The sequence below is a fragment of the Noviherbaspirillum suwonense genome, from assembly GCF_900182955.1.
GTDB lineage: Bacteria > Pseudomonadota > Gammaproteobacteria > Burkholderiales > Burkholderiaceae_D > Noviherbaspirillum_A > Noviherbaspirillum_A suwonense.
Genome location: NZ_FXUL01000020.1, coordinates 56,678 through 113,548, shown reverse-complemented (window position 1 = coordinate 113,548; position 56,871 = coordinate 56,678). Strand labels below are relative to the sequence as shown.

Here is a 56,871-nt window from a genome sequence, read left to right as displayed (position 1 = left end):
CATGCTGCCCTCGCTGGCCCGGCTCGGCATCACCGCCATCGAACTGATGCCGATCGCGGCATTTCCGGGCAACCGCAACTGGGGCTACGACGGCGTGCTGCAATTCGCGCCCGAAGCGTCCTATGGCACGCCCGACCAGCTCAAGGCGCTGATCGACACCGCGCATGCGCTGGACATGCAGGTGTTCCTCGACGTGGTCTACAACCATTTCGGCCCGGACGGCAATTACCTGAACACCTATGCGCGCACCTTCTTCCGCGACGACCTGAGCACGCCGTGGGGCGCGGCGATCGACTTCCGGCGGCCGGAGGTCAAGGAGTTCTTCGTCCAGAACGCGCTCTACTGGATCAATGAATTCCATATCGACGGACTGCGGATGGATGCGCTGCATGCGATCAAGGAGCAGGAATGGCTGCCCGAGCTGGCGGCCGACATCCGCGCCCGGATCAGGCCGGGCCGCCATGTGCACCTGGTGATGGAGCACGAGGACAATGCGGCGCACCTGATGCCCTCCTCCTTCAACGCCCAGTGGAACGACGATGGCCACCATGCGCTGCACGTGCTGCTGACCGGCGAGACTTCCGGCTACTACACCGATTATGCGGAGGACACCGCCGCCAAGCTGTGCCGCTGCCTCGAACAGGGCTTCATCTACCAGGGCGAGCCGTCGCCGCACCGGATGGGAACCCCGCGCGGCACGCCCAGCGGGCACCTGCCGCCGTCGTCCTTCGTGCTGTTCCTGCAGAACCATGACCAGATCGGCAACCGCGCTTTCGGCGAACGCCTGACGACGCTGGCGCGCCCGGCCGCACTGCGCGCCGCGATGGCGCTGCTGCTGCTGTCGCCGCAGATCCCGCTGCTGTTCATGGGCGAGCCGGTCGGCGCGACCGAGCCGTTCCGCTATTTCACCGATTACAAGGACGAGGCGCTGGCGCAGGCGGTGCGCGAGGGCCGGCGCAGCGAGTTCGCCGCCTTTGCCGAGTTCGAGGACCCCGAGCGCCGCGCCGCCATACCCGACCCCAACGACGCCGGGACCTTCGAGGCCTCGATCCCGACCACGGTGAGCGACGGCGACCTCAGCGCCAACCGCCGCCGCTGGCTGGCCTGGACCCGCTCGCTGCTGGCGGCGCGCCACGCGCACGTGATCCCGCGGCTGGCCGGCTGCACGGCCGACCGTGCGCGCGTGCTGGGCAGCCATGCGGTCGAAGCGCGCTGGCGCCTGGGCGATGGCAGCCTTTTGATGATCGCAGTCAACCTGCTCGACAGCCCGGTGCCTTATCGTCCAGATACCGGTCCAGGCGAGGAACACCTGTTGTTTGAAACCCCCGGCGCATTGTTCGGGCTGCGTGAAGGCGTGTTGCCGGGAGACGGCCTGATCGCGCTGATGATGCCGCCCGAGGCGCCGCAGGCGTAGGACGCGCTCCGGGCAATGGCCGGAAGCGGCCGGAACTTGTCTTAACCGCAACTGTCACACGGACATTCTTCGACTTTTTAACTCACTGCCAGATGCCCAATTTAAAAAACAAAGACATCCTGATCCGTGCCGGCGGCGTTGCGCTGGCCACGGCTGCAACCCTGGCGGCGTCCGCGCTGTACGCGAAAGTCCGCACGCGCCAGGCCGAGCGCGACAATCCGCCGGAAGGCGAATTCATCGACATCGACCGGGTGCGCCTGCACTATATCGACCGCGGCCAGGGGCCGGCGGTCGTGCTGGTGCACGGCAACGGCAGCATGATCCAGGATTTCGAGTTGAGCGGGATCGTCGACAAGCTGGCTGAAACCAACCGCGTGATCGTGTTCGACCGCCCCGGCTATGGCCACAGCGACCGCCCCGATTTCCGCAACTTCGACCCGCGCTCGCAGGCCGCGCTGCTGCGCCGCGCGCTGCTGCGGCTGCATGTCGAAGACCCGGTCATCGTCGGCCACTCCTGGGGCACGCTGATCGCCTTGTGGATGGGCGTGATGCACCCGAACGCGATACGCGGCCTGGTGCTGATGTCCGGCTATTACTATCCGTCGCTGCGGCTGGACGTACCGCTGCTGTCGATGCCGGCCATCCCTTATGTCGGCACCTTCCTTCGCCATACGGTCTCCCCGGTGCTCGGACGCATGATGTGGCCACTGATCAAGCGCCGCGTGTTCGGCCCGCCGGCAACGCCCGAGCCGTTCGCGTCCGGCTATCCGGTATGGATGTCGCTGCGCCCCGGCACACTCTACGCCAGCGCCAGCGAGACGGCGATGATGCAGTCGGCGGCCAGCGAACTGGCGCCGCAGTTCGAGCGGCTCAAGGTACCCGTGACGCTGCTGGCGGGCGCCAGCGACAGGCTGGTCAGCACCAAGGCGCAGACCATGCGGCTGCACAAGGCGCTTCGGATGAGCAGGCTGCATGTCGTCGAGGGCAAGGGACACATGCTGCATCACGAGGCGCCGGACGACGTGGTGCTGGCGATACGGCAGGCCGCCGCCGCGTCCGCCCCCGGACAGCCGTTATTGACGGGCTCGGCTAACACCACCGCGCATGACATGTACGGCACCCACAAGGGCGTGTCGCACGGCTAGCGGACCCGCATCGCCGGCGGGGGCGTCAGCCGCCGTTCGCCAGCGACTGCCGGATCGCGCTGCGCAGGTTCAGGTAGGCCTGCTCCTCGTCGCTTCCCGGATCGAGCTGCGACAGGTTGAACAGGCCGCTCGCGCCCATGCTCTTCATTGCCGTCCGTATGCCGCGCGTGATCGCGCTGGACAGCATGCCTTCATCGCGCAGGATGCCCCAGAACGGGATATCGGAGAATTGCGGATCGGCCTTGACCAGCTTCAGCAGGTCGAACATGCGGCCGTCATCGAAATGCACGCCGCAGGCAATCATCGCAAGAGGTTCGCCGCCCAGCCCGTCCAGCACCGCCTGCGCCTCCGCCAGCGTCGCGCAACTGATCACATCAAACTCGTCGCCGAACACGCGGCGCATCACGCCCGCATCCTCAGGACGGATTGCGACAAGTACCTTGACCATCGTTGCTCCCGGTTACATGGCTGAAGACGCGGCCGGCGTCTTGCCGCGCTTGTCCCTCTTGTAACTTCGAGTGTATGTTTCCATGCGCCCAATGTAAATATGGGTTTTCGATCCAGGATCGGCTTCCTGCCATGCATCAGCACGCGATGACAATTCATGTCGGCCAGGCATTGACCACACTGCCGATGTTCTATATAGTTCTGGCTCTCCGCGAACGCCGCAGCAGTAAAGGCGATCAGCGAAGCCCACGTGGCGGAATTGGTAGACGCGCATGGTTCAGGTCCATGTGCCGCAAGGTGTGGGGGTTCGAGTCCCTCCGTGGGCACCAAAACAAGAAAGGCCGGTTGCGCAAGCAACCGGCCTTTTGCATTTGGCGCCCACGAGCAAAGCGCCTGCGCGCTTTGCGGGAGGGACTCGAAAGCCTGGCCCTGCAGGGCCAGGCGGGGTCGCGGAACGTGACCGAGCTCCCTCCGTGGGCACCAAAACAAGAAAGGCCGGTTGCGCAAGCAACCGGCCTTTTGCATTTGGCGCCCACGAGCAAAGCGCCTGCGCGCTTTGCGGGAGGGACTCGAAAGCCTGGCCCTGCAGGGCCAGGCGGGGTCGCGGAACGTGACCGAGCTCCCTCCGTGGGCACCAAAACAAGAAAGGCCGGTTGCGCAAGCAACCGGCCTTTTGCATTTGGCGCCCACGAGCAAAGCGCCTGCGCGCTTTGCGGGAGGGACTCGAAAGCCTGGCCCTGCAGGGCCAGGCGGGGTCGCGGAACGTGACCGAGCTCCCTCCGTGGGCACCAAAACAAGAAAGGCCGGTTGCGAAAGCAACCGGCCTTTTGCGTTTTGGCGCCCACGAGCAAAGCGCCTGCGCGCTTTGCGGGAGGGAATTGAAAGCCTGGCCCTGCAGGGCCAGGCGGGGTCGCGGAACGTGACCGAGCTCCCTCCGTGGGCACCAAAACAAGAAAGGCCGGTTGCGAAAGCAACCGGCCTTTTGCGTTTTGGCGCCCACGAGCAAAGCGCCTGCGCGCTTTGCGGGAGGGAATTGAAAGCCTGGCCCTGCAGGGCCAGGCGGGGTCGCGGAACGTGACCGAGCTCCCTCCGTGGGCACCAAAACAAGAAAGGCCGGTTGCTTTCGCAACCGGCCTTTTGCGTTTTGGCGCCCACGAGCAAAGCGCCTGCGCGCTTTGCGGGAGGGACTCGAAAGCCTGGCCCTGCAGGGACAGGCGGGGTCGCGGAACGTGACCGAGCCCCCTCCGTCAAAAACAAAGGTTTGATTGATGAATCAATCAAACCTCTGACCAAACCCTGAATGATCCGGCTCCGCGGGTCATTCATTTCAGATCAGCCAAAAAAAATGCCGGCAACGCCGGCATCCTCCTTCGAGCCAAGCAACCCTACTTGCTTTCACCCTTCTTCATCCACGCCGCCAACTGGTGCGGACGCAGGCCGTCGTATTCCTCGAACGGCTGGTGAATCCACGGATTCGACTCCAGGTACTGCAGGTAGAAATCCGGCCGCACCGAAGAACATGCCTTGCACCAGATCACGGCCGACCGGACCTCGGTCACCGCCGGGAAATTGGTGCGCAGGTGCGACTGCACCTGCTCCAGCGTCACGCCGGAATCGACCAGGTCGTCGACCAGCAGCACGCGGCCCGACAGCGAGCCGCGGGTCATCGTGATGTACTTGGCGATGTCGAGGCTGCCACGCACGGTGCCCTCTTCCTCCCGGTACGAACTGGTCGACAGGATGGCCAGGGGCACGTCGAAGATGCGCGAGAAAATGTCGCCGGGACGCATCCCGCCGCGCGCCAGGCACAGCACGTGGTCGAAGCGCCAGCCCGACTCGTGCACCATCAGCGCCAGCGATTCGATCGCATGGTGATATTCATCCCAGGAGACCCAGAGGTCCTTGTCCGTTGATACCGGCATAGTGCTATTCCTTCCTTGCTGACTTATTGAAACGGGTGACGCAGTACGATGGTTTCCTCGCGGTCGGGACCGGTGGACACCATGTCGATCGGCACGCCGACCAGCGCCTCGATGCGCAGGATGTAGGCACGCGCATTCGCCGGCAAGGCGTCCATCGACTTCGCGCCGACGGTGGACTCGCTCCAGCCTGGCATTTCCTCGTAGACCGGCACGCAGCGTGCCGCGTCTTCCGCGCCGACCGGGAAAATGTCGACCGGCTTGCCGTCGATCAGGTAGCCGGTGCACAGCTTCAGCGTTTCCACGCCGTCCAGCACGTCGAGCTTGGTCAGGCACATGCCGGACACGCCGTTGATCTGCACCGAGCGCTTCAGGAGCGCCGCATCGAACCAGCCGCAGCGGCGGGCGCGCCCGGTCACCGTGCCGAATTCGTGGCCGACGCTCGCCAGGTGCTTGCCGACGCCCTCGTCGGTCGCCAGCTCGGACGGGAATGGGCCCGAGCCGACGCGCGTGGTGTAGGCCTTGGTGATGCCGAGGATGTAGTGCAGCATGTTCGGGCCGACGCCCGAGCCGGCCGACGCATTGCCGGCCACGCAGTTGCTGGAGGTCACGTACGGGTAGGTGCCGTGGTCGACGTCCAGCAGGCTGCCCTGCGCGCCTTCGAACAGCAGGCTGGCGCCGCCCTTGTACGCGGCATGCAGTGCGCTCGAGACATCGGTCACCATCGGCGCCAGGCGCGCCACGTCGGCCAGCGCGCCGTCCAGCGTCTTCTGGAAGTCCACCGGCTGCGCATGCAGGTAATTCACCAGCACGTGATTGTGGTAATCGAGGTTCTCGCGCAGCTTCTCGGCGAAGCGGCCGGCGTTGAGCAGGTCGGCCACGCGGATCGCGCGACGCGCAACCTTGTCTTCATAGGCCGGGCCGATGCCCTTGCCGGTCGTGCCGATCTTGGCGGCGCCGCGGGCGATCTCGCGGGCGGCATCCAGAGCGGTGTGATAAGGCAGGATCACCGGGCAGGCTTCCGACACCTTCAGGCGCGACGCCACTTCGACGCCGGCGGCCTCGAGCTTGTCGATCTCGCGCAGCAGGTCGGGCACGGACAGCACCACGCCATTGCCGATGTAGCAGGCCACGCCTTCGCGCATGATGCCCGACGGGATCAGCTGCAGCGCGGTCTTCTTGCCGCCGATAACGAGTGTGTGGCCGGCATTGTGGCCGCCCTGGAACCGCACCACGCCCTGGGCGTGATCGGTGAGCCAGTCGACGATCTTGCCCTTGCCTTCATCGCCCCATTGGGTGCCGATGACCACCACATTTTTTGCCATGCTATTTTGTGACATCACTAACCTAACGTTTTGAGATTCCAGTTTCCATCCTCGAGCACGATCTCGCGATCGTAGTCGAACTCCTGCTGATCGGCTTCATGGCCGGGCAAATGCTGGATGACGATTTCACCCGCGCCGCGCAGCGCGGCAATCCGGTTGCGCAGTTCGGGGTCGCGGCTCCACGGCGCGAAGATCGCCGCGCGCGGCGTGGCGCCGGGCAGGAGCCTGGCGAGTTCGCGCAGGTCCATCGAAAAACCCGTCGCCGGACGGGCGCGGCCGAATGCCTGGCCGACATGATCGTAGCGGCCGCCGCGGGCCACCGCGTTCGGCAGGCCGGGCACGTAGAGCGCGAACATCGCGCCGCTTTCATACTGGTAGCCGGACAGGTCGGCAAGGTCGACGGTCACCGCGGCGTCGCCGGCCAGCGCGATCAGTGCGCCCAGTTCGTCGAGCGCGCGGGTGATGCGGGGCAGCACCGGCAGTGCCATCCGCGCCTGCTCCAGCACGCCGGCGTCGCCATACAGCCCGGGCAGGGCCAGCAGCGCGTCGCGCGTGACCGGCTCGTAATCCTCGACCAGCACCGACAGGCCGGGCACATCCTTGGCGCGCAACAGCATCACCAGCGCCGCCTCGTCCTCGCGGGCGTTCTCGTCATGCTCGATCAATGCCCGCAGCAGGCCCGCATGGGTCAGGTCGAGCCGGACTTCCGTGAAGCCGGCCAGCGCCAGCGAGGCAAGCGCGAGTTCCTGGATTTCGGCGTCCGCTTCCAGCCCGGCATGGCCGTAGATCTCGGCGCCGATCTGCAGCGGCTCGCGGGTTGCATGGAGGCCGGACGGACGGGTATGCAGCACGCTGCCGGCATAGCAGAGCCGGGTGACGGAGGCGCGGTTGAGCAGGTGGGCGTCGATGCGGGCGACCTGCGTCGTCATGTCGGCGCGCAGGCCCATGGTGCGGCCGGACAGCTGGTCGACCAGCTTGAACATGCGCAGGTCCATGTCATGGCCGCCGACCGGCATCAGCGAGTCGAGATACTCGAGCATCGGCGGCATCACGAGTTCGTAGCCGTACAGCTGGAAGTTGTCGAGGATCTTGCGGCGAAGCTCCTCGATCTTGCGCGCTTCCGACGGCAGGACGTCAGCGATGTTTTCAGGAAGAAGCCAGTTAGGCATGAAAGATGGCGTAATGCTCAGAAAAGATGAAAACGATATTGACCCACATGACAAGGCCGACGATCCGATCACTCGGCGTCGGCGTTGTAGCTGTCGGGGTTGCGATGTCAGTGCCTGCCGGCCCTTGCGGGCTGGCGCCGGCGCAGGGCCGGCCAAGCCAAAGGCAGTATTGTCACCGAGCTTAACAATTCATGCCAGTGTTACTTTTTGGCGGTAGCACCGTCGGCACTGCGGAAATAGCGGAAGAACTCGGAATTCGGGTCCAGAACCAGCAAATCGCTGCGGTTGCGGAAGCTGTTGCGATAGGCCTCGAGGCTGCGGTAGAACTTGAAGAACTCGGGGTTTTGCCCGAACGCCTCTGCGTACACCTGCGACGCCTTCGCGTCGCCGTCACCGCGGATGCTCTCGGCGTCACGGTAGGCTTCCGCCAGGATGACGGTGCGCTGGCGGTCGGCGTCGGCGCGGATCTTTTCCGATTCGGCGGCGCCGGTCGAGCGCAGTTCGTTGGCCACCCGCGCCCGCTCCGACTTCATCCGCTCGTAGACCGATGCATTGATCTGCTCGACGTAGTCGACCCGCTTCAGCCGCACGTCGATGATTTCGCCGCCGATCTGGCGCGCCTCTTCCGACACCTTGTTGCGGATGGCGTCCATCACCTTGCCGCGCTCGCCCGAGATCACTTCGCGCACGGTCCGCTTGGTGATTTCCTCGTTCAGCGCGGCCTTGATGATCTGCGCCATCCGGTCCTGCGCACGCCGCTCGTCGCCGCCGAAGCTGACAAAATAGAGACGCGGGTCGGTGATGCGCCATTTGACGAAGGCATCGACCAGGATGTTCTTTTTCTCGGCCGTGATGAAACGGTCGGCTTCCGGCGTGTCCAGCGTCAGGATGCGCTTGTCGAGGAACACCACGTTCTGGAAAGGCGGCGGCAGCTTGAAATGCAGGCCGGGCTCATTGATCACCTTCTTGACTTCACCCAGCGCGAACACGATCGCGTACTGGCGCTGGTCGACGACGAACAGCGTGGAAAACAGCAGGGACAGCGCTATCAGTCCCAGCACGAGCATGGTAAAGGTGCGGCTCATCAGCGGGTCTCCCTGTCACGGCTGTTGCGGCTTTCGCGGCTGCGCGCATCGTTTGCGCGCGGCAATTCGAGGTTGGGCGTCGGCTCGACCGTCACGGGCGGCGGCATTGTCGCCGGCGCGCCGGAACGCGCTGCGGAAGTGTCGGCAGCCGACTGCGAAATCAGCTTGTCCAGCGGCAGGTACATCAGGTTGTTACCGGAACGCGAATCGACCATGAGCTTGGTGGTGTTGGAAAAGATCTGTTGCATGACATCAAGATACATACGGTCCCGGGTCACGGCCGGCGCTTTCTGGTACTCGACCAGCACCTGCTTGAAGCGCGCCGCCTCGCCTTCCGCGTTGGCGATGATGCGCGCGCGGTAGCCTTCGGATTCCTGCGCCAGCCGCGATGCGGCGCCGCGCGCCTTGGGCACCACGTCGTTCGCATACGCCTGGCCTTCGTTCTTCAGCCGTTCGCGGTCCTGTCCGGCCTTGACCGCATCGTCGAACGCAGCCTGCACCTGCTCGGGCGGTTGCACGCCCTGCATCGTCACATTGGTGATCTGCACGCCGGCCTTGTAGCGGTCGACGATCTGCTGCATCAGCTGGCCGACCTCGAAAGCCACCTTTTCGCGGCCCTCGTACAGCACGAAGTCCATCTTGCTCTTGCCGACGACTTCGCGGATGGCGGTCTCGGCAACCTGCTTGACGGTCTCTTCCTGGTCGCGCATGTTGAATACCCACTCGGACGCATTCTTGAGCTTGTATTGCACGGCAAACTGGATATCGATGATGTTTTCGTCATCGGTCAGCATCAGCGATTCGCGGCCGACCTTGTTGCGCACCGTGGAGCGGTAACCGACTTCGACCGTGCGGACGGTGGAAACGTTGACGATTTCGTGCGTCTGGATCGGCGACGGCCAGCGCCAGTTGAAACCCGCGGGCGTCATGTGGCTGTAGCGCCCGAAGGTCATCACGACGCCGGTCTGGCCTTCCTGCACGATGAAGAAGCCGCTGATCAGCCACAGGAACGCGACGATCGCCGCGATGATGCCGGCGCCGATGCTAGCGCCGCGCATGTCGGGCATCATGCCGCCGCCCTCGCCGCCGCCGCCCCCGCCACCGCCGCGCTTGCCGAACAGCCGGTTGATGCGCTGGTTGAAGTCGCGCCACAGCTGGTCGAGGTCGGGCGGGCCGTCGCTGGGCCGCTTGCTGTCCTGGTTCTGCGGCTGTTCGCCGTTTTCCGGGCCGCGTCCCCAGCGGGGATCGTTCAGCGAGAATTTAAGGCCGATTCTTTTCAAAAATGGTACAGGCATGCTGTCGCAATCCGGCGTAAAAGTTATAGATTTGTATGCTGATCGAAAGCCGTGAAACGCATGTCGTCGGCGTCGGCCGACGGCTGTTCACTGGTCTGCGATGCATGCTCTTTTGCAGCGAATTCGGCAATTGCCTCCCGCAACAGGTCGACCCCTTCGCCGGTCTGGGCGCTGATGAAAACCCGGCGGATTTTATCATATTCATCACGTTCGACCGCCGGCTCCAGCCCTGCCGCATCGATCTTGTTCCAGATGAGAATCTGCGGGATGTGGTCGGCGCCGATCTCTTTCAGCACGGCATTGACCTGCTCCACCTGCTCGAGCCGCGTCGGGCTGGACGCGTCGACCACGTGCAGCAGCACGTCGGCATGGATCGTCTCTTCGAGCGTCGCGCGGAAGGCCGCCACCAGCTGGTGCGGCAATTCGCGGATGAAACCGACGGTGTCCGAAATCACCACGCTGCCGACGTCGCCCAGGTAAACCCGGCGCGACGTCGTGTCCAGCGTCGCGAACAGCTGGTCCGCCGCATATACCTGCGCCTTGGTCATCGCGTTGAACAGCGTGGACTTGCCGGCATTGGTATAGCCGACCAGCGACACCGACAGCATGTTGCTGCGTCCGCGCGCCCGGCGCTGGGTCTCGTGCTGGCGCTGCAGCTTCTTCAGCTTGGCGCGCAGGCCCTTGACGCGTTCGCCTATCAGGCGGCGGTCGGTCTCGAGCTGGGTTTCACCCGGGCCGCGCAGGCCGATACCGCCTTTTTGCCGTTCGAGGTGGGTCCAGCCGCGGATCAGGCGGGTGGCGAGATGCTGCAGCTGGGCCAGTTCGACCTGCACCTTGCCCTCGTGGCTCTGCGCGCGCTGCGCGAAGATGTCCAGGATCAGGCTGGTGCGGTCGACCACGCGCACCTTGAGCACGCGCTCGAGGTTCCTCTGCTGGGCCGGCGACAGCGCATGGTTGAACACGACGATGTCGAGATGCTCGTCTTCCACAGCCTGCGCAATTTCCTGCGCCTTGCCGGAGCCGACATACAGGGCGGGATCGGGACTGGAACGCTTGCCAAGGATGGTCAGGATGGGTTCGGCGCCAGCCGAACTGGACAACAGGCCGAGTTCGTCGAGACTGGCAGCAAAATCCCCCTTGCCAAAGTCGACGCCGACGAGAGCCGCGCGCATCTCAGCGACCGCCCGGCGGCGGATAGGGGTGCGCAGCGTTATTCAGCGTCCGACTCCAGGTTGAGATTGACTGCGCGTGCGGGCACGACAGTCGAAATGGCATGCTTGTAGACCATCTGCGTGACGGTGTTGCGCAGCAGAACGACATACTGGTCGAACGATTCGATGTGACCCTGGAGTTTGATGCCGTTGACCAGATAAATGGAAACAGGAACGTGCTCTTTGCGCAAGGCGTTGAGGAAGGGGTCTTGTAATAGTTGCCCTTTATTGCTCATGGAAGCTCCATTGTGTTGTTGTGATGAGGAGTTGGAGGCGACTCGACCAGATTCAAGGTACGCCAGTGGCACGCAGCTTGAATGTAATCGATTTTCCGCGGTATTGCCAAACGAATGAGCGCCCTACCCGCGCCTTTATCCGCTTTTCGCAAAAGGGTTCTTGCCGGACCGGAGTTCTATACGCAGTGGAGTGCCGACCAGCGAAAAAGTTTCGCGGAAGTGCTTCTCCAGGTAGCGCTTGTAATTGGCGTCGATCGCTTCCAGCGCATTGCCGTGAATGACGATGACCGGCGGGTTCTGGCCGCCCTGGTGCGCATAGCGCAGCTTGGGACGGATCGAGCCCTTGCGGCGAGGCTGCTGGTGTTCGACCGCTTCCTCGAGCGCCCGGGTCAGCTTGGGCGTCGGCAGGTTGGCGGTGGCCGCGGCATAGGCGCTGTCGACCGATTTCATCATTGGCGCGATGCCGGTGGACTTCAGCGCCGAGATGAAATGGAACTTGGCGAAGGACAGGAAGCTGAGCTTGCGGTCGAGGTCGATCTTGATCTCGTCGCGGCGGTCGCTGGTCAGGCCGTCCCACTTGTTGATGGCGACCACCAGCGCCCGGCCGCTTTCGAGGATGAAGCCGGCGATGTGCGCATCCTGTTCCGAGATATCCTGCTGCGCGTCCAGCAGCAGGATGACCACGTTGGCCTCGGAAATCGACTGCAGCGTCTTGACCACCGAGAATTTCTCGATCGCCTCGAACACCTTGCCGCGCTTGCGGATGCCGGCGGTGTCGATCAGCGAATACTTGCGGCCGTCGCGCTCGAACGGGATCTCGATCGAGTCGCGGGTCGTGCCGGGCATGTCGAAAGCGATCACGCGGTCTTCGCCGAGCAGCGTGTTGACCAGCGTCGACTTGCCGACGTTCGGCCGGCCGACGATGGCGATGCGGATGCCGCGGTCCTGTTCGTCCGCAGTTTCCTCGACCTCCGTCTGCTGCGCGGTCGCGAGGTCGAGCGCTTCGTCGACCAGGTCCATCACGCCGTCGCCGTGGGCGGCCGAGATCACGTACGGGTCGCCCAGCCCGAGTTCATAGAATTCGGCGGTGACCGCGGTGTACTGCATCCCTTCGGACTTGTTGATCACCAGCATCACCGGCCTGCCGGAGCGGCGCAGGAAGTCGGTGATCGTCTTGTCGTGCGGCGTCAGCCCCTGGCGGCCGTCGACGATGAAGATCACCATGTCGGCTTCGGCGACCGCCTGCTTGGTCTGCTTCGCCATCTCGAACATGATGCCCTCCTTCGCCACGGGCTCGAAACCGCCGGTGTCGATGACCAGGAAAGGCCGTTCGCCGATACGGCCTTCGCCGTAATGCCGGTCGCGGGTCAGACCTGGCAGGTCGGCAACAAGGGCATCACGCGAACGCGTCAGGCGATTGAAGAGCGTGGATTTGCCGACGTTGGGTCGACCTACTAATGCGATAACCGGCTTCATGACTTTCTTACTCGGCCGTCAATGCGGCCACTATACCTGCTTGTGTTTGAAAAATAACCGTATTGCCGTTCACGACCGGCGTTCCGATGACCTGGCTGCCGTCGCTGGCGGCCCGCGCGAGCGTCGCGCCGTCCTCGCGCGAGAGGAAATGCATGTAACCCTGGTAGTCGCCCACCGCGACCGTGCGTCCCACTGCCACCGGGGTCGAGAGGCGGCGGTTGGCCAGCGTATTGTTGCGCCAGACGCCGACACCCGCATCATAGGTGAATGCGTTGACGTTGCCGCGTTCGTCCGCGCCATAAACATGATTGTCGTCGGCGCCGAGGCCGACTTCGCTGGAAAATTCCTTGGCCCAGCGGGTGGAGCCGCTGCTCGCGTCCACGCAGCCGATGCGGCCCTGGTAAGCGACCGCGCAGACTTCGCGGCCCACCATCACCGGGATGCCCGACACGTCGGCGATGCGCTCGAGTTCGGTCGCGCCGCGCGGGTCGCCGACCGCCACTTCCCAGCGCGGGCCGCCGTTGGACAGCGTCAGCGCGACCATGCGTCCGCCCGGCATGCCGACATAGGCCGACGTCGCGTCGACGGCGATGCCCGGCGCACTGCGCAATGCCAGCGCCGGCGCGGCGCGCTGCAGCTGCCAGCGGCGCACGCCGCTGTCGGCGTCGAATGCGGCGATCCGGTTGTCGATGCTGCGCACGATGACCAGGCCCTGCGCCACGGCCGGCGCGCCAAGAATCTCGCTCGACGCCTGCGCCTTCCAGCGCTGCTTGCCGTCCGCGCTGTAGGCCAGCAGCACGCCGCCGGCCGCGCCCACGGCGACCGTGCCGGCGTCGGCGCCGACGCCCGCGGTCAGCGGCACGCCGGCGTTGATGCGCCAGAGCTGGTTGCCGTTCGCCGCGTCGAGCCGGGCTATCGTGCCGTCGGCGGCAGCGACGAACACGCTGCCCTGGACCAGAGCGGGGTTGAACAATGCAGTGCCGGCCTTGCCGATGTTGACGGACCAGGCAGTGCGCACGTTCATCGACGGCTTGATATCGACCAGCGCGGCAGGCGGATTGCGCGGCGCCGGCTTGCTGGCGAACGGGTTAAGCGACTGCAGGGTCGAACAGCCGCCGAGGACGGCCAGCGCGATGCCTACGGATGCGGCCTTTGCTGCAATTTGCATTGTTTTCCCTTTTTATACTTGTGCGGTGAACAGGCTCAGGCGGCCGGGTTGGCGCCGCCGATGGCGTCGAGTTTCAGCTGGATCAGTTGCCGGCCGGGACTCTTGGCGTCGGACTTCTGCAGCGCCTCCTGGTAGGCGGTGCGCGCCTCGGCGATCTTGTTCTGCGCCATCAGCAGGTCGCCGCGACGGTCGGCCACGGCGCCGGCAAAGGCGGCGGGCACGTCGGCCGACAGCACTTTCAGTCCTTCTTCGTAGGCTTTCTCGTCGAGCAGAACGCCGGCCAGCCGGATGCGGGCCAGCGCGCGGTACTCGTCGTCGCGGCCATTGTCGACCACCCACTGCAGCTGGGCCTTGGCGCCGTTCAGGTCGTTGGCGTCGAACGCCACCTTCGCGGCCATCAGCGCGGCCATTTCGGCATAGGCGGTGCGGGCGAACTTGTCCCGCATGTCGGCCGCGCCGCGCATCACCCGCTCATTATCCTTGGCGATGACCGCCCGGCCGATCTCGTCATACAGCTGGCCGGCCTGGGCCGCCTGGTTGCGCTGGTAGTAATTCCAGGCGGACCAGCCCGAAAAGGCTGCCAGCGCAGCGATCAGCAGCCAGGTCACCAGGTTGCCGTAGCGATTCCACCAGCTTTTCAGGGTTTCTATCTGTTCCTGCTCTTCAAGATCGTATGCCATGCTTGCGCCGTCCCATTTCCAATGTCGTTGCTGATATTTCTAGTGTTTGTAATGGACATGACCGTGGTCGTGTCCGTCGTCGTGGCCGGCGCCGATGATCTGATCGACCAGGTATTCGGCCACCGAATCGAATTCCACCGAGCGCTGCTGGCTCTCGCCGTCGGCGCCGCGCAGCGTCTTGACGCTGGCGGTATGGCTGGACACCTCGTCCTCGCCGATGATGACGGCAAAGGCCGCGCCGCTGGCGTCGGCCCGCTTCATCTGCGACTTGAAGCTGCCGGGACCGGCCGCGGTGGCGCAATGCAGCACCACGTCCAGCCCGGCGTCGCGCAGGCGCTCGCCGAGCACGAAAGCCTGCAGCTGCGCTTCATCGCCCTGGTGGACCAGGTAGACGTCGCACTGGTTGGGCGTGAATTGCTCGCCGGACGCCTTCATCAGCTCCAGCAGCCGTTCGACGCCGATCGCGAAGCCGCAGGCCGGCGTCGGCTTGCCGCCGAACATCTCGACCAGCGGATCATACCGGCCGCCGCCGCAGACCGTGCCCTGCGAACCGAGCTGATCGGTCACCCATTCGAACACGGTGCGGTTGTAATAGTCCATGCCGCGCACTAGGCGCGGGTTGACGGTGTAAGGGATATTGCTGTGGCGCAGGATGTTCTCGACGCCGTCGAAGTGCGCCCGCGATTCCTCGCCGAGGTAGTCGAGCAGCTTGGGCGCGGCATTGACCAGCGCCTGCATGGCCGGGTTCTTGGTGTCGAGGATGCGCAGCGGATTGGCATGCAGCCGGCGCAGCGCATCGGCGTCGAGCTGGTCGCGGTGCTGCTCGAAATAGGCGATCAGGTCGGTGCGGTGGCGGGCGCGCTCGTCGGCGTCGCCGATCGAGTTGATCTCGAGCCGGATGCTGTCGAGCCCGAGGTCATCCCACAGGCGCTGGCACAGCATGATCAGCTCGGCGTCGATGTCCGGGCCGGCAAAGCCGATCGCCTCGGCGCCGACCTGGTGGAACTGCCGGTAGCGGCCGCGCTGCGGCCGTTCGTGGCGGAACATCGGGCCCTGGTACCAGAGCCGTTTCGGGCCGTCGTAGGTCAGGTTGTGTTCCAGCGCGGCGCGCACGACGCCGGCGGTGCTTTCCGGGCGCAGCGTCAGTTCGTCGCCGTTCATCGAGTCGGTGAAGGAATACATTTCCTTTTCGACGATGTCGGTGACGGCGCCGAGGCCGCGCGCGAACAGCGGCGTCGGCTCGACGATGGGCGTGCGTATCTGCTGGAAGCCATAGCTCTTGAGCACGGTCTGGACCGTGTTCTCGAACAGTTCCCACAACGGCGCATCGGCCGGCAGGATGTCGTTCATCCCTTTGACGCCGACGATTTTTTCAGGTTTCTTGTTATCTGACATGGTTTCTACAGCTGATTTTCAACGGAGCCGGCCAACGGCGCGGCCGCGGCCGCATTCCCGTAGCGGGTGCGGACATAGTCAAGCACGATGGCCTGGAATTCTTCGGCAATATGTTCGCCACGCAGCGTGACGGTTTTCTTGCCATCGACAAACACCGGCGCGGCCGGCGATTCGCCGGTGCCGGGCAGGCTGATGCCGATATGCGCATGCTTGGATTCGCCGGGGCCGTTGACGATGCAGCCCATGACCGCGACATTCATTTCCTCGACGCCCGGATACTGGCCTTTCCAGGCCGGCATCTGGTCGCGCAGGTAGGTCTGGATATCGTCAGCCAGTTCCTGGAACACGGTGGACGTGGTGCGGCCGCAGCCGGGACAGGCAATGACCATGGGCGTGAACTTGCGCAGGCCCATGGTCTGCAGGATTTCCTGGCCGACGATGACTTCCCGCGTGCGGTCGCCGCCTGGTTCCGGCGTCAGCGAAATCCGTATCGTGTCGCCGATGCCCTGCTGCAGCAGCACCGACAGCGCCGCGGTCGACGCGACGATGCCCTTGCTGCCCATGCCGGCCTCGGTCAGCCCAAGGTGCAGCGGGTAGTCGCAGCGGCTGGCCAGCTCGCGGTAGACCGCGATCAGGTCCTGCACGCCCGACACCTTGCAGGACAGGATGATGCGGTCGCCGGCCAGGCCCACTTCCTCGGCGCGGCGCGCGTTCTCGATGGCCGAGGTCACCAGCGCCTCGTACATCACCGCCTGCGCCGGCCACGGCTCGGCGCGCCGGGCGTTCTCGTCCATGATGCGCGCCAGCAGCGCCTGGTCCAGGCTGCCCCAGTTGACGCCGATGCGCACCGGCTTGTCGTAGCGGCAGGCCGCCTCGATCATCTGCGCGAACTGGGTGTCGCGCTTGGCGCCCTGCCCGACATTGCCGGGATTGATCCGGTATTTCGACAGCGCCCGCGCGCAGTCGGGAAAATCGTTGAGCAGCGTGTGGCCGTTGTAGTGGAAGTCGCCGACCAGCGGAACGTCGACGCCCATCCGGTCGAGCTGCTCGCGGATCGCCGGCACCGCGGCGGCGGCTTCGGCATTATTAACCGTGATACGGACGATCTCCGAGCCGGCGCGCGCCAGTTCCTTGACCTGGATCGCGGTGCCGATGGCGTCGGCGGTGTCGGTATTGGTCATCGACTGCACGACGATGGGCGCGCCGCCGCCGATCACGACTTCCCGGTCGCCATGGCGCACCACCGCGCGCCGCGTCGGGTGACGGGCGGCGGCGCCGGAGTTTGCTGGCATGTTTGCTGTATTCATCGCGAAATTCCTTCCTGTGCCGACCGGAGCGCGGTCAAGGCCTGCCCTCACCCGCTCCGCATCGATCTGCATGTTGCTGCTTACTTGACGCTGATACGGGCCACGTTGTTGCGCGTCGTTCCCGCGACATCGAGCGGCTTGCCGCGCACCGTCGCATCGACGCCGCGCGCATTGCCCACCGTCACCGTCAGCGGGCCGGTGATCTCGAAGGTCTCGGTGCTGCCCGCGCGCAGGACGCGGGACGTCACCGTGGTGTTGTCGGCACGCTTGACTTCGACCCATGAATCCTGCCGCATGGTCAGCACCAGCGTATTGGCCGACTGGGCTGCGGCGGCGCTTGTCCCGGCGGCAGCGGCAGCACCGGTCGCTCCGACCGCGCCAGCCCCACTGGCGACCGTTGGCGGCACCGACAATTCAGGCGTCATGCCGGGCGGCGCAGGCGCTGCCACCGGCGCCTGCTGCGCGGACTCGGACCGATGCAGCGGCGGCGCGACGTCGGTGTCGACGACCCGGCCGTCCGCCTGCTCGCCGGCAACCGGCGCAGTGGACGGCGCGTGTTCCAGCAGCCGGGAAAGCGACGCGGGCAGATAGCCCGCAAGCTGTTCGCGCTGGCTGTACGCAACGGCCGCCAGCGCCGCGACGATCACCACGCCCGCTGCCAGCAGCAGCTTGGACAGGCCACCCGACCTTGCGCGGCCGGCGCCGCGGTGCGGCTGGAACGTGGTGCTGGGAATGGCGCGGCGCAGCGGGATCGCCTGCTCGGCGCTGCCTGGCGCCTTGGCGATCTGCGCGAGCATCGGCGCGGAGTCGAGCTTCAGCAGCTTGGCATAGGAACGGATGAAGCCGCGCGCGACCGCCATGCCGGGCAATGCGCCGTAATCGTCGGCTTCCATCGCAAGGATCTGGCGCGGCGCCAGGTTGAGCTGGCTGGCGACCTGCTCGACAGTCCAGTTGAATTCCTGGCGGCGCATTGCCAGTTGCACGCCCGGCGTTGGCTGGCCATATTCGGCCGGGTCCTGCTGCCCCGCATAGTCCGTCGGTTCGGTCATGGATAAATCACTCATCGTAGGCCCCGCGCGTCAGGGCAGCATATTCACGGGAATCCGGAAATCGGCGGCGCAGCTGGTTGGACAGCGATGAGGCGGCGTTCTGGTCGCCCAGTTTGCGCTCGACCTTGATGGCCATCCACAGCACGGCGGCGCCGGAGTTTTCGGCATGAAGCACCCGGTTTACGTAAAACCGGGCGCGCTGGTAATCGGCGCGCCGGTAATACAGCCGGGACAGGTTGAGGTTGGCGTCGCCATTGCCGGGATCGGCCTGGAACGCCCGGTTGAAATAACGCTCCGCGCCGGCCATGTCGTCGAGGCGCATGCTGCAGACGCCGGCATTGTTCAGCGCCTTGGCCGGCGACGTGTAGGCGCGGCTCCTGAGCGCGGTTTCGAAGTAGGCCAGCGAGTCGCGCTCGCGGCCGTTCTCGCACAGGAACCAGCCATAGTTGTTGGCGAAGTCGGGATTGCCGGGCGCAAGCTTCATCGCGCGCTGAAAACTTTCCTCGGCAAGCTGCGCATCGCCCATGTCCATGTGGATCAGCGCGCGCACGCCGTGGGCGTCGGCGAGGTTGGGGTCGATCTGCAGCGCCTGCTTGACTTCATCGAGCGCGGTGGCGAGCTGGCCCTGGCCGTAGTAGCCGACCGCCAGCTGCAGCCTGATCTGGGCGCGGCGCTGCAGTTCGCTCTGGTCGGCGCTGTTGCGCAGGTCGTCCGCCGGCGGATTCTGGCCGGTGCCGGCGCAGCCCGCCAGCAGCATGACGAGTAGCGCGATCAGGAGCCGGGGCCGCAGCCCAGCCGTCACGAGGAAATCTCCACGATGCGGCCGAAGTCGCTGCCGTATTTCTGCTGGTACTCGGCCATTTTCTGCATGCGTTCCTGGACGCGGGTGCGGTCCTGCACCTCGCCGGCCAGCTGCCCGCAGGCGGCGTCGATGTCGTCGCCGCGGGTCTTGCGTATCGTGGTCACGATGCCGGCGTCCATCAGCACCTTGGCGAACGCCTTGATGCGCACGTTGTTGGAGCGCTTGAGCCCGGACTCGGGGAAGGGATTGAACGGAATCAGGTTGAACTTGCACGGCACCGGCGCATTGGCGTCCTGCACCAGCGCAATCAGCTCGCGCGCATGCTGGTCGCTGTCGTTGACGCCGTCCAGCATGCAGTATTCGAAGGTGACGAAGTCGCGCGGCGCGAATTCGAGATAGCGGCGGCAGGCTGCCATCAGTTCACGCAGCGGGTATTTCTTGTTCAGCGGCACCAGGCTGTCGCGCAGCGCGTCATTGGACGCATGCACCGACACTGCCAGCGCCACCGGGCATTCCTGGGACAGCTTGTCCATCATCGGCACGACGCCGCTGGTGGACAGGGTCACGCGACGCCGCGACAGGCCGTAGGCATTGTCGTCCAGCATCAGCTTGAGCGCAGTGACGGTAGGCTCGAAATTGAGCAGCGGTTCGCCCATGCCCATCATCACGACATTGGTAATCTGGCGCTCGCCCTTGGGGCCGGGTTCGATGCCCTTGGCCTGGCGCAGCGCGAATTCGGCCATCCACAACTGGCCGATGATCTCGCCGACCGTCAGGTTGCGGCTGAAACCCTGCTTGCCGGTCGAGCAGAAGCGGCAATTCACCGCACAGCCCGCCTGCGTCGAGATGCAGAGCGTGCCGCGGTTTTCCTCCGGGATGAACACGGTTTCCACCGCGTTGCCCTCGCCCACGTCGAGCAGCCACTTGCGGGTGCCGTCAGTCGACGTATGGTCGCTGATGACGGCGGGCGCCGCGATGAAGGCGCGGCTTGCCAGCTTGTCGCGCAGCGACTTGGCAAGGTCGGTCATGGCATCGAAGTCGCTCGCGCCGAACTGGTGTATCCAGCGCAGCAGCTGCTTGGCGCGAAACGGCTTCTCACCCAGCTCGGCGCAGTAGGCGACGAGTTGCGCGGGATCTTTGTCCAGCAGGTTGGTGAGTTGCGTCATCGGGTGGATTCCGGAGGAAGCGCGGCGCGCCGGAAGAGCAGCGCCGCGGGTTGAACGAATTAACGGGAGTAGACGTTCAGGGTGGGGAAGAAGTAGGCGATTTCAGCCTGGGCGGTCTCGGCGGCATCGGAGCCGTGGACTGCGTTGGCGTCGATCGAGTCGGCGAAATCGGCGCGGATCGTGCCCTTGTCTGCCTTCTTCGGATCGGTTGCGCCCATCAGGTCGCGGTTCTTCGCAATCGCGCCTTCGCCTTCCAGCGCCTGCACCATCACCGGGCCCGAGATCATGAAGTCGACCAGGTCCTTGAAGAAAGGACGCTCGCGGTGCACTGCATAGAAACCCTCGGCGTCGGCACGCGACAGGTGGATCATGCGGGCAGCGACGACTTTCAGGCCAGCGTTCTCAAAACGCGTGTAAATCTGACCAATCACGTTTTTTGCGACTGCGTCCGGTTTGATGATCGACAGGGTGCGTTCGATTGCCATATTTAAAAACTCCAATGAAAAGAAAGGGTTAAAGGTGAAGAGGTGGAATGCAGTTAGCCGGTGATTTTAACACGAATGCCGCCGCCCCTAGAAGAAGTGCCCTATGAAGCGGGTCAACACACGCATCTTGCACCCGGTGCGGCACATGGTATGCTTTCCCTCACTTTCCATTTTCACCACTAGCGGAGAAACCAGCATGGACACCAGATTTCAAACGGCTTTTGGCAGCGCAGGCGAAGTCGCGGTTACCCGGCATCGCGTGCTGCGCAACACCTATTGGCTGCTCGCCATTTCCATGATCCCGACGGTGCTCGGCGCATGGCTGGGCGTGCGGATGAACTTCAGCCTGTTCGCCGGCAACCCGATGATGGGTTTCGTCGTATTCCTCGCGATTGCCTTCGGCTTTTTCTACGCCATCGAGAAAACCAAGCATTCGGCGGCCGGCGTCGGCGTGCTGCTCGCCTTCACCTTCTTCATGGGCCTGATGCTGTCCCGCCTGATCGGCGTGACGCTGGGCTACAGCAACGGCGGCACGCTGGTCATGACCGCCTTCGGCGGCACGGCTGCGATCTTCGGCGTGATGGCGACGGTGGCCACGGTGTCGAAGCGCGACTTTTCCGGCATGGGCAAATTCCTTTTCGCCGGCGTGCTGGTGATCCTGGCGGCATCGGTGCTGAACATCTTCCTGCACCTGCCGGCGCTCTACCTGGTGGTCTCCGTGCTTGCCATCGGCATCTTTTCGGCCTACATCCTGTACGACGTGCAGCAGGTCATCAACGGCGGCGAGACCAACTACATCACCGCCACGCTGGCGATCTACCTGGACCTGTACAACATTTTCGCCAACCTGCTGTCCCTGCTGGGCATCTTTGGCGGCAGCCGCGACTAGGCGCTTTCTGAACCGCGGCGAGTGCGCCGCGGCTACTGTTTCACCAAGGGCCAGCTTCCAGCTGGCCTTTTTTCATGCGCTGGCCGCACGCTCGAACACGGCAATCGATTCGACGTGCGCGGTATGCGGGAACATGTTCATCACCCCCGCCTTCTTCAGCGCATAGCCTGCCTGCCCGACAAGGATGCCGGCGTCCCGCGCCAGCGTCGACGGGCTGCAGGAGACGTAGACGATGCGCGACGGCAGGCTTTCCGGCGCGTTCCCGTGCAGCGCGGCCATCGCCGCGCAGACTGCCGCGGCGCCATCCCGCGGCGGGTCGATCAGCATGCGGTCGAACTTGCCCAAGGCCAGCAGGTCTTCCGCCGACACCTCGAACAGGTTGCGGGTGCTGAAGCTGACCTTGCCGGCCAGGTGGTTGTGGCGGGCATTCTCGAGCGCCCGTGCGGTCAGCGACGCGCTGCCCTCGATGCCGACCACTTCCCGCGCCCTGGTCGCGATCGGCAGCGTGAAATTGCCGAGGCCGCAGAACAGGTCGGCCACCCGGTCGCCCGGCTGGACGTCGAGCAGCGCCATCGCACGCGCAACCAGCGTGCGGTTGACCTGGTGATTGACCTGGGTGAAGTCGGTCGGCTTGAACGGCATCTCGATGCCGAATTCCGGCAGGTGGTACAGCAGCCGGCTGTCGGTCGGATAAAACTGCCACGCGCTGTCCGGGCCTGCCGGCTGCAGCCACCACTGCACCTGGTGCAGGTCGGCGAATTCGCGCAGGCTGGCTTCGTCGGCGTCCGAGAGCGGCGCCATGTGCCGCATCACCAGCGCGGTGACCAGGCCGTCCGGGCCGTCGCCAACCGCCAGTTCCAGCTGCGGCACCTTCTCCATGATGGACAGCGACGCGATCAGCCGGCGCAGCGGCACCAGCATCGCCGACACATGCGCCGGCACCACTTCGCAGGAGCGCATGTCGGTGATGAAGCCCGACTTCTTTTCATGGAAGCCGACCAGCACGCCGCCCTTCTTGGGCACGTTGCGCACCGAGAAACGGGCGCGGTACCGGTAGCCCCAGGTCGGGCCGTGGATCGGCCTGAGCATCACTTCCGGCCGCAGACGGCCTATGTGCTTCAGGTTGTCCTCGAGCACGCGCTGCTTGGCCGCGACCTGCGCGGACGGCTCGATATGCTGCATCGCGCAGCCGCCGCAGGTGCCGAAGTAGACGCATTTCGGTCGCACGCGCAGCGCGCTCTCGCGATGCACTTCGATCAGGTGCGCGGCCTCCCACTTGGATTTGCGGCGGAAAGAATGAAAGCTGACCAGTTCGCCGGGCAGCGCGCCCTCGACGAACACGACCTTGCCGGTGCTGCCATCCTCGTTCTGCAGGTGGCCGACGCCCCGGGCTTCCATGTCTAGGGATTCGATTTCTATACGTGTCTGGGACATGAGCGGGAAGAGATGGACAGGGCGCGGCCGCCTGACCGGCAGCCGCGCGAAGGGTGAGATTATGGCGGCAATCGGCGCTGCGGCCAAGGGCCGACCCGACAGGCACGGATCGGACAGGAACAGCCGGCGGTGCCGCGGCCTGCGAAAGCGGGCGTCAGAGCAAGGCGTCCCTGCCGACGCCGCGCGCCGCCAGCGCGCGCTTGAGCTTGACCAGCGCTTCCTGCTGGATCTGGCGCACCCGCTCGCGGGTCACGCCCATCTGGACCGCCAGTTCCTCCAGCGTCGCCGGGTCCTCGTGATCCAGGCCGAAACGCCGCATCACGACGATGCGCTGCTTTTCCGGCATGTGCCCGAGCCAGTCGCGCACCAGCGCCATGATTTCATGATGCTCGGCCTGCGAGTCGGGCCCGTCGTCGGTATTGCCGGGCAACATGTCGAGCAGGCTGGCCTGCGGGTCGTTGTCCAGCGGCGCGTCGAGCGAGGCCGCATGCTCGGACAGCGCAAGGATGTCCTGCACGTCGTCCACCGGACGGTCCAGCAGGTGCGCGATGTCCTCGCAGGTCGCGTCCTTGCCGTCATGATGCTGGGCCTCCAGGTGGTACTTGGCGCGCAGCACCTGGTTCAGCTCGCGCACCACGTGCACCGGAAGCCGGACGGTGCGGCCCTGGTTCATGATCGCGCGTTCGATGCTCTGCCTGATCCACCAGGTTGCGTAGGTCGAAAAGCGGAAGCCGCGTTCGGGCTCGAACTTGTCGATGGCCCGCATCAGGCCCAGGTTGCCCTCCTCGATCAGGTCCAGCAGCACCACGCCGCGGTTGATGTAGTGCTTGGCGATCGACACGACCAGGCGCAGGTTGTGCTCGATCATCTTCTGCCGCGCCGCGAACTCGCCGCTCTTGGCCAACGTCGCGAAGCGCAGTTCCTCGTCGGCCGACAGCAGCGGGTGCATGCCGATCCGGTTCAGGTAATGCTGGGTTGCGTCGGTCGACAGCTCGGCCGCCAGCACCGTGCGCAGTTCGTCGACCGGCGCGGCCGCGGCCGCGGCCGGATGGCCGGCGCCACCCTGTTCCGCCGCGTCCTCGTCATCGTCAAGCCCGACCTCCGGGGGTGATTCCGGAAGATCGTCATCTTCAGGCGAATCGCGGCGGTCGGTTTTCATCGCATTTTATCTGGGAGGTAGGAACTTTGACGGATCCACCGGCTTGCCCTGCTGCCTTATCTCAAAGTGCAGCTTGACTGCGTCGGTGTCGGAATTGCCCATTTCGGCGATACGCTGCCCCTTGGTCACGGCCTGGCCTTCCTTCACCAGGATGGTCCTGTTGTGCGCGTAGGCCGAGAGCAGGTTGCTGCTGTGCTTGACGATCACCAGGTTGCCGTAGCCGCGCACGCTGCTGGCGTACAGCACGGTGCCCGCGCCGGCGGCCAGCACCGGCTGCCCCATCTTGCCGGCGATGTCGATGCCCTTGCGGCCGCCGTCGAAGGTGCCGATCACGCGGCCCTCGGCCGGCCACATCCACGCCAGGCCGTCCTCGGCCGCGCGGGAGATGTCGGCCGGCTTGTCGCCAGGCTTGTCGCCCGGTTTGTCTGCAGGCTTGTCGATGGCCTTTTCGCCGGTGCGGGTGGGCGGCGCCGCCGGCGCCGGCGGCGCATTGTCCGGTTTTTGCAGTTCGGCCAGCGCGCTTTCCGAATACGGCCGCTTCTCGCCGTGCGGCCAGGTCTTGTTGGCGCCCGCCGCGGCGGGTGTGCCGGCAGCCGGCGGCGTCGGGGAAGCGGATGGCGCGCCCAGCGGCCGCACCTCGACGCCGGACGACGCGGCGACGCTGCCGGTCTGGGCGGCGCCCGGCGCCGGAGCGCCGGCCGCGTCGGGCGGCGCGACCCGCAGCACCTGGTCGACCTTGATGTCGTTCGGGCTGGTCAGGTTGTTCCAGATGACGATGTCGCGGAAGTTCTGGTTGAACTCCTGCGCGATGCGGTTCAGGGTGTCGCCTTTCTTCACGGTGTAATAGCCGGGGCCGGACGGTGCCGGCGCTTCGGCCGGGCGCGGCTTGGATGCCGCGACGGAGCGCGGGGTCGACGCGCGCTCCACGACCGGCGCCACGGTGCGCGTGGTGTTGCAGGCGGCAAGGCTTGCCGCCATTACGATCATCAAGGCCAGACGTATCTTCTTCATTCTTACCATATTCACTATTTTTCTTCGGGTATGCAGGTCAGCCGGCGGTGCCAGGACGCAGCGGCACAAAGTGGCAATCTTCCAGCGTCGCCGTCTTCCATTCGTCATTGCCGACGCGCTCGATCAGTTGCAGCACCTGATGACGCGCGCCGACCGGGGCGACCAGGCGGCCGCCGATTGTCAGCTGTTCAAGCAGCGTTTGCGGAACTTCCATGCCCGCGGCGGCCAGTATGATGCCATCGAATGGCGCCACGCGCGGGAAGCCAAGCATACCATCTCCATAATGCAAGCGGATATTGGGTATCCGCATCGGCCGCAGATTGGCCCTTGCCAACTCATGCAGCGCCTTGATGCGCTCGACCGAATAGACCTCGGTCGCCACCCGCGACAGCACCGCCGCCTGGTAGCCGCAGCCGGTGCCGATTTCCAGCACGCGGTTCAGCAGCCCGCCGTTGCGGTTGGCCCGCATGACCTCGATCATCCGGGCAACGATATAGGGCTGGGAGATGGTCTGGTGGTGGCCGATGGGCAGCGACGCGTCGATATAGGCCTGGCTGGCCAGCCCCGGTTCGAGGAACAGGTGGCGCGGCACGGCCAGCATCGCCGCCAGCACCTTTTCGTCGCGCACGCCCTGCCGGGCGACGCGTCCGACCATGGCCTGGCGCACCGCGTCGGACACCATGGACATCGGACGCGCCTGGTCCGACGCCGGCCGCGCGCGCTGTTCTGTGCCCAGCGCGACATTGCGGGTCGCGGTCTGCGGCGTGGCGACCTGGGCGGACTTGGACTGTTTTCCGAGCGAGTCGAGCGACAGCGGGAAGCGCTTGCCCTCGCTCATGGCAGCGCGCGCCGCAATGCAGCCAGCTGGTCGTTATGCGTCAGGTCGATGCGCAGCGGCGTGACCGACACGCAGCCGGCGGCGGTCGCGTGGAAGTCGGTGCCTTCGCTATTGTCCTTGGCCGCGCCGGGCGGCCCGATCCAGAAAATTTCGTTGCCCTGCGGGTCGGTCGCGCGGATCACCGGCTCGGACTGGTGCCGCTTGCCCAGCCGCGTCGGGACGGTGCGGCCGAGGCTCTCGTACGGCAGGTTGGGGATATTGACGCTGAGCAGCCAGGGCTTCTGCAGCTCGTCGAAACGGCGCAGCACGATGTCGCGGGCCACCCGGGCGGCGGCGTCGAGGTGCTTCCAGCCGTGGTCGACCTGGGAAAACGCGATGGCGGGGATGCCGAACAAAAACCCCTCGGTGGCGGCGGCGACCGTGCCGGAATACAGCGTGTCGTCGCCCATGTTCTGGCCCTGGTTGATGCCCGACACGACCAGGTCCGGGCGCTCGTCGAGGATGCCGGTCAGCGCGATATGCACGCAGTCGGACGGCGTGCCATTGACCGAATAGAAGCCGTTCTGCGCCCTGTACACCCGCAGCGGCCGGTCCAGCGTCAGCGAATTGGACGACCCCGAACGGTTGCTGTCCGGCGCCACCACGGTGATGTCCGCAATCCCCGCCATTGCCTCGGCCAGCGCCGCGATGCCGGGGGCCAGGTAGCCGTCATCGTTACTCACAAGAATTTTCATAGGCTGATTCTACCCGATGCCCTCATGGTGAATTCGCTATCGGACCGCCATTTTTACGGCATAATCCCAAAACCAAACGACCGTTCTATTTTGAGGAGACATAATGAAAGCAATCGTCTGTGAAGCATGGGGCCTGCCCGACACATTGGTAGTGCGGGACTTGCCTGACGTTGTTCCCGAAGCCGGCAAGGTGGCGATCAAGGTCGAAGCGGCCGGGGTCAACTTCCCCGACGTGCTGATCATCCAGAACAAGTACCAGTTCAAGCCCGAACTGCCGTTCACCCCCGGCGGCGAGCTGGCCGGCACCGTGATGGCGGTCGGCGAAGGCGTCACCCAGTACAAGGCGGGCGACCGCGTGATCGCCTTCGTCGGCCAGGGCGCGTTTGCGCAGCAGATCGCCGTGCCGGTGCAGTCAGTGATGCCGATGCCGCCCGGGATGGACTTCGACACCGCGGCAGCCATCACGCTGACCTACGGCACCTCGCACCATGCGGTGGTCGACCGGGCGCAGCTCAAGGCCGGCGAAACCATGCTGGTGCTGGGCGCGGCGGGCGGCGTCGGCCTGGCCGCCATCGAGATCGGCAAGGCGCTGGGCGCACGCGTGATCGCGGCGGCGTCGTCGGACGAAAAGCTGGAAGTCTGCAGGCAGCATGGCGCGGACGCCACCATCAACTACAGCACCCAGGACCTGCGGGAAGCGATCAAGGCGGCGACCGACGGCAAGGGCCCGGACGTGATCTACGATCCAGTCGGCGGCATCTATGCCGAACCGGCATTCCGTTCGATCGGCTGGCGCGGCCGCTACCTCGTGGTCGGCTTCGCCAACGGCGAGATCCCCAAGCTGCCGCTGAACCTGACGCTGCTCAAGGGCGCGTCGCTGGTCGGCGTGTTCTGGGGCGAATACGTGCGGCGCGAGCCGAAGGCCAACCAGGCCGGCATGCGCGAACTGATGGGCTGGCTGGCCGAAGGCAAGATCCGGCCGCATATCTCGGGCCGCTACGCGCTGGCCGACACCCCGAGCGCGCTGAACGACATGGCGGCGCGCAAGGTCACCGGCAAGGTCGTCATCCAGCCGCAGAAATAAGCGGCTCCGTCTCGAAGAAGGCCCGCACCTCGGCGAGGTCGCGGGTCCTTTTAAACGGCGGCAGGCTTTGCCAGATGCGGCCCCCATACGGCTTGGTGATCAGCCGCGTGTCGCAGATCATCAGCACGCCGCGGTCGGTCTCGTCGCGGATCAGCCTTCCGGCGCCCTGCTTCAGGTTGATGATGGCCGACGGCAGCTGGTGATGGACGAAGCCGTTCAGCCCCTTCTTTTCCAGCGCGGCGATGCGCGCCGCCAGCACCGGGTCGTCCGGCGGCGCAAACGGCAGCTTGTCGATGATGACGACCGACAGCGCCTCGCCGCGCACGTCCACCCCTTCCCAGAAACTCTGGCTGCCGATCAGCACCGCATTGCCGGCCGCGCGGAACCGGTCCAGCAGCTCGGTGCGCCCGGCCTCGCCCTGCACCATCAGCGGAAACGGCAGTCCCCGCTTCTCGAACTCGTCGCGCAGCCGCTCGGCGGCGCGGTTGACCGCGCGTATCGTCGTGCACAGCAGGAAGGCGCGGCCGCCGGCGGCCTCGATCACCGGCAGCGCGGCGTCGATCACCGCGTCGGTGTAGCCGGGCGCATTCGGCTGCGCCATGTCGGCCGGCACGTACAGCAGTCCCTGGCTCGCATAGTCGAACGGGCTCGGCCACGAGCGCGCCGGCTCGTTGGCCATGCCCATCTGCGCGGTGTAATGGTTGAAGTCGTTTTTCACGGCCAGCGTCGCCGACGCGAAGATCCAGCTGCGCGGCGTGCCCTCGCGCTGCTTGCTGAAGATGGGCGCAATCGACAGCGGCGTCTGGTGCAGCTGCAGCGATGACGCATAGGCCTCGATCCACAGCACCTTGTCGGGGTCGGCTTCGGTCTTTTCGCCGCTGGCGCTCCAGGCGCCCAGCCTGGCCGCCAGTTCCACAGCCCTCACCCGGCACTGCTCCAGCGTCTCGGCCCGCTGCGCCTGGTCTTCCAGCACTTCGATCATCGCCGCCAGCGCGTCCTGCAGCGCTTCCAGCGCCGGGTAGAACGGGCTGGATGCGGCAATCTGGTGCGAGGCCAGCTTGACCGGCTCCTGCGGAAAGGTCAGCCGTAGGTCGCGGGCCGCCAGTTCGGTGGCGCCGGTCACCTGGCTCCAGTCGGCGCCGTCCCGCGCATGGGACAGCCCTTCGGCCAGCGTGTCGCGGCACAGCTCGACCACCTGCGAGGTCGACACCGTGTCGCCGAAGAACAGCGTCGCGGTTTCCGGCAACTGGTGCGCCTCGTCGAAGATGATGGTGTTGGCCGACGGCAGCAGTTCGGCCACGCCGGTGTCCTTCAGTGCGACGTCGGCGAAGAACAGGTGATGGTTGACCACCACCACGTCGGCCTGCTGCGCTTCCTTGCGGGCCTTCATCACGAAGCAGTCGTTGTAATACTGGCACTCGCTGCCCATGCAGGTGTCGCGGGTCGACGTGACCAGGTTCCATACCAGCGCATTTTCCGGGACGCTGGACAGTTCCGCCTTGTCGCCGGTGGACGTGGTCTTGATGAAGCGCGAGATTTCCCTGAGGTTGCCGACATCCTGGCGCGTCGTCAGACGGCCGTTCTGGAGCGTGCGCTCGAGGTGGAAATGACAGAGGTAATTGGCGCGGCCCTTCAGCAGCGCCACCGAGACCGGCGCGTTGAGGGCCTTGCGCACCGTCGGAATGTCGCGCAGGAAAAGCTGGTCCTGCAGGTTCTTGGTGCCGGTGGAGATGATGGTCTTGCCGCCCCAGAGCACCGCCGGCACCAGGTAGGCGAAGGTCTTGCCGGTGCCGGTGCCGGCCTCGGCAATCAGGGTTTTCTGGCCGAGAATCGCGTCGGCGATGGCTTTCGCCATCTCGGTCTGCGCCATCCTCGGCCGGAAGCCGCGCACGGCGCCCACCAGCGGCCCGGTCGGGCCGAAAAGTTGTTCGACCTCGGCGTCATGCTCGCCATGGCTGCCTGCTGTTGAGAGTTCTGCTGTCAAGTTCGATGCGATGTGGAAGGCATGCGGCGCATGCCGGTGAGCCGGGCCAGGCCGGCCGGAAGAGTCCGGAATAGACCGTCATTTTAACAGGCCAGGCCGCCCCGGGTCAGGCAGGAATGTCGGGAACCAGCTGCATCCTGAGCAGCGTGATGTGGTCCTTCAGTTGAAGGCGCCGCTTTTTCAGCCGGCGGATCTGCAATTCCTCGTGCTGGGTGCTCTTGCTGAGCAGGTCGATCACGGAATCGAGATCGCGGTGTTCGACTTCCAATTCGATGATGCGCTTCTTGATATCTTCAGCAATCTTACTCATGGAAATGTTTCCATACTGTTCATCGCAATTCTTTCCTGGAGGACATATGCATGTGATAATTCAGTAAATTTCTCGACAGGCGGCAAGTTTAATCCAAGCGGAACGCATGAGCCACTACAAGATAGAAGCAGCGACCGGTCAGCACATCGGCGACCGGGAGGAACAGCAGGACCGGGTAGCCCTGTTCGCCGCGCCGCGCGCGGCCGGATACATGATGGCGGTGCTGGCCGACGGCCGCGGCGCCGGCATGGGCGGGCAGCAGGCGGCAGAACAGGTGATACGCACCGCGCGCCAGGTCTTCGAGCAGTTTTCCCCGCTGACCGACGACGTCGACACCATGCTGGCCGGGATAGCGCAGGAAGCGCACACGATGATCAGCCTGGTCCGCATCACTTCCGGCGAACGCCCGCAGAGCACGATGGTCGCGCTGGTCCTCACGCCGGAAGGCGTCGCGCACTGGGCGCATGCGGGCAACTCCCGCCTCTACCGGTTCAGCGGACCGAACCCGGCCTTCCGCACGACCGACCATTCCTATCGCGAAAAGCTGATTGCCGACGGCAACCTGTCGCCCGACGACCACGGCGGCGAGAAGCTGTCGCGGCTGCTGATCAACACGCTGGGCGGGGCCAGCGCGAATGTGACCGTCACGGCGGGCCGCCACGCGGGGCTGAAGGCCGGCGACAGCTTCCTGCTCTGTTCGGACGGACTGTCGCCCTATTTCACGGATGCCGAACTCGGCGCCGCGATCGGCATGCGCAGCCCGCGGGAAGCCTCGGAACTGCTGATCGCGAAAGCGCGGGAACGCAGCGCCGGCCGCCGCGCGGATAACTGCTCGCTGGCGCTGGTGAGGCTGGTTGCGCCGCCGCCCGAGAAAAAGGATTACAAGGCGGAAGGGATACGGCGGGCGGTCTGAATCCCAGCCGTTCGCGGCAGGAGGCGCTTCCGGATAGCGAATGACCATGGCGCACCGTGGATGCGCCGCGTCCCGCGTCCCGGCCGGGGAAAAACTTCACCAATGGGCCGTCAAGGCCCGGACTTGGCCGCCCTCTCCTGCGCCTTCTTGTCCGCTTCCGCCTTCTTTTCGACGACCCGGCGCTGCCGCTCCAGCGATTCCTGCTGCTTGCGCTCGAACTCCGCAATATTCTTCGCCCGTTTCTCCGCGTCGGCCGCTTCCTGCCGGCGCGCTTTTTCCATCCGCGCCTCGTGTTCGGCGATGCGGTCGCGGCCATCGGTTTTCGGGGCGTTGTCGGCCCGCGGCGTTGCCGGCTTCCTTCCGGTCGGCGCATTCTCCGGCGCGGCCTGGCGGGCGGCGACATCGGCCGCCTTCTGCGCGGCCTTCTGTTCGTTGATCTTTTCCTGCTCGGCGCGGGCCGGCGCCTCGCTCGCCTCTTTTGCCTGCTGGGCCTCGAGCAGCTTGTCGCGCCGGGCCACCGTGTCGCGCCGCTTGTAGGCCTTGGCCTCCACCTCGATCGGCCCGATCAGGTTCAGCGCCAGGCGCCGCTGCTCCTTCGCCTTGTCCACGCAGGGCGAGGAGAAAAACTTCGTGTAGCAGGCGTACTCGGTATCCGCAAAGCGCGCCTCGACTTCCTTGCGCTCCGCCTGCACTTCGCCGATGGCCCGGTCCGCCTGCTCGACCGACGCAATCGACCCGGCCGGGTATTTTTGCGCCAGCGCTTCCGGGCTGGCGAATGCCGGCGGCACGGCGAGCAGGAACAGCGCGGCCAGAAGCGCGCGCAGAGCATTGGGAGCAGGCAGGTATCGGATCATCGGGACAGTGACTCCATGACATCGCGCCGGTCGGCATCCATGTATTCGCGCGACTGCATCTCGATGATGCGCGACACCGTGCGATGGAATTCGTTGGACAGCATGCCCTCGGTATAGAGTTCCTCGGCCGGCACTTCGGCCGACATCAGCAGCTTGACCTTGTGATCGTACAGCACGTCGATCAGCCAGGTGAAGCGCCGCGCCTCCGACGACATCGCCGCCGACATCCGCGGCACGGACGACAGCAGCACGGTGTGGAACTGGCTGGCGATTTCCAGGTAATCGTTCTGCGAGCGCGGCCCGCCGCACAGCGTCGCGAAGTCGAACCAGATCACGCCGCCGGCGCGGCGCAGCGCCCGGATCTCGCGCGCCTCGATCCGGATGAGCGGGTCTTCGTCGGCGCTCTCGGCAATGCGGGTGTACGCATGGCGCATCTCGCGGTCGGCATCCGGCCCGAGCGGAGTGTGATAGGCGTCCACCTGCTCCAGCGCCCGCTTCCGGTAGTCGATGCCGGCATCGACGCACATCACGTCCAGCCGCGCCTTCAGCAGCTCGATGGTCGGCAGCATGCGGTCGCGATGCAGGCCGTTCGGGTACAGCGTGTCCGGCTCGTAGTTCGAGGTCATCATGAACGAGACGCCGTTGTCGAACATGGCCTTGAGCAGGTTGTAGAGGATCATCGCGTCGGCGATGTCGGAGACGTGGAATTCGTCGAAGCAGATCAGCCGGTATTTCTTGGCGATGCGCTTGGCCACTTCGTCCAGCGGATTGGCGACGCCTTTCAGGTCGTCGAGCTCGCGGTGGACGCCGCGCATGAATTCATGGAAATGCAGCCGGGTCTTGCGCACCACCGGCACGACCAGGTAGAAGCTGTCCATCAGGAAGGACTTGCCGCGGCCGACGCCGCCCCACATGTAGACCCCGCGCGGCACTTCGGGCCGGCTGATCAGGCGCTTGAACACGCTGGCGCGCTGCGCCTTGTACTGCACCCATTCCTCGTAACAGCGCTGCAGCCGCTCGACCGCCGCATGCTGCGCCTCGTCGGCGGCAAAACCGCGTTCCGACAGGGCCTGTTGATAGTATTCGCGCACATCCGTCATCTGATCGTCCCGCCCGGCATGCGCCGCACGGCCATGAAAATGGGCGAGACCAAGCTCGCCCTTTGTATCGAACATCCATCGAAGCGTCCGGTCCGCCGGCGGCGGCGCCGGAATTTACAGCGGCGTCATCTCGACCACGATGCGCGACGGCGCATTGTTGCCGCCGCCGATCGGAAACCCGAAGCCAAGGCCGAAGCCGACATTGCCGCCTCCTCCGCCCAGGCCCAGCCCGACGCTGGGGCCGCCGTAGCCGCTGTAGCCACCGTAGCCCAGGCCGCGGTAGATCACCTCGGACGTCCGGTAACCCTGCCTGTCGCATACCACCCGCAAGTCGCCGGGCTTATTACGGACCGGCACGGTCGCCGGGGTCACCACCGCGAAGCTGCCTTCCGCCGACTGCACCGTGCAGTTCGCACCGGGCAGGAACTGCCCGGCGCTGGCCGTCTCGATGCCGAGGTCATTGCTGACGGGGGATGTCGCGCATGCCCCCAGCGCCAGCGTTATCGACAGCACGCCCGACAGCCTGCACAGCTTCTTCATTGTCATCATCGTCTTCTCCGGTAACCCGGGTTCGACTCAGAAATTCAACGAACGTTTCTCGACGGCGAGCGCCGCTTCCTTGGTCGCTTCCGACAGCGACGGATGGGCGTGGCAGATACGCGCAATGTCTTCCGACGACGCGCGGAATTCCATCGCCACCACCGCTTCCGAGATCAGCTCGGAGACCATCGGGCCGACCATGTGGACGCCGAGGATTTCGTCGGTCTTCGCATCGGCCAGGAACTTGACCATGCCGGACGTATCGCCCAGCGCCCGCGCGCGGCCGTTGGCCAGGAACGGGAAGGTGCCTGCCTTGTAGGCGACGCCTTCATCCTTCAGCTGCTGCTCGGTCTTGCCGACCCACGCGATTTCCGGCGAAGTGTAGATCACCCATGGAATGGTGTTGAAGTTGACGTGGCCATGCTGGCCGGCGATGCGCTCGGCAACCGCCACGCCCTCTTCCTCGGCCTTGTGCGCCAGCATCGGGCCGCGCACGACGTCGCCCACCGCCCAGACATTGGGCAGGTTGGTGCGGCACTCGTCGTCGACCTTGATGAAGCCGCGCTCGTCGAGCTGCAGCCCGACCGCGTCGGCCTGCAGGCCGATGGTGTTGGGGACGCGGCCGATGGAGACGATCAGGCGGTCGAACTCGCCCTTCTGCGCCGCGCCCTTGTCATCGACATACTCGACGGTGACGCCGTTGTCGTTCGCAGCGATCGCGCCGATCTTCACGCCGAGGCTGATCGACAGGCCCTGCTTGGTGAACAGCTTGTGCGCTTCCTTTGCGACCTGCTGGTCGACCGCGCCGAGGAAGGTCGGCAGCGCTTCGAGCACGGTGACTTCCGCGCCGAGGCGACGCCAGACGCTGCCCATTTCCAGGCCGATCACGCCGGCGCCGATCACGCCCAGCTTCTTCGGCACTTCCTGGATGGCCAGCGCGCCGACATTGGACAGGATGCGCTGCTCGTCGAACGGCGCGCCCGGCAGTTCGCGGGCATTCGAGCCGGTGGCGACGATCACGTGCTTGGCCACCAGGGTTTCGGCGGCAGCGCCGGCAACCGCGAGCTCATAGCCGCCGTCGGCCGCCTTGACGAACGACGCGCGGCCGTGGAAAAACGCTACCTTGTTCTTCTTGAACAGGAACAGGATGCCGTCGTTGTTCTGCTTGACGACGTTGTTCTTCCGGCCCAGCATTTTCTGCAGGTCCAGCGACAGGCCTTGCACATTGATGCCATGGTCGGCGAACGCATGGCCGGCATGCTCGAAATTCTCCGACGACTGCAGCAGCGCCTTCGACGGGATGCAGCCGACATTGGTGCAGGTGCCGCCGGGCGCGGGTCCGCCCTTCTCGTTCTTCCACTCGTCGACGCAGGCCACGTTGAAGCCGAGTTGGGCGGCGCGGATTGCGGCAATGTAGCCGCCAGGGCCGCCGCCGATCACCACCAGATCAAAATTCTTTGCCATATTATTCCTTGGATTGCTTGGTCAATGCGCGCAGTAAAAACAATGGCGGCTCGTGGCCGCCATCGTTTGCCGGCGCTATTTACAGGTCGAGCAGCAGGCGGGCCGGGTCTTCCAGCGCTTCCTTCATCGCCACCAGGCCGAGCACCGCTTCGCGGCCGTCGATGATCCGGTGGTCGTAGGACATCGCCAGGTAGTTCATCGGACGGATCACGATCTGGCCGTTCTCGACCACCGCGCGGTCCTTGGTCGCATGCACGCCCAGGATGGCCGACTGCGGCGGGTTGATGATCGGGGTCGACAGCATCGAGCCGAACGTGCCGCCGTTGGAGATCGAGAAGGTTCCGCCGGACAGGTCGTCCAGCGTCAGCTTGCCGTCCTTGGCCTTGGTGCCGAATTCGCCGATCTTCTTTTCGATCTCGGCGATCGACATCTGGTCCGCATTGCGCAGGATGGGCACGACCAGGCCGCGCGGCGAACCGACAGCGATGCCGATGTCGAAGTAGCCGTGGTAGACGATGTCATTGCCATCGACCGACGCATTGATGATCGGGTACTTCTTCAGCGCGGCAACGGCGGCCTTGACGAAGAAGGACATGAAGCCCAGCTTGACGCCGTGCTCCTTCTCGAACTTGTCCTTGTACTTGGTCCGCAGGTCCATCACCGGCTGCATGTTGACTTCGTTGAACGTGGTCAGGATCGCGTTGGTCGACTGCGACTGCACCAGGCGCTCGGCGATGCGCGCGCGCAGGCGGCTCATCGGCACACGCTCTTCCGGACGGTCGCCGAGGTTGGCGACGGTCGGCGGCGCGACCTGCGGCAGCGGCGCCTTCGCCGGTGCGGCGGCCGGAGCGGCCGGCGCGGCGGCAGGCGCTGCCGGACGGGCTTCCAGCTTGCCCAGCACGTCGCCCTTGGTCACACGGCCGTCGCGGCCGCTGCCGGCGACATCGCCTGCGGCCATGTTGTTTTCAGCGAGCATCTTCGCGGCGGCAGGCATTGCGACGCCGGAGGACGCCTTCGCGGCCAGGCCGGCGATGGCAGCGCTGACCGGGTCTGCGGCAGGCGCGGCAGCGGGTGCGGCGGCGGCGGCTGGCGCAGCGGCTGCGGGGGCCACGGCGCCGGCGCTTGCCTCGGTATCGATCTTGGCGATGATCTCGCCGGCGACGACCATGCTGCCGTCCGCCTTGAGGATTTCAGTGATCACGCCGGCATCGGGCGCGGGAAGTTCGAGGACGACCTTGTCGGTCTCGATATCGATCAGGTTCTCGTCGCGGGTGACGGCTTCGCCGACCTTCTTGTGCCATTGCAGCAGGGTCGCTTCGGCGACCGACTCCGACAGCTGGGGAACCTTGACTTCGAGAATTGCCATGTATTACTCCGTTTCTGTATAGGCGCAGCGCCGCCCCCTCGGGGACGGCGCGCGAAAAGGTTTTTCTTATTTGGTGAGGACGAAGCCCTTGAGCTTCGAGAAGGCCGTGTCGATCAGGGCTTTCTGCTGCGCATAGTGCTTGTCGTAGTAGCCGACAGCAGGCGATGCGCTGGCCGGGCGGCCTGCATAAGCCAGCTTGCGTCCATCGTCGATGTTCTCGAAGATGTTGTGCTGGATCTGGAACCATGGTCCCTGATTCTGCGGCTCGTCCTGCGCCCATACCACCTCGGTGTAGGCCGGGAACTTCTTCAGTTCGGCGGCGAACGCCTTGTGCGGGAACGGATACAGCTGTTCGACGCGGATGATGGCGGTGTCGGTCTGGCCGCGCTCCTTGCGGGCGTTGACCAGGTCGTAGTACACCTTGCCCGAGCAGGCGATCACGCGCTTGACCTTGCGCGGGTCGATCTTCTCGTCGACCTCGCCGATCACGGTCTGGAACGAGCCCTTGGCCAGGTCGGCCAGCGGCGAACCCGCATCCTTGTTACGCAGCAGCGACTTCGGCGTCATGATGACCAGGGGCTTCCTGAACAGCCGGATCATCTGGCGGCGCAGCAGGTGGAAGATCTGCGCGGCCGTCGTCGGCTGCACCACCTGCATGTTGTTGTCCGCGCACAGCTGCAAGTAGCGCTCGAGGCGTGCCGACGAGTGCTCCGGGCCCTGCCCTTCGTAGCCGTGCGGCAGCATCATGACCAGGCCCGATGCACGGCCCCATTTCACTTCGCCGGAGCTGATGAACTGGTCGATCACGACCTGCGCGCCGTTGGCGAAGTCGCCGAACTGCGCTTCCCAGATCGTCAGCGTGTTCGGCTCGGCGGTCGAGTAGCCGTATTCAAAGCCCAGCACCGCTTCTTCCGACAGCACCGAGTCGATCACGGTGAACGGGGCCTGCTGGTCGGAGACATTCTGCAGCGGGATATAGGAACCCGCATCCCAGCGCTCGCGGTTCTGGTCATGCAGCACCGAATGGCGATGCACGAAGGTGCCGCGGCCGGCGTCCTGGCCGGTCAGGCGGATGGCGTAGCCCGACGACACCAGCGACGCATAGGCGAGATGCTCGCCCATGCCCCAGTCGAGGTTGAGCTCGCCGCGGCCCATGGCTGCGCGGTCTGCCAGCACCTTTTCCACCAGCGAGTGCGGCTTGAAGTTTTCCGGCACCGTGGTGATGCGGGTCGCCAGGCGCTTCAGTTCGGCCAGCGGCACCGCGGTGTCCGCGGCGTCGGTCCACTTGCGGTTCAGGAACGGCATCCAGTCGACCGCGTACTTGCTCTTGAAGTTGGAGATCACCGGGTCCACCGTGTGACGGCCGGCATCCATCGCATCGCGGTAGGCCTTGACCATCTCGTCGCCGGTGTCGGCGGAGATGGTGTTCTGGGTCGCCAGCTTGTCCGCGTACAGCTTGCGGGTGCCAGGGTGCTTGGCGATCTTCTTGTACATCAGCGGCTGCGTCAGCGCCGGGGTGTCCTGCTCGTTGTGACCCAGCTTGCGGTAGCAGATGATGTCGACGACGATGTCCTTCTTGAACTCGACGCGGTAGTCCATCGCGATCTGGGTCGCGAACACGACGGCTTCCGGGTCGTCCGCGTTCACGTGCAGCACCGGCGCCTCGATCATCTTGACGACGTCCGAGCAGTACAGCGTCGAACGCGAGTCGCGCGGGTCGGACGTGGTGAAGCCGATCTGGTTGTTGATGACGATATGCACGGTGCCGCCGGTGCCGTAGCCGCGGGTCTGCGCCAGGTTCAGCGTTTCCATCACGACGCCCTGGCCGGCGAATGCGGCGTCGCCGTGGACCAGGATAGGCAGGACCTGCGCGCCGTCCTTGTCGCCGCGGCGTTCCATACGGGCCTTGACCGAGCCTTCGACCACCGGGTTGACGATCTCGAGGTGCGACGGGTTGAATGCGAGCGACAGGTGGACCGGGCCGCCAGGCGTGGTGACGTCGGACGAGAAGCCCTGGTGATACTTGACGTCGCCGGCCGGCAGGTCGTCCGCATGCTTGCCTTCGAACTCGGCGAACAGTTCCTGCGGCATCTTGCCGAGGATGTTGACCAGCACGTTCAGGCGGCCGCGGTGGGCCATGCCGATCACGATTTCCTGCACGCCCTTTTCACCAGCGCGCTGGATGGTCTCGTCGAGCGATGCGATGAAGCTCTCGCCGCCTTCCAGCGAGAAGCGCTTCTGGCCGACGTAGCGGGTGTGCAGGTAGCGCTCCAGGCCTTCGGCCGCGGTCAGGCGCTCGAGAATGTGGCGCTTCTTCTCCGCGGTGAAGGTCGGGGTCGCGCGGACCGATTCCAGGCGCTCCTGCAGCCAGCGCTTTTCACCGGGGTCGGTGATGTACATGAACTCGGAACCGATGGACCGACAATAGGTGTCGCGCAGCGCATTGAGCAGGTCGCGCAGCGACGCGGTCTCGGCGCCGAAGTAGGTATTGCTGATGTTGAACACGATGTCCATGTCGGCATCGGTGAAGCCGTAGAAGCTCGGCTCCAGTTCGGGAATGCTGGGGCGCTCCTGGCGCTGCAGCGGGTCGAGGTTGGCCCAGCGCGAGCCGAGGAAGCGGTAGGCGGCGATCAGCTGCGTCGCGGCGACGCGCTTGCGGCCCATTTCCGCATCGGTGGATGCGGTGACGGTGCGGATCGGACCCTGCTTCGCGCGTTCGGCGAAAGAGGCGATGACGGGAGCGTGGGGTACGTCGGGACGGGTGGTGCCGTCGGCGGCAGGCACGTGCTGCATCGCGTCGAAATACGCGCGCCAGTTGTCAGGCACCGAGCCGGGATTGTTCAGGTACGCTTCGTACAGTTCTTCAACGTACGGTGCGTTTCCTCCGAACAGGTAGGAATTGGACAAATACTGCTGCATCATCTTGCTCACCTTTCTTCGCGTTTCGCGAGATTAGCGGGTTGCTTAACCTTCCGCGACACGGCCTGACCGGTTAGCGGATTGCACATCAAGTTGTGGGGAAGGACCTGTTTGACCTGTACCACGAAGTGGAATCAAGTGCAGGAGGATAGCATAGAAGCCATGGCGCCGACAGGGTTGCCGCCGCGATACGACACGGGGCACCACACCGGATTCATAGGGTGTAACACGCGAAGCGCGTCACACCGCGGGTCGCAAACGGATAACGCCCGGCTCACCGGCGGGATGGTGTAATGCGCTGGCGCTTATTGCACCCTACGCGATTGAGTGACGTAAAAAAACCCCGGGGCCTTGCGGCGCCGGGGTTTTTGCATAACGTGAAGTCGCTTATGCGCGCTTGTCCATTGCCGGCACGTCGCGGCGGGTTGCGCCGACATACAGCTGGCGCGGACGGCCGATCTTCTGTTCCGGGTCGGAGATCATCTCGTTCCACTGAGCGATCCAGCCCACGGTGCGGGCCATTGCGAAGATGCCGGTGAACAGCGAGACCGGGATGCCCAGCGCCGACTGCACGATGCCCGAGTAGAAGTCGACGTTCGGGTACAGCTTGCGCGACACGAAGTATTCGTCTTCCAGCGCCACTTTTTCCAGCGCCATCGCCAGCTTGAACAGCGGGTCGTTTTCCAGGCCCAGTTCGGCCAGCACTTCGTGGCAGGTTTCGCGCATCAGCTTGGCGCGCGGGTCGTAGTTCTTGTAGACGCGGTGACCGAAGCCCATCAGCTTGACGCCGGAGTTCTTGTCCTTGACCTGCTTGACGAACTCGCCGATCTTGTCGACCGAACCGATTTCCTTGAGCATGTTGAGCGCCGCCTCGTTGGCGCCGCCGTGCGCCGGGCCCCACAGGCAGGCGATGCCGGCTGCGATACAGGCGAACGGATTGGCGCCGGACGAACCGGACAGGCGGACGGTCGAGGTCGACGCATTCTGCTCGTGATCCGCATGCAGGATCAGGATGCGGTCCAGCGCGCGCACCAGCACGTCGTTGACCTTGTACTCTTCGCAGGGCGTCGAGAACATCATGTGCATGAAGTTCGCGCTGTACGACAGGTCGTTGCGCGGGTAGACGAAAGGCTGCCCGACCGAATACTTGTAGGCCATCGCGACCAGCGTCGGCATCTTGGCGATCAGGCGGATCGCCGACACTTCGCGGTGATGCGGGTCGTTGATGTCCAGCGAGTCATGGTAGAAGGACGCCAGCGCGCCGACGGTGCCGACCAGCACCGACATCGGGTGCGCGTCGCGACGGAAGCCGCGGAAGAAGAATTGCATCTGCTCGTGGACCATCGTGTGCTTGGTCACGGTGTCGACGAAGACATTCTTCTGCTTCGCGTTCGGCAGTTCGCCGTTCAGGAGCAGGTAGCAGGTCTCGAGGAAATCGCAATTGACGGCCAGCTGCTCGATCGGGAAGCCGCGATACAGCAGTTCGCCCTTGTCGCCGTCGATGTAGGTGATCGACGAGTTGCAGGCAGCGGTCGACATGAAGCCCGGGTCGTAGGTAAAGCTGCCCGTGGAGCCATAGAGCTTGCGAATGTCGATGACGTCCGGACCGATGGTGCCCTTGTAGATCGGGAAATCCAGCGAGGGTGAACCGTCGGAAAACGACAGCGTGGCTTTGTTGTCAGATTGGGTCATGGCTCTTCCTTCTGTTGAGCAGTTTATCGATAGGGGGATGCTAGTACAAAAACCGCACCAGCCGATGGCGTCGGATCAAGCCTGCCGCAGGCGCTTCAGCAATGCATGCACATGCGGCAGGTCGACCTCGCCGGCCGGCTCCTTGCGGGCCAGCAGCAGATCCATCAGGTCGTTGTCGGTCAGGTCCATCAGGCGGGTATAGGCATCCACCTCTTCATCCGTCATCGCCTCTTCGAACTCGTCGAGGAAGCGGGTAAGCAGGATGTCGTTTTCCAGCAGCCCGCGCCGGCTGCGCCAGCGCAGCCGGGCACGGTTGTGGGGATCGCTTTGATGGTTGGCAGACATGGGCTCTTCTATCAAACGGCCCGATGCGCGCGGCATGCGCCTGGCATCGGGCTGGCAGGCCGGGCGTCAAGGCCCGGCCTGCCCGTTACACCGCGCGGCGGACCAGCAGTTCCTTGATCTTGCCGATGGCTGCGTTGGGGCTCAGGCCCTTCGGGCAGACGTCGACGCAGTTCATGATCGAATGGCAGCGGAACAGGCGGTACGGATCTTCGAGGTTGTCCAGGCGCTCGCCGGTCGCTTCGTCGCGGCTGTCCGCGATGAAGCGGTAGGCTTGCAGCAGGCCGGCCGGGCCGACGAACTTGTCCGGGTTCCACCAGAACGACGGGCACGAGGTCGAGCAGCAGGCGCACAGGATGCACTCGTACAGGCCATCGAGCTCTTCTCGCTCGGCCGGATACTGCAGGCGCTCCTTCTCCGGCGGTATCGTATTGTTGATCAGGAATGGCTTGATCGAGTGATACTGCTTGAAGAAGTTGGTCATGTCGACGATCAGGTCGCGAATGACCGGCAGGCCCGGCAGCGGACGCAGCACGATGGGCTGCGACAGCTCGTTGAGGTTGGTCGTGCAGGCCAGCCCGTTCTTGCCGTTGATGTTCATCGCGTCGGAACCGCAGACGCCTTCGCGGCACGAACGGCGCAGCGACAGCGTGTCGTCGACGTCGGCCTTGATGCGCTGCAGCGCGTCCAGCAGCATCTTGTCGGTGTCCTTCAGCTCGACCGTCAGGTCCTGCATGTAAGGCTTCTTGTCCTTGTCCGGATCGTAGCGGTAAATCTTGAATTTGACTGTGCGTGGCATGGTGTTGTGTTCTCTCAGAATGTGCGTGCTTTAGGCTTGAACGTCTCCACCGTCAACGGCTTGGTGATCACAGGCTTGTACTCGAGGCGGTTGCCTTCGGAGTAGAACAGCGTGTGCTTCATCCAGTTTTCGTCGTCCCTCTTTTCGAAATCGCGGTGCGCATGCGCGCCGCGCGATTCCTTGCGGGCAGCGGCCGATGTAATGGTCGCCTTCGCCGTCTCGATCAGGTTGTCCAGCTCCAGCGCCTCGACGCGCGCGGTGTTGAACACCTTGGACTTGTCCTTGAACGACACATGCTTGCGCCGCTCGTCAAGCTCCATGATTTCCTTGTAGCCCGCCTGCAGCAACTCGTCGGTGCGGAACACGCCGCAGAAATGCTGCATCGATGCGCGGATCGCGTTGGCCACGTCCTGCACCCGCTCGGAGCCGGTCGAGGCTTCGAGCCGCGCCATGCGCGACAGCGCGAGGTCGGCCGCATCCGCCGGCAGGTCCTTGTTGCTGCGCTGCTTCAGGTTGCTCTGCACCACGTGGTTGCCGGCCGCGCGGCCGAACACCAGCAGGTCGAGCAGCGAATTGGTGCCCAGGCGGTTCGCGCCGTGGACCGACACGCATGCGCATTCGCCGACCGCATACAGACCGTTGACGATCTCGTTCGGGTTGCCGTTCTTCGGCGCGACGACCTGGCCGTAGATATTGGTCGGGATGCCGCCCATCTGGTAGTGGATGGTCGGCACGACGGGAATCGGTTCCTTGGTCGCGTCGACGTTGGCGAACTTGTGGCCGATCTCGAGGATGGACGGCAGGCGCTTCTGGATGGTCTCGGCGCCGATATGGCGCAGGTCCAGCAGCACGTGGTCCTTGTTGGGACCGCAGCCGCGGCCTTCCTTGATCTCCTGGTCCATCGAACGGGACACGAAGTCGCGCGGCGCCAGGTCCTTCAGCGTCGGCGCATAGCGCTCCATGAAGCGTTCGCCGTTGCTGTTGATCAGGATGCCGCCCTCGCCGCGCACGCCCTCGGTGATCAGCACGCCCGCGCCGGCCACGCCGGTCGGGTGGAACTGCCAGAACTCCATGTCTTCCAGCGGCAGGCCGGCGCGTGCCGCCATGCCCATGCCGTCGCCGGTGTTGATGAAGGCGTTGGTCGACGCGGCCCAGATGCGGCCGGCGCCGCCGGTGGCGAGGATGGTGGTCTTCGCTTCCAGCATCATCACTTCGCCGGTTTCCATTTCCAGCGCGACCACGCCGAGCACGTCGCCGTCGGCGTCGCGGATCAGGTCGATCGCCATCCACTCGACGAAGAAGTGGGTCCGGGCGCGCACGTTGCGCTGGTACAGCGTATGCAGCATCGCGTGGCCGGTGCGGTCGGCCGCGGCGCAGGCGCGCTGCACCGGCTTCTCACCGAAGTTCGCGGTATGGCCGCCGAAAGGACGCTGGTAAATCGTGCCGTCCGGGTTGCGGTCGAACGGCATGCCGAAGTGCTCGAGCTCGTAGACGACCTTGGGCGCCTCGCGGCACATGAATTCGATGGCGTCCTGGTCGCCGAGATAGTCGCCACCCTTGACGGTGTCGAACATGTGCCAGTACCAGTTGTCCTCGGACATGTTGCCCAGGGACGCGCCGACGCCGCCCTGCGCCGCGACCGTATGCGAACGGGTCGGGAAAACCTTGGACAGCACCGCCACGTTCAGGCCGGCTTCCGCCAGCTGCAGGGATGCGCGCATGCCGGACCCGCCCGCGCCGACGATGACGACGTCGAAGCGACGGGAAGGAATGGAAGATTTGATTGCTGCCACTTTTACACTCTCCAGAGAATCTGCGCCGCATAGCCGGCGCAACCAATCAGCCACAAGATGGTGGCACTTTGCAGCAGCAGCCGGACGATGACGGACTTCACGTAGTCCATCCAGATGTCGCGCATGCCTACCCAGACGTGATAGAACATCGTCAGTAGCGTGACGAAGGTTGCGATCTTGAACCACTGGCGGGCGAACAGGCCGGCCCAGCCGTTGTAGCTGAAGTCGCTGCTGGTCAGGAAGCTGACCAGGAGGATGACCGTGTAGAGGGCCATCACGATAGCGGTGATGCGCTGCGCCAGCCAGTCGCGGAAACCGTAGTGCGCGCCTACGACTAGGCGCTTGGCGCCGATGTTGTTGTGTTCGATCGCCATTTTCTTAAAACACTCCAAACAGTTTCAATGCCACCAGAAGGGTCAGGAACAGGCTGATCGCCAGCACGGTGATGGCCGAGTTGCGGGAGCCTTCCTTGCTGAGGAGGTAATGCATGTCCATGAACAGGTGGCGGATGCCCGCCGTAAAGTGGTGCAGGTAAGCCCAGGACAGCGCGAGGATGATGAGCTTGACGAACCACTGCGAAGCGAAACCGTGCAGGTATTCGTAGGTCGATTCGGACGTGAGGCTGCGTTCGAGCAGGTAGAGCGTGAAGGGAAGCAGGAGGAACATCAGCGCGCCGCTGATGCGGTGCAATATGGACACGATGCCCGCCGCCGGCAGCCGGTAGTGGTAGAGCTGTGTGATATGAATGTTGCTGTATTGCGGCCGGACTTTCTTAGCGGCTTCTGACATTTATGACCTCTCCAAACAAATAATCATCGATTTTCGCCGATTTTGTGCAGCACACCAATAGCTATTATGCCTTGCTGCACATATATCTGCCGCGCACCCGGAATTTGCACCGGCATCGCGCGCCAGCCCCCTTGTGCTCAACTCAACTCGTTATGGTAATGATGGGTATCGGTGCGGTAGAGTCCGCGGCGCACTTCCACCGGCTTGTCGCCGTAGGTGAATGACACGCGCTCCACGCTGAGCAGGGGCGTGCCGGGCTGCACGTCCAGCAGTTCGCCGACCTGCGGCTCCGCCAGCACTGCCCTGACCCGCTCCGTCGCCCGGATCATCCTGGTGCCGAACTCGGTCTCGAACAGGCCGTACATCGGACCCTTGTATTCCACCAGTCGCTCGACGGTCAGGCCGCGGAACAGCGCGCCCGGCAGCCAGAGTTCGTCGAGGATGGTGGGCACGCCGTCGAAGGACTGGACGCGCCGGATGAAGATCACCGAGTCGCCGGACTTCATGTCCAGCAGACGCGCCACTTCGGCCGGCGCGCGCATGCGCTTGACTTCGACCACGCGGTTGTCGGGCTGCTTCGCCTCCCCTTCGTCGGGCATCAGCCGCAGGAAGCGGTAGTGCGCGCGTTCCTCGTGATGGGTGGCGACGAACGTGCCCTTGCCCTGCCGCCGCACCACCAGGTTCTCGGCCGACAGTTCGTCGATGGCCTTGCGCACGGTGCCCTGGCTGACCTTGAAACGGGAGGCGAGTTCGACTTCGCTGGGGATCAGTTCGCCCGGCTTCCATTCGCCGGACTGCAGGCTCTGGGTGATCAGTGCCTTGATCTGTTGGTAAAGCGGGCTGAACGTGGGCGACGCAGTAATGGCAACCCCCGATCCGGCGCCGGACGCGTTGTTGCTTGACTGGTTGGAGGCCGCTGAACTCATAACTATCAATTTCACCATAAAAACGGGTTTGCCGTCCAGCAAAAACGCCTCAATTATGTGTCTTATATAAGATATAAGATAGTCATTGACAGAGGTCGGGCGCAGACCTACACTCGCGTGGCAAATTGCCATCACTGACCGCAGGAAACATGCGCTTCGCGCGCTTCCTCCACCGGCATTATGCCGCACAGGCTGACGTGACAGAGTTTCAACGGTATGATTGCGCTCTGTCGATTCAGGCGGCCATCCGGAACACGGCCGCCGGCGGCGTCACCCGCCCTTTTCTTTACCACTTTGGAGATTCAACATGGCTAAAGCCCCAATGCGTGTCGCCGTCACCGGCGCCGCCGGCCAGATCGGCTATTCCCTGCTGTTCCGCATCGCCAATGGCGATATGCTGGGCAAGGACCAGCCTGTCATCCTGCAACTGCTCGAGATTCCCGACGAAAAAGCCCAGAAGGCGCTCAAGGGCGTGATGATGGAGATCGACGACTGCGCCTTCCCGCTGCTGGCCGGCATGACCGCCCACAGCGACCCGATGACCGCGTTCAAGGACATCGACGTGGCCCTGCTGGTCGGCGCCCGCCCACGCGGCCCCGGCATGGAGCGCAAGGACCTGCTGGAAGCCAACGCGCAGATCTTCACGGTGCAGGGCAAGGCGCTCGACGCCGTCGCCTCGCGCAACGTCAAGGTGCTCGTGGTCGGCAACCCGGCCAACACCAATGCCTACATCGCGATGAAATCGGCGCCGAGCCTGCCGGCAAAGAACTTCACCGCCATGCTGCGCCTGGACCACAACCGCGCGCTGTCGCAGGTTGCCGCCAAGATCGGCAAGCCGGTAACGGCAATCGAGAAGCTGTGCGTCTGGGGCAACCACTCGCCGACCATGTACGCGGATTACCGCTTCGCAACCGCCGACGGCCAGGCTGTCAAGGACATGATCAACGACCAGGAATGGAACAAGAACACCTTCCTGCCGACCGTCGGCAAGCGCGGCGCCGCCATCATCGAGGCGCGCGGCCTGTCGTCGGCGGCGTCGGCTGCCAACGCGGCGATCGACCACGTGCATGACTGGCTGCTCGGCACCAACGGCAAATGGACCACGATGGGCATCCCGTCCGACGGTTCCTACGGCATCCCGGAAGGCACCATGTTCGGCTTCCCGGTCACCACCGAGAATGGCGAATACAAGATCGTCCAGGGCCTGGAAATCGATGCATTCTCGCAAGAGCGCATCAACATCACCCTGAACGAGCTGCAGGAAGAGCGCAACGGCGTGAGCCACCTGGTCGGTTAATTCTCCGTCCACGGCCCGCCGGCGCCTGCAAGTTGCAAATTGCAAGCTGCAGGCGCCGGCGGGCCAGGCAAGCAAGAACGCACAACACCTGAAGCGTCGCTGCACATGCATCCCTCCAAAGTCCTCTTTCAAGGCAAGCGCAGGCCGGTCTCGATTCCGGCCTGCGATCATTACGCCGGCTCCGAAAAGCTGATGCGCCGTTCCATGGCGCTGCAGCAGGAGCTCGGCCCCCTTTTCGATATCACGTTCGACTGCGAGGACGGCGCCGCCGCCGGCAGCGAAGAACGCCATGCGCAGCTGGTCGCGTCGCTGATCATGGGCGAAGACAACCGGCACGGCCGCATCGGCGCCCGCGTGCATGACATCCACAGCCCGTTTTTCGAGCGCGACACCGCGATCATCTGCGCAGCCGCCGCAAGCCGCCTGGCCTACCTGGTGCTGCCCAAGGCGGAAAGCCTGGACGACGTGAAGCACGGCCTCGCCGTGATCGCCGGCCATGCGGAAAAGGCCGGCCGCGAAGCCCTGCCGGTCCATGTGCTGATCGAGACCCACGGCGCCCTTGCGGCGGTGCGCGAGATCGCCGCGCTGCCGCAGGTCGAGTGCCTGTCCTTCGGCATCATGGATTTCGTGTCCGACCACTACGGCGCGATTCCCGGCAGCGCAATGCGCTCGCCCGGCCAGTTCACCCATGCGCTGGTCGCACGGGCCAAGGCCGACGTCGCGGCCGCCTGCCATGCAAACGGCAAGTGCCCATCGCATAATGTCACCACCGAGATCCGGGACGCCAGCGTGGTTGCGCAGGACGCGGCCCGCGCTTTCGGCGAATTCGGTTTCACCCGGATGTGGAGCATCCATCCGTCGCAGATCAAGCCTATCCTGGCGGCCTATGCGCCGCCGGCGGACGAAGTCGCAGCCGCGACGGCCATCCTGAGCGCAGCCCAGGCTGCGCAGTGGGGGCCGACGCAATACCAGGGAGCGCTGCACGACCGCGCCAGTTATCGTTATTACTGGACGGTCCTGCAGCGTGCAAGACTTTCCGGCGTTCCGCTGCCCGCGGCCGCCGGATCACTTTTATAAATACGCGACCGGCGGCGTCGATACGGACGCCGCGGCGCACTTTGGAGAGCATTGAATGAGCAAGTTTTTGACCGCCTTACTGTTGATGGGCGCCTGCATCACGGTGTCTGCGCAAGGCACCGACAGCACGTCCGGCAAGAGCAAGACCGCCACGAGCAAGACCGCCGCCACCAAGACCGCCGCCAAGAAGGCGCCGGCCAAGGCGACGAAGAAAGGCAAGGCAGCAGCCGCTGCAGCCGCCACGGCCGGCGCCGCCGGCGCGGCAGCCGCCGGCACGGACGAGGAAGACCGCGAGCCGGACACCGCCGGCACGACCGGCCTCGACTACGACTGCGCGCTGGGCGACAAGGTCACGATCTTCTCGAACGCCGCCGACGACAAGCACATCGCGCTGCGCTGGAACAAGCGCCTGCTGCGCCTGACCCGCGTCGAGACCACCACTGGCGCGCATCGTTTCGAAAACCGCCGCCAGGGCATGGTCTGGATCGGCATTCCGGCCAAGGGCATCCTGCTGGATTCGAAGAAGGGGCAGCAGCTGGCCAATGAATGCAAGAGCGCCGACCAGTTGAAGCCCTCGACCGCGCCGGCCGCGCCTGGCCTGGGCATACAGTAACGACAGCACGCGGTGCCGCCGGCGCTGCCGCAGTTTTCATACGAAGAGCACAAACAAGGAGAGATCATGTCCCGCAACACGCTGAATACGCTGAAGGAATTCAGGATCACGGATTCCAGGAAAGGTAAGTTCTATTCCCTTCCCGCGCTGGAAAAGAAGCTGGGCGTCAACCTGTCGCGCCTGCCGGTCTCGATCCGCATCGTGCTCGAATCGGTGCTGCGCAACTGCGACGGCAAGAAGGTCACCGAGGAGCACGTGCGAGAACTCGCAAACTGGGGCTGCAACGCGCCGCGCACGGACGAGATCCCGTTCGTGGTGGCCCGCGTGGTGCTGCAGGACTTCACCGGCGTGCCCCTGCTGGCCGACCTGGCCGCGATGCGCGGCGTCGCCAAGAAGATGAACGTGCAGCCGAAGAACATCGAGCCGCTGGTGCCGGTCGACCTGGTGGTCGACCACTCGGTGCAGATCGATTACTACCGCGACCCGAAGGCGCTGGACCTGAACATGAAGCTGGAGTTCGAGCGCAACAATGAGCGCTACCAGTTCATGAAATGGGGCATGCAGGCGTTCGACACGTTCGGCGTCGTGCCGCCGGGCTTCGGCATCGTCCACCAGGTCAACCTCGAATACTTGGCCCGCGGCGTCCACCAGAAAGACGGCGTGTTCTATCCCGACACCCTGGTCGGCACCGACTCGCATACCACGATGATCAACGGCATCGGCGTGGTCGGCTGGGGCGTGGGCGGCATCGAGGCAGAAGCCGGCATGCTGGGCCAGCCGGTCTACTTCCTGACGCCAGACGTGGTCGGCGTCAACCTGACCGGCGCGCTGCGCGAAGGCTGCACCGCGACCGACCTGGTGCTGACCATCACCGAGCTGCTGCGCCGCGAAAAAGTGGTGGGCAAGTTTGTCGAATTCTTTGGCGACGGCACCGAGTCGCTGACGCTGACGGACCGTGCGACCATCGCCAACATGGCGCCGGAATACGGCGCCACCATGGGCTTCTTCCCGGTCGACGAAGCTACGCTCGACTACTTCCGCGGCACCGGCCGCAGCAATGCCGAAGTCGCCGCGTTCGAAGCCTACTTCCGCGCGCAGAACCTGTTCGGCATACCGCGTTCCGGCGAGATCGACTACACCACCGTGGTCGCGCTCGACCTCGGTTCGGTCGCGCCTTCGCTGGCCGGCCCCAAGCGCCCGCAGGACCGCATCGAGATCGGCAATGTGAAGAGCACCTTCGCCGACCTGTTCTCCAAGCCGACGTCGGAAAACGGCTTCAACAAGCGCGCCGAAGACCTCAATGTCGCCTATGAGAACGCAGACGGCATCAGCGTGAAGAACGGCGACGTGCTGATCGCCGCCATCACTTCCTGCACCAACACCTCGAACCCGAGCGTGCTGCTGGCCGCCGGCCTGCTGTGCAAGAAGGCGGTGGAAGCCGGCCTGCAGGTGTCGCCGCACATCAAGACCTCGCTGGCGCCGGGCTCGCGCGTCGTCACCAAGTACCTGGAAGCGGCCGGCCTGCTGCCCTACATGGAAAAGCTGGGCTTCGGCGTGACCGCCTACGGCTGCACCACCTGCATCGGCAATGCCGGCGACCTGACGCCGGCAATGAACGAGGCCATCGTCAAGAACGACATCGTGGCGTCGGCCGTGCTGTCGGGCAACCGCAACTTCGAAGCGCGCATCCATCCGAACATCCGTTCGAACTTCCTGGCCTCGCCGCCGCTGGTGGTCGCCTATGCGATCGCCGGCAACATGAATGTCGACCTGATGAAGGAACCGGTGGGCGTTGCCAACGGCAAGGAAATCTACCTGGGCGACATCTGGCCGACCAGCGCGGAAATCCAGAAGCTGATGAAGTTCGCGATGAACGCCAAGACCTTCAAGGAGAACTACGCGGACGTCAAGGGCGCGCCGGGCAAGCTGTGGCAGCAGATCAAGGGCGTCGCCAGCGGCGAAGTCTACAACTGGCCGGCCTCGACCTACATCGCCGAGCCGCCCTTCTTCGACGACTTCACGATGGAGCCGAAAGCGGCCGCCACCGGCATCCAGAACGCCCGCGCTCTGGGCGTGTTCGGCGACTCGATCACCACCGACCACATTTCCCCGGCCGGCTCGATCAAGGAAACCAGCCCTGCGGGCCAATGGCTGCTGGCCAACGGCGTGCTGAAGGCCGACTTCAACTCCTACGGCTCGCGCCGCGGCAACCATGAAGTGATGATGCGCGGCACCTTCGCCAACGTGCGCATCAAGAACCTGATGGTCCCGGCCAAGCCGGACGGTTCGCGCGTCGAGGGCGGCATCACGTTGTACCAGCCGGGCAATGAAGAAATGTCGATCTACGACGCGGCGATGAAGTACATCGAGAACGGCGTGCCGACCATGATCTTCGCCGGCGAGGAGTACGGCACCGGCTCGTCGCGCGACTGGGCCGCGAAGGGCACCCAGCTGCTGGGCGTGAAGGCCGTCTTTGCACGTTCGTACGAGCGCATCCACCGCTCCAACCTGGTCGGCATGGGCGTGCTGCCGCTGCAGTTCATGGGCGACGACAGCGTGCAGTCGCTGGGCATCACCGGCACCGAGACGTTCGACCTGCAAGGCATCGAAGGCGAGATCACGCCGCAGATGGAAGCGACGCTGGTGATCCATCGCGCCAATGGCGATGCGCAAAAAGTGCAGGTGCTGCTGCGCATCGACACGCCGATCGAAGTCGACTACTACAAGCACGGCGGCATCCTGCCCTTCGTGCTGCGCCAGCTGCTCGCGGCGTAAGACGACGCCGATGCAAGCAAGCTGTAAGGCTTGCTTGCTAGGCTAGCTTCAGGACCAACGCCGGCGCAGTCCGGCGTTTTTTTATGACAACCTGGAGTGAGACCATGTGGAAAATTGCAGTGGCATTCGTCGCCTTCGCGGCGCTCGCGTTATTCATCATCATGCAGGCCGGCGACAAGGTCGACATGCGCGGCGAGTCCGGCGGACATGAGACGACGGAGCAAGCGGCGCCGGCCGCCCCGGCAGCGAAGTAAGCGCAGGGCAATCGGATCGCGGCGGGTCCGGGGTGGCAGCGGCGAGGCAGGACTGTCGGTGCCGGCGTGGACGTGTCGGCGGCAGGCCGATACAAGCCGGCGTCAGCGGCCTGATCCGCCGACTGGCGAGGCCGCCGCAGTCCTTCTCCATCTCGCCGCCACGACCTGGGCACTTCATTCTCCAGTGTCCTCACGCTCCTGTTCTTCCTGAGCAGGACGAAGGCCGTCCCGTAGGGGGAGGCACATCCTCCACCCAGCCGGCGTTCCGCTGGTCCAGCCCCTGCCCGTTACCGGTAAAACCCGCTCTCCGCCATCCCCTGAAACCCGTGGCATTCGACCCCGGGTCAATTACCCGTTCACCCCGGCAACCCGGTGCCGCCCGCACCGACTACCCTCCCCGCGCCACCGTGAAACCGACCAAACTATTTCCGTTCCCTAAGGTCGAATCCACTACAATAGCCCTCCCGGTTACACGAGTTTCCATAGATCATGCGTCGTCCTTCCAAGAGCCGTACACCCCGTATTTCCGCAGACAGCCAGCGCCTGAGCGCGCTCGCGCAGGCCATCAGCCTGGCCAGCAGCCGGCACGAGGAACGTGCGTGGGAACAGAAGCTGGACATACTCATCGAGAAGCTGCTGCGCACCGACCACCAGAACACGCTGGACTCCGCGCTCGACAAGCTTTTCACGACGGACCCGATCGCCTACGACGTGCTGATGGAGTCGATCGAAGCGGTCAGCTCCAGCGGCACTGTCGAGCATGAAGGACAGCAATATGATGCGCTGCTGCTCGCATTCCCGGTGCTGGCCTGGACCCGTTACGCGATCTACTCCGGCCCCATCGCCGGCGACACGCTGATCACCATTGCCGCGCAGCTGCATGCGCACCTGCTGGCCGACGACACCCGTGTCGCGCTGGCGCCGACGCTGTACTCGATCGACCAGCTGCCGCGCACCCATGCCGAGACGCATGCGCTGACGCAGCGCATGGCCCGCGCCGCCCTCGGCGAGGCGGTGCTCAAGCCGATGGTCAACCCGCCCGAGACCGCGCCGTTTCTTGCGGATACCCGTTACATCCTGGCTGCCGTCGTCGCGCCGGCCGGCGGCCCGCTGTTCCGCTGGCAGTCCGATGAAACCCCGCTCGACATCGTCTCGGTGCGCCAGAGCGCAATGGAGCAGCTGCGCGCGCAAGCCCAGCCCACCATCGAGCGCCTGCTGCCCGGCTGCGGCATCGAGCTGATGATGCCCGAAGCCTATTACGTCGCCTGCCGCGACGCCGACCGCGCCATCCGGCCGATGTCGGTCCACTCGGCCATCCATTACCTGACGCACCTGCTCGGCGTCGAAGCCGACGGCCTGTCGGCCATCATCGGCGCGTTCGGCGACGAAGGCGCGGACATCCGGGTCGACGAGTACCGGATCAGTTTCACCGTGCTGCAGCAGCCGGAAGTCGTGTATGGCATCGTCTGGCCCTTGTATGGCCAGGAAGAGGACAGCGATGAAACCGTGGCCGCATCCGCCGCGCTGATCGAGCCGATACTTGCCGGCGGCGTCGTCGACGTCCCGCCGCCGATCACGCAGCTGGTGCTGGCCTTGCGCGCCAATGGCATCACCGACATCATGCGTCACCACGAGCGTTTTCCGATGGAATTCTGCGAGGACTGCGGCGCGCCGCTGTTCTGCGACCGCGAAGGCGAACTGGTGCATGCGGAACTGCCGGAAGACACGCCACAGCCTTCGGGCCACCTGCACTAGTCCAGTATCAGGCCTGCACTGGGCCTGCCTCTCGCGCAGGCTCGCAGGACATCGAATGAGCCGGCCCGTGCCGGCTCATTGTCATTCAGGACGTAGCCGATAGGGTCGCATGGATCGCCTGCAGGCAGGCCGCACCCAGCCGCGCGCTGCGGGCGCCGTTCCAGCCGACGCGTTCATCCGGCATGTTCGCATTGTCCTTGAACGGCAGCTCCAGCGTCAGCGACACGCACTTGAAGTGATGGCCGACATACTTGGAAGCCAGCTTCAGCAGCTCCGCACGATACTTGCCGGACCCGTAACCGTGCCTGTCCTGGAAGTCCGGGCTGGCCTGCTTGAACGCATCGATGAACCCCTGCTGCGCCCTCGCCTGCGCTTCGGTAAAGCCTTCCAGCATCTCGCTGCCCGCCGCAAAGATATAGGGCAGTCCCTCGTCGCCATGCACATCGAGGAACAGCGAGCAGCCGGTCTGGTGCAAGCGCTCACGCACATAAAACACTTCCGGACTGGACTCGACCGACGGCGACACCCATTCGCGGTTCAGGTTCGCCCCGGCCGCATTGGTCCGCAGGTTGCCGCGGGCTGCGCCGTCCGGGTTCATGTTGGGCACGATATAAAACACCGCCTGCGACAGCAGCAGCCGCGCATGCGGATTGGCGCGGTCGAGCAAGGCGTCGAGCATACCTTCGACGAACCATTCAGCCATGGTCTCGCCGGGATGCTGCCTGGCGATGACCCAGACCTTGTTGGCACGCGTCTCGTCGCCCACCACGACCAGGTTGAGGTCGCGCCCATCAACGGTATTGCCAAGATCCTCGACACGCACCCGTTCATCGGCAGCCACCCGCCCCAGCAGGTCAAGATGGCGCTCGAACGAATACGGCTCGAAGTAAGCGTAATAGATGCTGTCCTGCTCCGGCGTATGCGAGATGGTCAGCACGCCATTGTCATACGCGGTCGGCACGCGGAACCAGTGCTGCCTGTCGTAGCTCGCCACCGCCTTGTAGTCCCGCCACCCATCCGGATAACTCGCATCCCCCGCATTCACGATGCGCATCGCGCAGCCCGTGCCGCACGCACCCTGAAGCCGGAAATAAAACCATTGCGCAAAGTCCGCATGGCTATCCTTGCGCAGCCGCAGCAGCATGTCGGAAGGCGATTGCACGTCAACCACCTCGATGGCCCCGGCGTCAAACTCGTTACTGATCTTGATAGGCATGAATTATGGAAAAAGGGAAAGTTTTAGGTGCTGCAAGGATACGCGAATGGAAAACCCTCTGCTATAATCCGTGCCTCGTCGGGGCGTAGCGCAGCCTGGTAGCGTACTTGCATGGGGTGCAAGGGGTCGGAGGTTCGAATCCTCTCGCCCCGACCAATAGAATCAAACACTTAGGCCAATCTTCGGATTGGCCTTTTTGTTTCTACAAAGTTTTTTTAGCCTAGGATGGCCATACTCCCTTTGCCCTTACGGATTGGTCGTAATTAATGCGCACAACACATCGCCATCGACTTCCCGTGCACCTCTCATTATTAAAATATTTCGAAGCACCAATTAAGTCGCGTTCTGCGCGTTAAAAACGCTTAGTTTTTTCGGATGCGCTGTTGACTTCGCCGTTAAAAGAAATTAAGAAGGCCGGGCACCGCCCGGCCTTCCCTTACATCAGCCGACCCGCCTCAAGCAACATCAAACCGGTCCAGCTCCATCACCTTCACCCACGCCTTCACAAAGTCCCCGACAAACTTCTCCCCCGCATCCGCGGCTGCATAAACCTCCGCAATCGCACGCAGCTGCGCGTTCGACCCAAAAACCAGGTCGACGCGTGACGCGGTCCATTTGCGTTCGCCCGACTTGCGGTCGCGTCCTTCGTAGCGATCGTCCGCGCCGGATGATGGCTGCCACGCGGTGCCCATGTCGAGCAGGTTGACGAAAAAGTCGTTGCTCAAGGTGCTAGGCCGGTTGGTGAAAACGCCGTCCTGCGAATCGCCGGTATTGGCGCCGAGCACGCGCAGGCCGCCTACCAGCACCGTCATTTCCGGGCCTGTCAGCGTCAGCAGCTGGGCGCGGTCGATCAGCAGGGCTTCGGCCGGCACGCTGTACCGGGTCTTCTGGTAATTGCGGAAGCCGTCTGCGATCGGTTCGAGCGGCGTAAAGGACTTCACGTCGGTCTGTTCCTGGGAGGCGTCCGTGCGTCCGGGCGTGAAAGGCACCTTGATCTCCTGCCCTGCATTCCTGGCTGCCTGCTCGACGCCGGCATTACCGGCCAGCACGATCAGGTCGGCCAGCGAGACTTTCTTGCCGCCCGTCTGCGCCGCGTTGAATTTCTCGCGGATGCCGTCCAGCGACTGCAGCACCTTGGCAAGCTGGTCGGGCTGGTTGACGGCCCAGTCCTTTTGCGGCGTCAGGCGGATGCGCGCGCCGTTTGCGCCGCCGCGCTTGTCCGAGCCGCGGAAGGTGGAGGCCGATGCCCAGGCCGTCGAGACGAGCTGCGGCACGGTCAGGCCCGATGCCAGGATCTCCTTCTTGAGACCTTCGACGTCGTTGCCATCGACCAGCGGATGGTCGACCGCGGGTACCGGGTCCTGCCAGATCAGTTCCTCGGCCGGCACTTCTGGTCCCAGGTAGCGGGCGCGCGGTCCCATGTCGCGATGGGTCAGCTTGAACCAGGCCCGCGCGAAGGCATCCGCGAACTGGTCGGGGTTTTCCAGGAAGCGGCGCGAAATCTTTTCATATGCGGGATCGACGCGCAACGCGAGATCGGTCGTCAGCATCGTCGGGCGGTGGCGCTTGGCAGGATCGTATGCATCCGGGATCAGGCCGTCGCCGCCCTTGGCCACCCATTGTTGCGCGCCGGCCGGGCTTTTCGTCAGTTCCCATTCGAAGCCGAACAGGTTCTCGAAATAGTTATTGCTCCATTGCGTCGGCGTGGCGGTCCAGGTCACTTCGAGGCCGCTGGTGATCGTGTCCGGGCCCTTTCCGGAGCCGTAGCTGTTCCTCCAGCCAAAGCCTTGCGCCTCGATGCCTGCGGCTTCCGGCTCCGCGGCGACATGCTCCGCCGGCGCTGCGCCGTGGGTCTTGCCGAAGCTGTGGCCGCCGGCGATCAGCGCGACGGTTTCCTCATCGTCCATCGCCATCCGGGCAAAGGTTTCGCGGATATCGATGGCGGAGGCGAGCGGGTCGGGCTTGCCGTCCGGGCCTTCGGGGTTGACGTAGATGAGGCCCATCTGCACCGCGGCCAGCGGGTTCTCGAGGTCGCGCGAATGAGGGACTTCGCTGTCATCGTCCTTGTCGATCACGCCGTGGCCTTCGACGCCCGGCGACCCCGTCGAATAGCGGACGTCGCCCCCCAGCCATTTCGTTTCGCGGCCCCAGTACACGTCCTGGTCCGGCT

At 64.8% G+C, this 56,871-nt stretch carries 50 protein-coding genes and 2 tRNA genes (2 of these 52 only partly in view); 13 read left to right on the top strand and 39 right to left on the bottom strand.

The features are described from left to right. Together treZ and QOL82_RS21765 are read left to right on the top strand one after the other, a co-directional pair. On the top strand, positions 1-1,414 hold the 3' portion of the coding sequence (treZ, locus tag QOL82_RS21770) for a malto-oligosyltrehalose trehalohydrolase (protein WP_283444413.1). The gene continues 422 nt to the left of window position 1, outside the view; the window shows 1,414 of its 1,836 coding nt (coding positions 423-1,836); its start codon lies beyond the left edge, outside the window; the stop codon is at positions 1,412-1,414. 92 nt (positions 1,415-1,506) lie between these two features. After that, complete coding sequence (locus tag QOL82_RS21765; protein WP_283444412.1) at positions 1,507-2,559, top strand: alpha/beta fold hydrolase; 1,053 nt, start codon at positions 1,507-1,509, stop codon at positions 2,557-2,559. 25 nt (positions 2,560-2,584) lie between these two features. Here QOL82_RS21765 and QOL82_RS21760 read toward each other — a convergent pair whose 3' ends face one another. Then, positions 2,585-3,007, bottom strand: a complete 423-nt coding sequence (locus QOL82_RS21760; protein WP_283444411.1) for a hypothetical protein — start codon at positions 3,005-3,007, stop codon at positions 2,585-2,587. Between the two features lie 243 nt (positions 3,008-3,250). On the opposite strand from QOL82_RS21760, the gene QOL82_RS21755 reads away from it, so the two are divergent. Further along, positions 3,251-3,335, top strand: a tRNA-Leu gene (locus QOL82_RS21755). Between the two features lie 1,056 nt (positions 3,336-4,391). On the opposite strand, the gene QOL82_RS21750 is transcribed toward QOL82_RS21755, so the two are convergent. The 16 genes from QOL82_RS21750 to ndk all read right to left on the bottom strand — a co-directional run bounded on the left by QOL82_RS21750 (position 4,392) and on the right by ndk (position 20,774). Next, complete coding sequence (locus QOL82_RS21750) at positions 4,392-4,928, bottom strand: phosphoribosyltransferase (protein ID WP_283444410.1); 537 nt, start codon at positions 4,926-4,928, stop codon at positions 4,392-4,394. A 23-nt stretch (positions 4,929-4,951) separates the two neighbouring features. Beyond that, positions 4,952-6,265: an adenylosuccinate synthase gene (locus QOL82_RS21745; protein WP_283444409.1), complete on the bottom strand. Its 1,314-nt coding sequence runs from the start codon at positions 6,263-6,265 to the stop codon at positions 4,952-4,954. A gap of 2 nt (positions 6,266-6,267) precedes the next feature. Beyond that, entirely contained in the window at positions 6,268-7,419 is a 1,152-nt protein-coding gene (locus QOL82_RS21740) for an ATP phosphoribosyltransferase regulatory subunit (protein ID WP_283444408.1), read from the bottom strand. 200 nt (positions 7,420-7,619) lie between these two features. Continuing rightward, positions 7,620-8,504: a protease modulator HflC gene (gene hflC / locus QOL82_RS21735; protein WP_283444407.1), complete on the bottom strand. Its 885-nt coding sequence runs from the start codon at positions 8,502-8,504 to the stop codon at positions 7,620-7,622. After that, the gene (gene hflK / locus QOL82_RS21730; protein ID WP_283444406.1) at positions 8,504-9,799 is read right to left on the bottom strand and encodes an FtsH protease activity modulator HflK; all 1,296 of its coding nucleotides are present in this window, start codon (positions 9,797-9,799) and stop codon (positions 8,504-8,506) included. Before hflK ends, hflC begins: the two co-directional genes overlap by 1 nt. Before the next feature lie 23 nt (positions 9,800-9,822). Continuing rightward, complete coding sequence (gene hflX / locus QOL82_RS21725) at positions 9,823-10,971, bottom strand: GTPase HflX (protein WP_283444405.1); 1,149 nt, start codon at positions 10,969-10,971, stop codon at positions 9,823-9,825. A 38-nt stretch (positions 10,972-11,009) separates the two neighbouring features. Further along, the gene (hfq, locus tag QOL82_RS21720) at positions 11,010-11,246 is read right to left on the bottom strand and encodes an RNA chaperone Hfq (protein WP_136418236.1); all 237 of its coding nucleotides are present in this window, start codon (positions 11,244-11,246) and stop codon (positions 11,010-11,012) included. 135 nt (positions 11,247-11,381) lie between these two features. Next, on the bottom strand, positions 11,382-12,722 hold the full coding sequence (der, locus tag QOL82_RS21715) for a ribosome biogenesis GTPase Der (protein ID WP_283444404.1): 1,341 nt from the start codon (positions 12,720-12,722) through the stop codon (positions 11,382-11,384). A gap of 7 nt (positions 12,723-12,729) precedes the next feature. Continuing rightward, the gene (gene bamB, locus QOL82_RS21710; RefSeq protein WP_283444403.1) at positions 12,730-13,890 is read right to left on the bottom strand and encodes an outer membrane protein assembly factor BamB; all 1,161 of its coding nucleotides are present in this window, start codon (positions 13,888-13,890) and stop codon (positions 12,730-12,732) included. A 35-nt stretch (positions 13,891-13,925) separates the two neighbouring features. Beyond that, positions 13,926-14,570, bottom strand: coding sequence for a YfgM family protein (locus QOL82_RS21705; RefSeq protein ID WP_283444402.1), 645 nt, complete (start codon positions 14,568-14,570; stop codon positions 13,926-13,928). A 39-nt stretch (positions 14,571-14,609) separates the two neighbouring features. After that, positions 14,610-15,965 (bottom strand): histidine--tRNA ligase, encoded by a 1,356-nt coding sequence (gene hisS / locus QOL82_RS21700; RefSeq protein WP_283444401.1) that lies wholly within the window; start codon positions 15,963-15,965, stop codon positions 14,610-14,612. Positions 15,966-15,970: 5 nt separating this feature from the next. Further along, positions 15,971-17,272 (bottom strand): flavodoxin-dependent (E)-4-hydroxy-3-methylbut-2-enyl-diphosphate synthase, encoded by a 1,302-nt coding sequence (ispG, locus tag QOL82_RS21695; protein WP_283444400.1) that lies wholly within the window; start codon positions 17,270-17,272, stop codon positions 15,971-15,973. Between the two features lie 80 nt (positions 17,273-17,352). After that, positions 17,353-18,321, bottom strand: coding sequence for a helix-turn-helix domain-containing protein (locus QOL82_RS21690; protein WP_283444399.1), 969 nt, complete (start codon positions 18,319-18,321; stop codon positions 17,353-17,355). 7 nt (positions 18,322-18,328) lie between these two features. Then, positions 18,329-19,123, bottom strand: coding sequence for a type IV pilus biogenesis/stability protein PilW (gene pilW, locus QOL82_RS21685; RefSeq protein WP_283444398.1), 795 nt, complete (start codon positions 19,121-19,123; stop codon positions 18,329-18,331). Further along, the gene (rlmN, locus tag QOL82_RS21680) at positions 19,120-20,289 is read right to left on the bottom strand and encodes a dual-specificity RNA methyltransferase RlmN (RefSeq protein WP_283444397.1); all 1,170 of its coding nucleotides are present in this window, start codon (positions 20,287-20,289) and stop codon (positions 19,120-19,122) included. The genes pilW and rlmN overlap by 4 nt, the downstream gene beginning before the upstream one ends. A 59-nt stretch (positions 20,290-20,348) precedes the next feature. After that, entirely contained in the window at positions 20,349-20,774 is a 426-nt protein-coding gene (gene ndk, locus QOL82_RS21675; protein ID WP_283444396.1) for a nucleoside-diphosphate kinase, read from the bottom strand. Between the two features lie 196 nt (positions 20,775-20,970). Here ndk and QOL82_RS21670 point away from each other — a divergent pair, with 196 nt between their 5' ends. Continuing rightward, positions 20,971-21,663, top strand: a complete 693-nt coding sequence (locus QOL82_RS21670) for a Bax inhibitor-1/YccA family protein (protein ID WP_283444395.1) — start codon at positions 20,971-20,973, stop codon at positions 21,661-21,663. 72 nt (positions 21,664-21,735) lie between these two features. On the opposite strand, the gene rlmD is transcribed toward QOL82_RS21670, so the two are convergent. From rlmD to surE, 5 genes are all read right to left on the bottom strand, one after another. Continuing rightward, complete coding sequence (rlmD, locus tag QOL82_RS21665) at positions 21,736-23,097, bottom strand: 23S rRNA (uracil(1939)-C(5))-methyltransferase RlmD (protein WP_283444394.1); 1,362 nt, start codon at positions 23,095-23,097, stop codon at positions 21,736-21,738. A 154-nt stretch (positions 23,098-23,251) separates the two neighbouring features. Then, positions 23,252-24,256, bottom strand: coding sequence for an RNA polymerase sigma factor RpoS (rpoS, locus tag QOL82_RS21660; protein WP_283444393.1), 1,005 nt, complete (start codon positions 24,254-24,256; stop codon positions 23,252-23,254). 6 nt (positions 24,257-24,262) lie between these two features. After that, positions 24,263-25,267: a peptidoglycan DD-metalloendopeptidase family protein gene (locus QOL82_RS21655; RefSeq protein ID WP_283444392.1), complete on the bottom strand. Its 1,005-nt coding sequence runs from the start codon at positions 25,265-25,267 to the stop codon at positions 24,263-24,265. Between the two features lie 37 nt (positions 25,268-25,304). Beyond that, positions 25,305-26,105, bottom strand: a complete 801-nt coding sequence (locus QOL82_RS21650; RefSeq protein WP_283444391.1) for a protein-L-isoaspartate(D-aspartate) O-methyltransferase — start codon at positions 26,103-26,105, stop codon at positions 25,305-25,307. Continuing rightward, on the bottom strand, positions 26,102-26,839 hold the full coding sequence (surE, locus tag QOL82_RS21645; protein ID WP_283444390.1) for a 5'/3'-nucleotidase SurE: 738 nt from the start codon (positions 26,837-26,839) through the stop codon (positions 26,102-26,104). The genes QOL82_RS21650 and surE overlap by 4 nt, the downstream gene beginning before the upstream one ends. A 103-nt stretch (positions 26,840-26,942) precedes the next feature. Between surE and QOL82_RS21640 the strand changes: the two genes are divergently transcribed. Then, positions 26,943-27,923: an NADPH:quinone oxidoreductase family protein gene (locus QOL82_RS21640; RefSeq protein ID WP_283444389.1), complete on the top strand. Its 981-nt coding sequence runs from the start codon at positions 26,943-26,945 to the stop codon at positions 27,921-27,923. Here the strand turns inward: QOL82_RS21640 and yoaA are convergent. Continuing rightward, positions 27,904-29,907, bottom strand: a complete 2,004-nt coding sequence (gene yoaA / locus QOL82_RS21635; protein ID WP_430438523.1) for a DNA repair helicase YoaA — start codon at positions 29,905-29,907, stop codon at positions 27,904-27,906. The genes QOL82_RS21640 and yoaA overlap by 20 nt on opposite strands. A gap of 106 nt (positions 29,908-30,013) precedes the next feature. Then, on the bottom strand, positions 30,014-30,217 hold the full coding sequence (locus QOL82_RS21630) for a YdcH family protein (RefSeq protein WP_283444388.1): 204 nt from the start codon (positions 30,215-30,217) through the stop codon (positions 30,014-30,016). Between the two features lie 106 nt (positions 30,218-30,323). Here QOL82_RS21630 and QOL82_RS21625 point away from each other — a divergent pair, with 106 nt between their 5' ends. Continuing rightward, complete coding sequence (locus tag QOL82_RS21625) at positions 30,324-31,130, top strand: PP2C family protein-serine/threonine phosphatase (RefSeq protein ID WP_283444387.1); 807 nt, start codon at positions 30,324-30,326, stop codon at positions 31,128-31,130. 110 nt (positions 31,131-31,240) lie between these two features. On the opposite strand, the gene QOL82_RS21620 is transcribed toward QOL82_RS21625, so the two are convergent. The 13 genes from QOL82_RS21620 to QOL82_RS21560 all read right to left on the bottom strand — a co-directional run bounded on the left by QOL82_RS21620 (position 31,241) and on the right by QOL82_RS21560 (position 45,714). Next, a complete protein-coding gene (locus QOL82_RS21620; RefSeq protein ID WP_283444386.1) occupies positions 31,241-31,984 on the bottom strand; it encodes a hypothetical protein in 744 nt (247 codons plus the stop codon). Further along, positions 31,981-33,084: a cell division protein ZapE gene (gene zapE, locus QOL82_RS21615; RefSeq protein ID WP_283444435.1), complete on the bottom strand. Its 1,104-nt coding sequence runs from the start codon at positions 33,082-33,084 to the stop codon at positions 31,981-31,983. Before zapE ends, QOL82_RS21620 begins: the two co-directional genes overlap by 4 nt. Positions 33,085-33,198: 114 nt before the next feature. Next, a complete protein-coding gene (locus QOL82_RS21610; RefSeq protein ID WP_283444385.1) occupies positions 33,199-33,633 on the bottom strand; it encodes a hypothetical protein in 435 nt (144 codons plus the stop codon). Between the two features lie 27 nt (positions 33,634-33,660). Continuing rightward, positions 33,661-35,088, bottom strand: coding sequence for a dihydrolipoyl dehydrogenase (gene lpdA / locus QOL82_RS21605; protein ID WP_283444384.1), 1,428 nt, complete (start codon positions 35,086-35,088; stop codon positions 33,661-33,663). Between the two features lie 79 nt (positions 35,089-35,167). Next, complete coding sequence (odhB, locus tag QOL82_RS21600; protein ID WP_283444383.1) at positions 35,168-36,454, bottom strand: 2-oxoglutarate dehydrogenase complex dihydrolipoyllysine-residue succinyltransferase; 1,287 nt, start codon at positions 36,452-36,454, stop codon at positions 35,168-35,170. Positions 36,455-36,520: 66 nt separating this feature from the next. Next, positions 36,521-39,376 (bottom strand): 2-oxoglutarate dehydrogenase E1 component, encoded by a 2,856-nt coding sequence (locus tag QOL82_RS21595; RefSeq protein ID WP_283444382.1) that lies wholly within the window; start codon positions 39,374-39,376, stop codon positions 36,521-36,523. A 384-nt stretch (positions 39,377-39,760) separates the two neighbouring features. Beyond that, complete coding sequence (gene gltA / locus QOL82_RS21590) at positions 39,761-41,065, bottom strand: citrate synthase (RefSeq protein ID WP_283444381.1); 1,305 nt, start codon at positions 41,063-41,065, stop codon at positions 39,761-39,763. A 75-nt stretch (positions 41,066-41,140) separates the two neighbouring features. Next, complete coding sequence (locus QOL82_RS21585; RefSeq protein ID WP_283444380.1) at positions 41,141-41,410, bottom strand: FAD assembly factor SdhE; 270 nt, start codon at positions 41,408-41,410, stop codon at positions 41,141-41,143. Between the two features lie 85 nt (positions 41,411-41,495). Beyond that, positions 41,496-42,206 (bottom strand): succinate dehydrogenase iron-sulfur subunit, encoded by a 711-nt coding sequence (locus tag QOL82_RS21580; protein WP_283444379.1) that lies wholly within the window; start codon positions 42,204-42,206, stop codon positions 41,496-41,498. Positions 42,207-42,220: 14 nt separating this feature from the next. Next, positions 42,221-43,999: a succinate dehydrogenase flavoprotein subunit gene (gene sdhA, locus QOL82_RS21575; protein WP_283444378.1), complete on the bottom strand. Its 1,779-nt coding sequence runs from the start codon at positions 43,997-43,999 to the stop codon at positions 42,221-42,223. A 2-nt stretch (positions 44,000-44,001) separates the two neighbouring features. After that, entirely contained in the window at positions 44,002-44,373 is a 372-nt protein-coding gene (gene sdhD / locus QOL82_RS21570) for a succinate dehydrogenase, hydrophobic membrane anchor protein (RefSeq protein WP_283444377.1), read from the bottom strand. A gap of 4 nt (positions 44,374-44,377) precedes the next feature. Then, positions 44,378-44,788 (bottom strand): succinate dehydrogenase, cytochrome b556 subunit, encoded by a 411-nt coding sequence (gene sdhC, locus QOL82_RS21565; RefSeq protein ID WP_283444376.1) that lies wholly within the window; start codon positions 44,786-44,788, stop codon positions 44,378-44,380. 137 nt (positions 44,789-44,925) lie between these two features. After that, positions 44,926-45,714: a GntR family transcriptional regulator gene (locus QOL82_RS21560; RefSeq protein WP_283444375.1), complete on the bottom strand. Its 789-nt coding sequence runs from the start codon at positions 45,712-45,714 to the stop codon at positions 44,926-44,928. Between the two features lie 307 nt (positions 45,715-46,021). Between QOL82_RS21560 and QOL82_RS21555 the strand changes: the two genes are divergently transcribed. The 6 genes from QOL82_RS21555 to QOL82_RS21530 all read left to right on the top strand — a co-directional run bounded on the left by QOL82_RS21555 (position 46,022) and on the right by QOL82_RS21530 (position 53,485). Further along, a complete protein-coding gene (locus QOL82_RS21555; RefSeq protein WP_283444374.1) occupies positions 46,022-47,011 on the top strand; it encodes a malate dehydrogenase in 990 nt (329 codons plus the stop codon). Positions 47,012-47,116: 105 nt separating this feature from the next. Continuing rightward, positions 47,117-48,088, top strand: coding sequence for an HpcH/HpaI aldolase/citrate lyase family protein (locus QOL82_RS21550; RefSeq protein ID WP_283444373.1), 972 nt, complete (start codon positions 47,117-47,119; stop codon positions 48,086-48,088). 55 nt (positions 48,089-48,143) lie between these two features. After that, on the top strand, positions 48,144-48,701 hold the full coding sequence (locus QOL82_RS21545; protein ID WP_283444372.1) for a hypothetical protein: 558 nt from the start codon (positions 48,144-48,146) through the stop codon (positions 48,699-48,701). 66 nt (positions 48,702-48,767) lie between these two features. Beyond that, the gene (gene acnA / locus QOL82_RS21540) at positions 48,768-51,476 is read left to right on the top strand and encodes an aconitate hydratase AcnA (RefSeq protein ID WP_283444371.1); all 2,709 of its coding nucleotides are present in this window, start codon (positions 48,768-48,770) and stop codon (positions 51,474-51,476) included. A 104-nt stretch (positions 51,477-51,580) separates the two neighbouring features. Beyond that, positions 51,581-51,730 (top strand): hypothetical protein, encoded by a 150-nt coding sequence (locus QOL82_RS21535; RefSeq protein WP_283444370.1) that lies wholly within the window; start codon positions 51,581-51,583, stop codon positions 51,728-51,730. A 489-nt stretch (positions 51,731-52,219) separates the two neighbouring features. Then, positions 52,220-53,485, top strand: coding sequence for a DUF2863 family protein (locus QOL82_RS21530; protein WP_283444369.1), 1,266 nt, complete (start codon positions 52,220-52,222; stop codon positions 53,483-53,485). A gap of 85 nt (positions 53,486-53,570) precedes the next feature. On the opposite strand, the gene QOL82_RS21525 is transcribed toward QOL82_RS21530, so the two are convergent. Next, entirely contained in the window at positions 53,571-54,701 is a 1,131-nt protein-coding gene (locus QOL82_RS21525) for a M14 family metallopeptidase (RefSeq protein WP_283444368.1), read from the bottom strand. Positions 54,702-54,780: 79 nt separating this feature from the next. Between QOL82_RS21525 and QOL82_RS21520 the strand changes: the two genes are divergently transcribed. Beyond that, positions 54,781-54,857, top strand: a tRNA-Pro gene (locus QOL82_RS21520). Between the two features lie 299 nt (positions 54,858-55,156). Here QOL82_RS21520 and katG read toward each other — a convergent pair. Further along, positions 55,157-56,871 carry the 3' portion of a catalase/peroxidase HPI gene (katG, locus tag QOL82_RS21515; RefSeq protein WP_283444367.1) on the bottom strand. 535 nt of this gene lie beyond the right edge of the window, so 1,715 of the gene's 2,250 nt are visible here — the last part of the coding sequence; its start codon lies off the right edge, out of view; the stop codon is at positions 55,157-55,159.

What these genes read in the sequence shown, in the direction of transcription:
- QOL82_RS21585 (WP_283444380.1), bottom strand. Translation starts at nt 41,410, where the DNA reads ATGTCTGCCAACCATCAAAGCGATCCCCACAACCGTGCCCGGCTGCGC.
- QOL82_RS21545 (WP_283444372.1), top strand. Translation starts at nt 48,144, where the DNA reads ATGAGCAAGTTTTTGACCGCCTTACTGTTGATGGGCGCCTGCATCACG.
- QOL82_RS21620 (WP_283444386.1), bottom strand. Translation starts at nt 31,984, where the DNA reads ATGATCCGATACCTGCCTGCTCCCAATGCTCTGCGCGCGCTTCTGGCC.
- hfq (WP_136418236.1), bottom strand. Translation starts at nt 11,246, where the DNA reads ATGAGCAATAAAGGGCAACTATTACAAGACCCCTTCCTCAACGCCTTG.
- QOL82_RS21580 (WP_283444379.1), bottom strand. Translation starts at nt 42,206, where the DNA reads ATGCCACGCACAGTCAAATTCAAGATTTACCGCTACGATCCGGACAAG.
- der (WP_283444404.1), bottom strand. Translation starts at nt 12,722, where the DNA reads ATGAAGCCGGTTATCGCATTAGTAGGTCGACCCAACGTCGGCAAATCC.
- rlmN (WP_283444397.1), bottom strand. Translation starts at nt 20,289, where the DNA reads ATGACGCAACTCACCAACCTGCTGGACAAAGATCCCGCGCAACTCGTC.
- QOL82_RS21650 (WP_283444391.1), bottom strand. Translation starts at nt 26,105, where the DNA reads ATGAGCGAGGGCAAGCGCTTCCCGCTGTCGCTCGACTCGCTCGGAAAA.
- QOL82_RS21670 (WP_283444395.1), top strand. Translation starts at nt 20,971, where the DNA reads ATGGACACCAGATTTCAAACGGCTTTTGGCAGCGCAGGCGAAGTCGCG.
- QOL82_RS21690 (WP_283444399.1), bottom strand. Translation starts at nt 18,321, where the DNA reads ATGACCGAACCGACGGACTATGCGGGGCAGCAGGACCCGGCCGAATAT.
- QOL82_RS21705 (WP_283444402.1), bottom strand. Translation starts at nt 14,570, where the DNA reads ATGGCATACGATCTTGAAGAGCAGGAACAGATAGAAACCCTGAAAAGC.
- sdhC (WP_283444376.1), bottom strand. Translation starts at nt 44,788, where the DNA reads ATGTCAGAAGCCGCTAAGAAAGTCCGGCCGCAATACAGCAACATTCAT.
- hflK (WP_283444406.1), bottom strand. Translation starts at nt 9,799, where the DNA reads ATGCCTGTACCATTTTTGAAAAGAATCGGCCTTAAATTCTCGCTGAAC.
- lpdA (WP_283444384.1), bottom strand. Translation starts at nt 35,088, where the DNA reads ATGGCAAAGAATTTTGATCTGGTGGTGATCGGCGGCGGCCCTGGCGGC.
- ispG (WP_283444400.1), bottom strand. Translation starts at nt 17,272, where the DNA reads ATGAATACAGCAAACATGCCAGCAAACTCCGGCGCCGCCGCCCGTCAC.
- zapE (WP_283444435.1), bottom strand. Translation starts at nt 33,084, where the DNA reads ATGACGGATGTGCGCGAATACTATCAACAGGCCCTGTCGGAACGCGGT.
- QOL82_RS21765 (WP_283444412.1), top strand. Translation starts at nt 1,507, where the DNA reads ATGCCCAATTTAAAAAACAAAGACATCCTGATCCGTGCCGGCGGCGTT.
- QOL82_RS21550 (WP_283444373.1), top strand. Translation starts at nt 47,117, where the DNA reads ATGCATCCCTCCAAAGTCCTCTTTCAAGGCAAGCGCAGGCCGGTCTCG.
- rlmD (WP_283444394.1), bottom strand. Translation starts at nt 23,097, where the DNA reads ATGTCCCAGACACGTATAGAAATCGAATCCCTAGACATGGAAGCCCGG.
- gltA (WP_283444381.1), bottom strand. Translation starts at nt 41,065, where the DNA reads ATGACCCAATCTGACAACAAAGCCACGCTGTCGTTTTCCGACGGTTCA.
- hflC (WP_283444407.1), bottom strand. Translation starts at nt 8,504, where the DNA reads ATGAGCCGCACCTTTACCATGCTCGTGCTGGGACTGATAGCGCTGTCC.
- surE (WP_283444390.1), bottom strand. Translation starts at nt 26,839, where the DNA reads ATGAAAATTCTTGTGAGTAACGATGACGGCTACCTGGCCCCCGGCATC.
- QOL82_RS21530 (WP_283444369.1), top strand. Translation starts at nt 52,220, where the DNA reads ATGCGTCGTCCTTCCAAGAGCCGTACACCCCGTATTTCCGCAGACAGC.
- QOL82_RS21595 (WP_283444382.1), bottom strand. Translation starts at nt 39,376, where the DNA reads ATGATGCAGCAGTATTTGTCCAATTCCTACCTGTTCGGAGGAAACGCA.
- QOL82_RS21655 (WP_283444392.1), bottom strand. Translation starts at nt 25,267, where the DNA reads ATGAAGAAGATACGTCTGGCCTTGATGATCGTAATGGCGGCAAGCCTT.
- hisS (WP_283444401.1), bottom strand. Translation starts at nt 15,965, where the DNA reads ATGTCAGATAACAAGAAACCTGAAAAAATCGTCGGCGTCAAAGGGATG.
- sdhD (WP_283444377.1), bottom strand. Translation starts at nt 44,373, where the DNA reads ATGGCGATCGAACACAACAACATCGGCGCCAAGCGCCTAGTCGTAGGC.
- rpoS (WP_283444393.1), bottom strand. Translation starts at nt 24,256, where the DNA reads ATGAAAACCGACCGCCGCGATTCGCCTGAAGATGACGATCTTCCGGAA.
- bamB (WP_283444403.1), bottom strand. Translation starts at nt 13,890, where the DNA reads ATGCAAATTGCAGCAAAGGCCGCATCCGTAGGCATCGCGCTGGCCGTC.
- QOL82_RS21760 (WP_283444411.1), bottom strand. Translation starts at nt 3,007, where the DNA reads ATGGTCAAGGTACTTGTCGCAATCCGTCCTGAGGATGCGGGCGTGATG.
- QOL82_RS21740 (WP_283444408.1), bottom strand. Translation starts at nt 7,419, where the DNA reads ATGCCTAACTGGCTTCTTCCTGAAAACATCGCTGACGTCCTGCCGTCG.
- QOL82_RS21610 (WP_283444385.1), bottom strand. Translation starts at nt 33,633, where the DNA reads ATGATGACAATGAAGAAGCTGTGCAGGCTGTCGGGCGTGCTGTCGATA.
- QOL82_RS21745 (WP_283444409.1), bottom strand. Translation starts at nt 6,265, where the DNA reads ATGTCACAAAATAGCATGGCAAAAAATGTGGTGGTCATCGGCACCCAA.
- QOL82_RS21555 (WP_283444374.1), top strand. Translation starts at nt 46,022, where the DNA reads ATGGCTAAAGCCCCAATGCGTGTCGCCGTCACCGGCGCCGCCGGCCAG.
- acnA (WP_283444371.1), top strand. Translation starts at nt 48,768, where the DNA reads ATGTCCCGCAACACGCTGAATACGCTGAAGGAATTCAGGATCACGGAT.
- QOL82_RS21625 (WP_283444387.1), top strand. Translation starts at nt 30,324, where the DNA reads ATGAGCCACTACAAGATAGAAGCAGCGACCGGTCAGCACATCGGCGAC.
- QOL82_RS21525 (WP_283444368.1), bottom strand. Translation starts at nt 54,701, where the DNA reads ATGCCTATCAAGATCAGTAACGAGTTTGACGCCGGGGCCATCGAGGTG.
- hflX (WP_283444405.1), bottom strand. Translation starts at nt 10,971, where the DNA reads ATGCGCGCGGCTCTCGTCGGCGTCGACTTTGGCAAGGGGGATTTTGCT.
- QOL82_RS21750 (WP_283444410.1), bottom strand. Translation starts at nt 4,928, where the DNA reads ATGCCGGTATCAACGGACAAGGACCTCTGGGTCTCCTGGGATGAATAT.
- QOL82_RS21630 (WP_283444388.1), bottom strand. Translation starts at nt 30,217, where the DNA reads ATGAGTAAGATTGCTGAAGATATCAAGAAGCGCATCATCGAATTGGAA.
- ndk (WP_283444396.1), bottom strand. Translation starts at nt 20,774, where the DNA reads ATGGCAATCGAACGCACCCTGTCGATCATCAAACCGGACGCAGTCGCA.
- QOL82_RS21560 (WP_283444375.1), bottom strand. Translation starts at nt 45,714, where the DNA reads ATGAGTTCAGCGGCCTCCAACCAGTCAAGCAACAACGCGTCCGGCGCC.
- odhB (WP_283444383.1), bottom strand. Translation starts at nt 36,454, where the DNA reads ATGGCAATTCTCGAAGTCAAGGTTCCCCAGCTGTCGGAGTCGGTCGCC.
- QOL82_RS21535 (WP_283444370.1), top strand. Translation starts at nt 51,581, where the DNA reads ATGTGGAAAATTGCAGTGGCATTCGTCGCCTTCGCGGCGCTCGCGTTA.
- QOL82_RS21640 (WP_283444389.1), top strand. Translation starts at nt 26,943, where the DNA reads ATGAAAGCAATCGTCTGTGAAGCATGGGGCCTGCCCGACACATTGGTA.